Source organism: Myxosarcina sp. GI1(2024), assembly GCF_053543375.1.
Genome location: NZ_JBKGTY010000007.1, coordinates 184,117 through 240,433, shown reverse-complemented (window position 1 = coordinate 240,433; position 56,317 = coordinate 184,117). Strand labels below are relative to the sequence as shown.

The 56,317-nt window shown below is 41.5% G+C and carries 60 protein-coding genes and 1 pseudogene; 28 read left to right on the top strand and 33 right to left on the bottom strand.

Going from position 1 to position 56,317, the window contains the following annotated elements:
• Positions 1-136: 136 nt before the first annotated feature.
• The 3 genes from ACLFKQ_RS22780 to ACLFKQ_RS22770 form a co-directional block, all read right to left on the bottom strand.
• Positions 137-2,377: a putative PEP-binding protein gene (locus tag ACLFKQ_RS22780; protein ID WP_449002007.1), complete on the bottom strand. Its 2,241-nt coding sequence runs from the start codon at positions 2,375-2,377 to the stop codon at positions 137-139.
• 8 nt (positions 2,378-2,385) lie between these two features.
• Entirely contained in the window at positions 2,386-3,294 is a 909-nt protein-coding gene (locus ACLFKQ_RS22775; RefSeq protein WP_449002006.1) for a ParA family protein, read from the bottom strand.
• A 174-nt stretch (positions 3,295-3,468) separates the two neighbouring features.
• Positions 3,469-4,380, bottom strand: coding sequence for a DMT family transporter (locus tag ACLFKQ_RS22770; RefSeq protein WP_449002005.1), 912 nt, complete (start codon positions 4,378-4,380; stop codon positions 3,469-3,471).
• A 151-nt stretch (positions 4,381-4,531) separates the two neighbouring features.
• On the opposite strand from ACLFKQ_RS22770, the gene ACLFKQ_RS22765 reads away from it, so the two are divergent.
• Positions 4,532-4,885, top strand: a complete 354-nt coding sequence (locus ACLFKQ_RS22765) for a DUF1823 family protein (protein ID WP_449002004.1) — start codon at positions 4,532-4,534, stop codon at positions 4,883-4,885.
• Positions 4,886-5,017: 132 nt separating this feature from the next.
• On the opposite strand, the gene ACLFKQ_RS22760 is transcribed toward ACLFKQ_RS22765, so the two are convergent.
• From ACLFKQ_RS22760 to ACLFKQ_RS22745, 4 genes are all read right to left on the bottom strand, one after another.
• A complete protein-coding gene (locus ACLFKQ_RS22760; RefSeq protein ID WP_449002003.1) occupies positions 5,018-5,326 on the bottom strand; it encodes a hypothetical protein in 309 nt (102 codons plus the stop codon).
• Positions 5,327-5,521: 195 nt separating this feature from the next.
• Complete coding sequence (locus tag ACLFKQ_RS22755; RefSeq protein WP_449002002.1) at positions 5,522-7,897, bottom strand: hybrid sensor histidine kinase/response regulator; 2,376 nt, start codon at positions 7,895-7,897, stop codon at positions 5,522-5,524.
• A 7-nt stretch (positions 7,898-7,904) separates the two neighbouring features.
• Positions 7,905-13,904 (bottom strand): AAA family ATPase, encoded by a 6,000-nt coding sequence (locus ACLFKQ_RS22750; RefSeq protein ID WP_449002001.1) that lies wholly within the window; start codon positions 13,902-13,904, stop codon positions 7,905-7,907.
• Positions 13,905-14,048: 144 nt separating this feature from the next.
• On the bottom strand, positions 14,049-15,848 hold the full coding sequence (locus ACLFKQ_RS22745; RefSeq protein WP_449002000.1) for a response regulator: 1,800 nt from the start codon (positions 15,846-15,848) through the stop codon (positions 14,049-14,051).
• 1,066 nt (positions 15,849-16,914) lie between these two features.
• Here ACLFKQ_RS22745 and serS point away from each other — a divergent pair.
• Positions 16,915-18,198, top strand: a complete 1,284-nt coding sequence (gene serS, locus ACLFKQ_RS22740; RefSeq protein ID WP_449001999.1) for a serine--tRNA ligase — start codon at positions 16,915-16,917, stop codon at positions 18,196-18,198.
• A 44-nt stretch (positions 18,199-18,242) separates the two neighbouring features.
• On the opposite strand, the gene ACLFKQ_RS22735 is transcribed toward serS, so the two are convergent.
• Entirely contained in the window at positions 18,243-19,289 is a 1,047-nt protein-coding gene (locus ACLFKQ_RS22735; RefSeq protein ID WP_449001998.1) for an acetamidase/formamidase family protein, read from the bottom strand.
• 353 nt (positions 19,290-19,642) lie between these two features.
• On the opposite strand from ACLFKQ_RS22735, the gene pyk reads away from it, so the two are divergent.
• Positions 19,643-21,409: a pyruvate kinase gene (pyk, locus tag ACLFKQ_RS22730; protein WP_449001997.1), complete on the top strand. Its 1,767-nt coding sequence runs from the start codon at positions 19,643-19,645 to the stop codon at positions 21,407-21,409.
• A 148-nt stretch (positions 21,410-21,557) separates the two neighbouring features.
• A complete protein-coding gene (locus ACLFKQ_RS22725) occupies positions 21,558-22,013 on the top strand; it encodes a hypothetical protein (RefSeq protein WP_449001996.1) in 456 nt (151 codons plus the stop codon).
• Between the two features lie 49 nt (positions 22,014-22,062).
• Here the strand turns inward: ACLFKQ_RS22725 and gorA are convergent, their stop codons facing one another.
• Complete coding sequence (gorA, locus tag ACLFKQ_RS22720) at positions 22,063-23,412, bottom strand: glutathione-disulfide reductase (RefSeq protein ID WP_449001995.1); 1,350 nt, start codon at positions 23,410-23,412, stop codon at positions 22,063-22,065.
• Positions 23,413-23,810: 398 nt separating this feature from the next.
• Here gorA and tnpC point away from each other — a divergent pair.
• Together tnpC and ACLFKQ_RS22710 are read left to right on the top strand one after the other, a co-directional pair.
• A pseudogene (tnpC, locus tag ACLFKQ_RS22715) lies at positions 23,811-25,269 on the top strand (IS66 family transposase).
• A gap of 139 nt (positions 25,270-25,408) precedes the next feature.
• Positions 25,409-26,167, top strand: a complete 759-nt coding sequence (locus tag ACLFKQ_RS22710) for a response regulator (protein ID WP_449001994.1) — start codon at positions 25,409-25,411, stop codon at positions 26,165-26,167.
• A 181-nt stretch (positions 26,168-26,348) separates the two neighbouring features.
• Here ACLFKQ_RS22710 and ACLFKQ_RS22705 read toward each other — a convergent pair whose 3' ends face one another.
• The 3 genes from ACLFKQ_RS22705 to ACLFKQ_RS22695 form a co-directional block, all read right to left on the bottom strand.
• Positions 26,349-27,581 (bottom strand): molybdopterin molybdotransferase MoeA, encoded by a 1,233-nt coding sequence (locus ACLFKQ_RS22705; protein WP_449001993.1) that lies wholly within the window; start codon positions 27,579-27,581, stop codon positions 26,349-26,351.
• 140 nt (positions 27,582-27,721) lie between these two features.
• Positions 27,722-29,068, bottom strand: a complete 1,347-nt coding sequence (locus tag ACLFKQ_RS22700; RefSeq protein WP_449001992.1) for a sensor histidine kinase — start codon at positions 29,066-29,068, stop codon at positions 27,722-27,724.
• A gap of 26 nt (positions 29,069-29,094) precedes the next feature.
• On the bottom strand, positions 29,095-29,775 hold the full coding sequence (locus tag ACLFKQ_RS22695; protein WP_449001991.1) for a response regulator transcription factor: 681 nt from the start codon (positions 29,773-29,775) through the stop codon (positions 29,095-29,097).
• Positions 29,776-29,976: 201 nt separating this feature from the next.
• Here ACLFKQ_RS22695 and msrA point away from each other — a divergent pair, with 201 nt between their 5' ends.
• The 3 genes from msrA (at position 29,977) to ACLFKQ_RS22680 (ending at position 32,244) form a co-directional block, all read left to right on the top strand.
• Entirely contained in the window at positions 29,977-30,636 is a 660-nt protein-coding gene (gene msrA, locus ACLFKQ_RS22690; RefSeq protein ID WP_449001990.1) for a peptide-methionine (S)-S-oxide reductase MsrA, read from the top strand.
• A 516-nt stretch (positions 30,637-31,152) separates the two neighbouring features.
• Positions 31,153-31,920, top strand: coding sequence for a glycoside hydrolase family 19 protein (locus ACLFKQ_RS22685; RefSeq protein WP_449001989.1), 768 nt, complete (start codon positions 31,153-31,155; stop codon positions 31,918-31,920).
• Positions 31,921-32,028: 108 nt separating this feature from the next.
• The gene (locus ACLFKQ_RS22680) at positions 32,029-32,244 is read left to right on the top strand and encodes a helix-turn-helix domain-containing protein (RefSeq protein ID WP_449001988.1); all 216 of its coding nucleotides are present in this window, start codon (positions 32,029-32,031) and stop codon (positions 32,242-32,244) included.
• Positions 32,245-32,279: 35 nt separating this feature from the next.
• On the opposite strand, the gene ACLFKQ_RS22675 is transcribed toward ACLFKQ_RS22680, so the two are convergent.
• From ACLFKQ_RS22675 to ACLFKQ_RS22660, 4 genes are all read right to left on the bottom strand, one after another.
• Positions 32,280-32,468 (bottom strand): hypothetical protein, encoded by a 189-nt coding sequence (locus tag ACLFKQ_RS22675; RefSeq protein ID WP_449001987.1) that lies wholly within the window; start codon positions 32,466-32,468, stop codon positions 32,280-32,282.
• Positions 32,469-32,724: 256 nt separating this feature from the next.
• A complete protein-coding gene (locus tag ACLFKQ_RS22670; RefSeq protein ID WP_449001986.1) occupies positions 32,725-33,075 on the bottom strand; it encodes a hypothetical protein in 351 nt (116 codons plus the stop codon).
• Positions 33,076-33,560: 485 nt separating this feature from the next.
• Positions 33,561-33,779, bottom strand: a complete 219-nt coding sequence (locus ACLFKQ_RS22665) for a hypothetical protein (RefSeq protein ID WP_449001985.1) — start codon at positions 33,777-33,779, stop codon at positions 33,561-33,563.
• A gap of 349 nt (positions 33,780-34,128) precedes the next feature.
• Positions 34,129-34,323, bottom strand: a complete 195-nt coding sequence (locus ACLFKQ_RS22660) for a hypothetical protein (protein WP_449001984.1) — start codon at positions 34,321-34,323, stop codon at positions 34,129-34,131.
• Positions 34,324-34,424: 101 nt separating this feature from the next.
• On the opposite strand from ACLFKQ_RS22660, the gene ACLFKQ_RS22655 reads away from it, so the two are divergent.
• Genes ACLFKQ_RS22655 through ACLFKQ_RS22645 form a run of 3 tightly spaced genes read left to right on the top strand, consistent with a single transcriptional unit; the run spans position 34,425 to position 36,648 of the window.
• Complete coding sequence (locus ACLFKQ_RS22655; protein WP_449001983.1) at positions 34,425-35,762, top strand: anti-CBASS protein Acb1 family protein; 1,338 nt, start codon at positions 34,425-34,427, stop codon at positions 35,760-35,762.
• Between the two features lie 26 nt (positions 35,763-35,788).
• The gene (locus ACLFKQ_RS22650; RefSeq protein WP_449001982.1) at positions 35,789-36,229 is read left to right on the top strand and encodes a hypothetical protein; all 441 of its coding nucleotides are present in this window, start codon (positions 35,789-35,791) and stop codon (positions 36,227-36,229) included.
• Positions 36,229-36,648, top strand: coding sequence for a hypothetical protein (locus ACLFKQ_RS22645; RefSeq protein WP_449001981.1), 420 nt, complete (start codon positions 36,229-36,231; stop codon positions 36,646-36,648). The genes ACLFKQ_RS22650 and ACLFKQ_RS22645 overlap by 1 nt, the downstream gene beginning before the upstream one ends.
• 152 nt (positions 36,649-36,800) lie before the next feature.
• Here ACLFKQ_RS22645 and ACLFKQ_RS22640 read toward each other — a convergent pair whose 3' ends face one another.
• The 6 genes from ACLFKQ_RS22640 to ACLFKQ_RS22615 all read right to left on the bottom strand — a co-directional run bounded on the left by ACLFKQ_RS22640 (position 36,801) and on the right by ACLFKQ_RS22615 (position 40,038).
• Positions 36,801-36,989, bottom strand: coding sequence for a hypothetical protein (locus tag ACLFKQ_RS22640; protein WP_449001980.1), 189 nt, complete (start codon positions 36,987-36,989; stop codon positions 36,801-36,803).
• 90 nt (positions 36,990-37,079) lie between these two features.
• Complete coding sequence (locus ACLFKQ_RS22635) at positions 37,080-37,268, bottom strand: hypothetical protein (protein WP_449001979.1); 189 nt, start codon at positions 37,266-37,268, stop codon at positions 37,080-37,082.
• 62 nt (positions 37,269-37,330) lie between these two features.
• The gene (locus tag ACLFKQ_RS22630) at positions 37,331-37,984 is read right to left on the bottom strand and encodes a hypothetical protein (RefSeq protein ID WP_449001978.1); all 654 of its coding nucleotides are present in this window, start codon (positions 37,982-37,984) and stop codon (positions 37,331-37,333) included.
• Between the two features lie 171 nt (positions 37,985-38,155).
• On the bottom strand, positions 38,156-38,368 hold the full coding sequence (locus tag ACLFKQ_RS22625) for a hypothetical protein (RefSeq protein ID WP_449001977.1): 213 nt from the start codon (positions 38,366-38,368) through the stop codon (positions 38,156-38,158).
• 74 nt (positions 38,369-38,442) lie between these two features.
• Positions 38,443-39,078 carry a hypothetical protein gene (locus ACLFKQ_RS22620; RefSeq protein ID WP_449001976.1) on the bottom strand — a complete coding sequence of 212 codons (636 nt, stop codon included), beginning with the start codon at positions 39,076-39,078 and terminating at the stop codon, positions 38,443-38,445.
• Between the two features lie 171 nt (positions 39,079-39,249).
• Positions 39,250-40,038, bottom strand: a complete 789-nt coding sequence (locus ACLFKQ_RS22615; protein WP_449001975.1) for a hypothetical protein — start codon at positions 40,036-40,038, stop codon at positions 39,250-39,252.
• A gap of 111 nt (positions 40,039-40,149) precedes the next feature.
• Between ACLFKQ_RS22615 and ACLFKQ_RS22610 the strand changes: the two genes are divergently transcribed.
• The 7 genes from ACLFKQ_RS22610 (at position 40,150) to ACLFKQ_RS22580 (ending at position 44,614) form a co-directional block, all read left to right on the top strand.
• Positions 40,150-41,382, top strand: a complete 1,233-nt coding sequence (locus tag ACLFKQ_RS22610) for a DUF2213 domain-containing protein (RefSeq protein ID WP_449001974.1) — start codon at positions 40,150-40,152, stop codon at positions 41,380-41,382.
• 37 nt (positions 41,383-41,419) lie between these two features.
• On the top strand, positions 41,420-41,953 hold the full coding sequence (locus tag ACLFKQ_RS22605) for a structural cement protein Gp24 (protein ID WP_449001973.1): 534 nt from the start codon (positions 41,420-41,422) through the stop codon (positions 41,951-41,953).
• 70 nt (positions 41,954-42,023) lie between these two features.
• Positions 42,024-42,992: a major capsid family protein gene (locus ACLFKQ_RS22600; RefSeq protein WP_449001972.1), complete on the top strand. Its 969-nt coding sequence runs from the start codon at positions 42,024-42,026 to the stop codon at positions 42,990-42,992.
• 118 nt (positions 42,993-43,110) lie between these two features.
• Positions 43,111-43,413, top strand: coding sequence for a hypothetical protein (locus tag ACLFKQ_RS22595; protein ID WP_449001971.1), 303 nt, complete (start codon positions 43,111-43,113; stop codon positions 43,411-43,413).
• Complete coding sequence (locus ACLFKQ_RS22590) at positions 43,413-43,766, top strand: hypothetical protein (protein WP_449001970.1); 354 nt, start codon at positions 43,413-43,415, stop codon at positions 43,764-43,766. Before ACLFKQ_RS22595 ends, ACLFKQ_RS22590 begins: the two co-directional genes overlap by 1 nt.
• The gene (locus ACLFKQ_RS22585) at positions 43,766-44,137 is read left to right on the top strand and encodes a hypothetical protein (protein ID WP_449001969.1); all 372 of its coding nucleotides are present in this window, start codon (positions 43,766-43,768) and stop codon (positions 44,135-44,137) included. The genes ACLFKQ_RS22590 and ACLFKQ_RS22585 overlap by 1 nt, the downstream gene beginning before the upstream one ends.
• A gap of 75 nt (positions 44,138-44,212) precedes the next feature.
• Entirely contained in the window at positions 44,213-44,614 is a 402-nt protein-coding gene (locus ACLFKQ_RS22580) for a hypothetical protein (RefSeq protein WP_449001968.1), read from the top strand.
• On the opposite strand, the gene ACLFKQ_RS22575 is transcribed toward ACLFKQ_RS22580, so the two are convergent.
• Positions 44,600-44,908 (bottom strand): hypothetical protein, encoded by a 309-nt coding sequence (locus ACLFKQ_RS22575; protein WP_449001967.1) that lies wholly within the window; start codon positions 44,906-44,908, stop codon positions 44,600-44,602. The two genes, ACLFKQ_RS22580 and ACLFKQ_RS22575, sit on opposite strands and share 15 nt — an antisense overlap.
• Before the next feature lie 73 nt (positions 44,909-44,981).
• On the opposite strand from ACLFKQ_RS22575, the gene ACLFKQ_RS22570 reads away from it, so the two are divergent.
• A complete protein-coding gene (locus tag ACLFKQ_RS22570) occupies positions 44,982-45,377 on the top strand; it encodes a hypothetical protein (RefSeq protein ID WP_449001966.1) in 396 nt (131 codons plus the stop codon).
• Between the two features lie 56 nt (positions 45,378-45,433).
• Positions 45,434-46,204, top strand: a complete 771-nt coding sequence (locus ACLFKQ_RS22565) for a hypothetical protein (protein ID WP_449001965.1) — start codon at positions 45,434-45,436, stop codon at positions 46,202-46,204.
• 206 nt (positions 46,205-46,410) lie between these two features.
• Here the strand turns inward: ACLFKQ_RS22565 and ACLFKQ_RS22560 are convergent, their stop codons facing one another.
• The 6 genes from ACLFKQ_RS22560 to ACLFKQ_RS22535 all read right to left on the bottom strand — a co-directional run bounded on the left by ACLFKQ_RS22560 (position 46,411) and on the right by ACLFKQ_RS22535 (position 49,804).
• A complete protein-coding gene (locus ACLFKQ_RS22560) occupies positions 46,411-46,710 on the bottom strand; it encodes a hypothetical protein (RefSeq protein ID WP_449001964.1) in 300 nt (99 codons plus the stop codon).
• Positions 46,711-46,721: 11 nt separating this feature from the next.
• Positions 46,722-46,991 (bottom strand): hypothetical protein, encoded by a 270-nt coding sequence (locus tag ACLFKQ_RS22555; RefSeq protein ID WP_449001963.1) that lies wholly within the window; start codon positions 46,989-46,991, stop codon positions 46,722-46,724.
• Between the two features lie 39 nt (positions 46,992-47,030).
• Positions 47,031-47,342: a hypothetical protein gene (locus ACLFKQ_RS22550; RefSeq protein ID WP_449001962.1), complete on the bottom strand. Its 312-nt coding sequence runs from the start codon at positions 47,340-47,342 to the stop codon at positions 47,031-47,033.
• Between the two features lie 21 nt (positions 47,343-47,363).
• Positions 47,364-47,513, bottom strand: a complete 150-nt coding sequence (locus ACLFKQ_RS22545) for a hypothetical protein (RefSeq protein ID WP_449001961.1) — start codon at positions 47,511-47,513, stop codon at positions 47,364-47,366.
• A 146-nt stretch (positions 47,514-47,659) separates the two neighbouring features.
• Entirely contained in the window at positions 47,660-49,402 is a 1,743-nt protein-coding gene (locus ACLFKQ_RS22540; RefSeq protein ID WP_449001960.1) for a DEAD/DEAH box helicase, read from the bottom strand.
• 72 nt (positions 49,403-49,474) lie between these two features.
• Complete coding sequence (locus ACLFKQ_RS22535) at positions 49,475-49,804, bottom strand: hypothetical protein (RefSeq protein ID WP_449001959.1); 330 nt, start codon at positions 49,802-49,804, stop codon at positions 49,475-49,477.
• Positions 49,805-49,952: 148 nt separating this feature from the next.
• On the opposite strand from ACLFKQ_RS22535, the gene ACLFKQ_RS22530 reads away from it, so the two are divergent.
• The 7 genes from ACLFKQ_RS22530 to ACLFKQ_RS22500 all read left to right on the top strand — a co-directional run bounded on the left by ACLFKQ_RS22530 (position 49,953) and on the right by ACLFKQ_RS22500 (position 54,132).
• Positions 49,953-50,204, top strand: a complete 252-nt coding sequence (locus tag ACLFKQ_RS22530) for a hypothetical protein (protein WP_449001958.1) — start codon at positions 49,953-49,955, stop codon at positions 50,202-50,204.
• Between the two features lie 24 nt (positions 50,205-50,228).
• The gene (locus tag ACLFKQ_RS22525) at positions 50,229-50,420 is read left to right on the top strand and encodes a hypothetical protein (RefSeq protein ID WP_449001957.1); all 192 of its coding nucleotides are present in this window, start codon (positions 50,229-50,231) and stop codon (positions 50,418-50,420) included.
• Entirely contained in the window at positions 50,421-50,549 is a 129-nt protein-coding gene (locus tag ACLFKQ_RS22520; protein ID WP_449001956.1) for a hypothetical protein, read from the top strand.
• A gap of 66 nt (positions 50,550-50,615) precedes the next feature.
• A complete protein-coding gene (locus ACLFKQ_RS22515) occupies positions 50,616-50,837 on the top strand; it encodes a hypothetical protein (RefSeq protein WP_449001955.1) in 222 nt (73 codons plus the stop codon).
• 135 nt (positions 50,838-50,972) lie between these two features.
• Complete coding sequence (locus ACLFKQ_RS22510) at positions 50,973-51,656, top strand: hypothetical protein (protein ID WP_449001954.1); 684 nt, start codon at positions 50,973-50,975, stop codon at positions 51,654-51,656.
• Between the two features lie 391 nt (positions 51,657-52,047).
• Complete coding sequence (locus ACLFKQ_RS22505; RefSeq protein WP_449001953.1) at positions 52,048-52,947, top strand: class I SAM-dependent methyltransferase; 900 nt, start codon at positions 52,048-52,050, stop codon at positions 52,945-52,947.
• A 537-nt stretch (positions 52,948-53,484) separates the two neighbouring features.
• Positions 53,485-54,132, top strand: coding sequence for a hypothetical protein (locus ACLFKQ_RS22500; RefSeq protein ID WP_449001952.1), 648 nt, complete (start codon positions 53,485-53,487; stop codon positions 54,130-54,132).
• Between the two features lie 435 nt (positions 54,133-54,567).
• Here ACLFKQ_RS22500 and ACLFKQ_RS22495 read toward each other — a convergent pair whose 3' ends face one another.
• The 4 genes from ACLFKQ_RS22495 to ACLFKQ_RS22480 form a co-directional block, all read right to left on the bottom strand.
• The gene (locus ACLFKQ_RS22495; RefSeq protein ID WP_449001951.1) at positions 54,568-54,834 is read right to left on the bottom strand and encodes a hypothetical protein; all 267 of its coding nucleotides are present in this window, start codon (positions 54,832-54,834) and stop codon (positions 54,568-54,570) included.
• A gap of 266 nt (positions 54,835-55,100) precedes the next feature.
• The gene (locus tag ACLFKQ_RS22490; RefSeq protein ID WP_449001950.1) at positions 55,101-55,301 is read right to left on the bottom strand and encodes a hypothetical protein; all 201 of its coding nucleotides are present in this window, start codon (positions 55,299-55,301) and stop codon (positions 55,101-55,103) included.
• Between the two features lie 24 nt (positions 55,302-55,325).
• A complete protein-coding gene (locus ACLFKQ_RS22485; RefSeq protein WP_449001949.1) occupies positions 55,326-55,586 on the bottom strand; it encodes a hypothetical protein in 261 nt (86 codons plus the stop codon).
• A gap of 45 nt (positions 55,587-55,631) precedes the next feature.
• Entirely contained in the window at positions 55,632-55,913 is a 282-nt protein-coding gene (locus tag ACLFKQ_RS22480; protein ID WP_449001948.1) for a hypothetical protein, read from the bottom strand.
• Positions 55,914-56,317 lie beyond the last annotated feature (404 nt).

Here is a 56,317-nt window from a genome sequence, read left to right as displayed (position 1 = left end):
GTAAACAAAAGAGACTAACTCAAGCAGCGTCAATCGTACGAAAAGTATTGCAACTAACCACTAACGACTAACAAACTTGACCAGTTGTTTTTATTCCCAAATAGTCACTTGGAAATCTCTTAGTTTTTCTCTACTCTTACCCATTCCCTCTCAACTGCTTTTCGGCACGAGCGATCGCTTCATAGGTGCTTCTGACTGCTCGTGGTTCGACGGAGATGCTAGTAATGCCCCATTCTACTAGTTTATCAATTAGCTCTGGATAAAGAGCTGGTGCTTGACCGCACACCGAACAGGGAATATTATTGGCTTTAGCAGTTGCAATCAATCGAGCAATCGCCAGTTCTAGGGCAGGGTGAGTTTCGTTTAAACCCTGTTGGCTAAAATGAGCCTGTTCTCGGTCTATTCCTAAAAGTAATTGAGTCAAATCGTTAGTGCCGATGGCAATTCCCTGTACTCCAGCACGAACATATTCGGGAAGCAGAAATAAAACTGATGGTACTTCTGCCATCATCCACAGCTGAAATGATTCTCGCTGATTCAAACCGATATTTTCGACCCGTCGGCGACAGAATTTAAATTCTTCTATACTACGGACAAAGGGTAAGATTAAGTTGAGATTGCTATAGTTCTGAGATACGGTTAAAAGAGCTTGTAGTTCCAAATCGAATAATTCGGGAGCGAATAAATAGCGATAGGTTCCCCGACTACTAACAATGGGATTGAGTTCCGTTTGATTGGCACATAAGTCTAAAGAACGATAAAAAACTGGGCGCGGTGCCAATGCTGCGGCAAACTGTTCTATTAGGGCGATCGCCGCATCCAAAAATTGTCTTCGCTTTGCTGCTTGCTGCCATACTTCTAGGGGTTCTGAGGTTAGCAACTCCGATAACATCAATTCAGAACGCAATAATCCCACTCCAGCTACAGGCAAATTAACTACATCCTCAATTACCTCTGGTTGCGACAGATTGACCATTAGCCTAGTTGAAATCTCTGCTTCAAATCTGGGATACTCGACGCTCGGTAAACTCTGAGGGCGCATTGCTTCTAGATAGACCTCTCCAGTATCGCCATCGAGAAATATATTTTGTCCCTGAGCGATAATTTTTGTAGCATTTTCAGCAGCGACAATAGCCGGAATTTGTAGTTCTCTAGCGATTATTGCTCCGTGACTGGTAAGTCCACCGTCTTCTGTAATGATTCCTCGGAGTCTTTTGAGGACGGGTATGCGCTCTGGAGAAACATTTTTAGTAACTAAGATACAGCCAGGAGAAATTGCTTCTGAGTGAGAAGTATTTAAATCGGCGATTACGGTTGCAGATGCCCAGATCTTGCCTGCAGAAGCCGCTAGTCCAGTCAATAAAGGTTGAATTGGGGACGATCTAGACTGGATTAAATTTTTCTGGTCGATCGCCCACAACAGGCGATCGCTGAGGTGAGTAAAGTAAAATTGGGGTTCTGCGGCCGTCTCGTCATCGACTGGAGATGGCTCTAAAATCCATTCTAAATATTTGGTTTGTGAATGATAGTGCAGAATAGTCGTTATCGACTCAAAAATACTGGTGATCGCTTGAGGAGTTAAAAGATAATTTTCCGCTCTAGTTTCGTCGGGTATATATGCCTCCAAACAAGTTTCTAATTGCTCCTCAGCGCAATCACTTAGACGATGGGCATAATTTTTACTACCCAACTGCCGAGCGACTATCTTGCCCGTACGATCTAGTTGGTAAGTATCGGGTTGTACTTCTCCCCATAACAAACTCTGCACCAATCCTTCTGTCGCCTGAAGGTGAATTACATCCGGGCTAATTTCAACCGTTCCCGAAGCTCTAGCTGCTTTGAGAGGCTGAACCAAAACTGCCATGCCAATCTCTTCGAGGGATAAATCTAATTGACGATAGTAAAATAAACTTTTCGCCGTAAATAATTCTTGCCAGACTCTTCTAAGAGCTTGCTCTAGAGCTTCTGGTGCCAGCCAACAGGTTTGCGATCGCCACAAACTAATTATCTCATCTCGTTGGCGAGAAATTACCGCATAAGGACTCAAAATTAGAGCCCGTGAATTTAGTTGGCGTGCGGCTTGCCATATTTCCTCTTGCCAGGTTGGGGGCAAAGCGGCATCAGCTATGGCTTGACGGCTATGTCTGGCGATCGCCTGTAAAGCTCGATAATCGCTCACCTCTAAATCGGATAAGTTGAAGATTAAAGACTCCGAAAAAGCTGAGGTCAAAAATTCTGGCAGTAAACTTTTGTCTAACACAAATCCAGGCAGAATCGGACAGTTATTCAGCAGTAGTTGGCTGACGATCGACAAGTTATCGCCGACCAAAAATTTTTTTGAAGCTGGAATTTGTGAAAGCCAATAAAGGTGATTCACTATTAGGTTTAATTTACTGCAGATAGGGGTTGCTCGACTTCTATTTTGCCCACAAATTCTTCTGTTAGTTTGATAAAAGCTTTCGAGCCCGAAGAATTGGGCATAGCTATAGTTACCGGTGTAAATAAATCTACCGCCTTAGCTACATTTACATCCATCGGTATTGATTGCTCGAATAAACGTTCTGGCTGAAAATCATCTTTTACTCTCTTCATTACTTGTTTGTAATATCTGCCCATTAATCCTCCAGCCGAAAGAATAAAGACAATACCCAATAAATCGAGCTTTAAAGATTGGGTTTGATGATTTTGTTTGAGTTTAGCAATTCTTCTTTCTAATAGTTGTATTCCAACTAAAGATAGTGGTTCTGGACGAGCGGGTAACAGATAAAAATTACTGGCAGCAATACCACTACGAGTTAGTAAATTATATCCTGGGGCGCAGTCAAAAATAATAAAATCATAGTCGTCGATTACTGGTTCGATAATTTGCTGGATTAAGACTTTTTCAAATTCGTCCCAAACTTTAGCAAATTCTGGCTCATCTTTTTCCATAGCTCGTTTATGCAGCATCTCCGAGACTAGATATTCATCGTATAGTTCGATGTCTCCTGGTAATAATTCTAAGCCTTCGATATTACAAATATTTGGTAAGATTATGTCCTCGATACCTAATTTACTCCAAGGATTGGGATCTACTACGTTATCGAGTAAATAACTCAGGGTGCGTCTTTTTTTACGAACTTTGGCAAATTCATGGGGCGCAATTAAGCTTAAAGTAGCACTAATTTGCGAATCTAAATCTAATACTAAAACTCGTTTTCCGTGATATTTAGCCAAACAGGTAGCTAGATTGACAGTGAGAGTCGTTTTTCCCACTCCTCCTTTCATATTGACCGTGCTAATAATAGTTCCCATGTCTGTTGTTGTTAACGATTCTGGAGTTCTAATAGTTCTAGATAACTTTAACCTACATCTCGAATTAGAATAGGACTTGTTATTTTTTTTGAACAAAAAACTCGTATTAGTATAAAAAGTAACTATCGATTTGGCTAGAATAAAAATAAGATAGAGGCGATCGCTGTTTTGGTTTCAATTACTATTTTTAGCGCTTCGATTTATCGCCGTAATCCCTACTCCAGACAAGAGAATTGCCCCTCCTACAATCGTCAGCAACGAGGGAATTTCAGCAAATACAATTAATCCCAAATAACTCGAAACAACTGGCTCACATAAAAGACTCAAAGCGATAAAAGTCGGAGATATCCAGCGTAATGCCCAATTAAAGCTAGTATGCCCGATTAATTGGGAGATAATTGCCATTAACAACAAATACAAATAGACTTTTCGGCTATAGTCTAAATAACCCGTACTGAATAGTAACGGTAAAGGTAGTAAAAATACTGCCGCACTGGTGTAGGCGATCGCGATATAAGCGTTAACTCTCAATCCCTGTCGCTGTGCTTGTCCTCCCAGAACTAGATAGAGGCTAGCCATCCAGGCTCCCAACAGAGCTAAAATATTGCCCAATAGGGGATTACTACTACTATCGATATTATTGTTACTAAAGGCTATAACCATTCCTCCAGCCAAAGCCACACCAATACCAACAGTTGCTCGTCGGCTGAGTCGTTCTTGAAACCACCATCGCGTCAAAAGTGCTACCCAAATCGGATTGGTAGTAACTAAGGTAGTAGAAGCAGCAATAGAGGTGAAAGCAAGAGAAGTAATCCAGGTGGCAAAGTGTAATCCCAAACAAATTCCCGCCGCGATCGCCAATAAACTAGCCGATGGTGTGATAGTTTCGGGCTTTATCTTACTCCAGGTAGGTAATAAAATAACAGCGGCAATAATTAGACGCGATGCAGCGATAAATAAACTAAAACCAACATCCTGTCTTCCTGCAGTTGTCATCAATAGACGGACGAATATTGCTGACATCGAGATTGCCAACACGCCGATAACTAATACTATTCCTACTTGCCAGGCTTTCGGTTTGCTCAACAACTTGCAGCTAACTATTACTTTTAGGTTGCAACCAAATTAAAGACCGCTCGCTGATGGTACGATACTTTGCAGTTATCCAGTCTTTAAAATACACCTTTTATCGTAATTTATTAACAATGCATCCAGACGTAGGGTTAAATGTCCGACTATGAATAATCTTCCGCCCCTAAACACGGAAACTATTTGGAAAATTCTCAATGAAGAAATTGATGATGCTACCGTCAATCAATTAGTTTGGTACTATCTCGGCTACCGTTATAACGAGCGCGATCGCACCTGGGATAATAGTAACGTTGCCGAAACTTGGCAAGAGTATGTCGAACCACCAGATTTTATTGCCAACCGTCAACCCACTGTCAAATTAACCCGCTCTATTCCTAAAGAAAACAAACAATTATTAAAAGAGAAACTAGGTTTTAAAGGCTATAAATTAGGTGAATTTGGACCCAGACAAACTCGTCGTGCTACTGCAGCTAATTGGTTGCTTAACTATATGCATTAGCTTCACTGCAGAGGGGCAAAAACCAGTAGAAACCCGTCATCATATATTATTTTATTTTATTATTTATTTTTCCGATATCCTCTAAGGGGCGTTTAACGAAACGCCCTAATAAATCAGTTTTTATCTATCGTTCTAAACAACACCAGGACCTTTACCACCGGGAGTATTGATTTCTTTAAGCTCTTCCGCTCGCTCGGCTTCTTGTCTGGCTTCTTTTTCTCTTAAATCTCCTGGTTCTTCAACATACATTTCCGGTTCAACAGCGTAATTATTCGCCAAACCTTCACGGTCTACAGTCTGTCCACCGGTAGAGTTAAGATCTTCTTCTTTCTCTCGATGGGGAATTTGTTTAAAGTTTGCTCCTTCTCGTTCTTCTCGTGCTGCTGTCTCGGCGGGTTCGATATGGGGATCGTAGTTTTCGTTGTTTGTATTTTGATTCATGATTTTATTATCTCAAATAAATTGTTTAAAAACATTAAGTAATTTCTTTTGGGATGTGGTGCTGATAAATATAATTAAATATGATTAACATCTATCAGCTAAACTAATTTTACTTAAGCTTATTATCTCGAGCTGCTAGCTAAATTTTCTCTCTCCAAAGATAGAATTTAGCTATGGCGATCGCCATTAAATATTTTAGCTAGATTTACTAAATTTAATGGTTTTTGACAGACTATCTAACAACTCTTTAACCGTGTAGGGCTTTGGTAAAAAAGCTTTGATATTAAGGCTTACAGCTTCAGCCAACTTGCCGTTTGTTGTCAACCCGCTCGTAGAAATAACTTTCAGATGCGGATCGATCTTATGCAAAGCGCGGATGGTAGTTAAACCATCCATAGATGGCATCATCATATCCATCAACACTACAGCAATTTGACTTTGATGCTGAGCGTAAATCACAATCGCCTCAATGCCATCACTGGCAGTCAAAACATTGTAGTTATATTTTTCCAATAATGTTTGAGTAATTTGGCGAATAGCGGGTTCGTCATCTACCACCAGAACTAGTTCTCCATGTCCTTGAGGCAAGTTGAAATCGTCTACTTGCTGGGTTTGACTACCTTTAGTTGCCGGCAAATACACTCTAAACTGAGTGCCTTGTCCGAGTTCGCTATAAACTTTTAAAAAACCACCGTGGCTTTTGATAATACCGAGTACGGTAGACAAACCGAGTCCCGTCCCTTTGCCCAAGTCTTTAGTGGTAAAAAATGGCTCAAAAATTCTCTCCTGTATTTCCGGGCGAATGCCGATTCCCGTATCTCTAATACTAATAACAATATAAGTTCCAACCCTGGCATCAAGATTGATGCAAGCGTAGTGTTCGTCAATAAAAATATTTTCAGCAGCAACCGTCAGAGTACCGCCATTGGGCATAGCATCACGGGCATTAATACAGAGATTCATTAACACTTGATGGAGTTGGGTAGCATCTGCCCAAACTGTCCACAGTTCTTTGGAGGAAATATCTTTAATAACTCGGATCGATTTGGGAAATGTCTGTTGGGCAATTTTTGCGACTTCCGACAGCAAATGTTTGGCTTGGATTTGGTGTCTTCTTCCTTCTTCGTGGCGGGCAAAGGAGAGAATTTGTTTGACCAAAGCCGCTCCCCGTCTAGCACTGGTTTCTAAAATATCTAGTAAATCCTTACTCTGCTTATCGAGGTCGTGAAATTTTAACGGTAGCAGTTGAGCAACTGCCAGCATTGGGGTGAGAATATTGTTGAAATCGTGGGCGATACCGCTAGCGAGGGTGCCGACGCTCTCCAGTCGCTGAGCGCGAAAAAACTGTTCTTGGAGTTGTTTTTTTTCCGTAATGTCGGTATTGACGACGAGAATCGATTTCGGTTGACCTTCACAATCGCGCACTAATGTCCAACGGCTAGAGACAATGATTTCTTTCTCCGATTTAGTAACTTGGTACAGTTCATCCTGCCAAGAGCCGTATTCTTTTAGACAGGCGAGAATATCGGGGAGTCGGTCGATAATTTCGGATTGTCGATACAAAAGCTCATTAGCATTCTTGCCTAGAGCTTCGGAAGTTTTCCAGCCGTAGAGCCGTTCGGCTCCTTGATTCCAAAATCGAATTTTATTATCTAGCTCCCGCACCAGAATCGCATCGGTGGTAATATCTAGCAGAGCAGCCTGTTCGAAAATTTTCTGTTGCGCCTGCTTATACTGAGTCAGGTCGAGAACAAAACTAACCGCAGCTTGAGACTCTTCTAACAAGACACCCCCAATCATTACGGGAATGCGGCTGCCATCTCCACAAATAAATTCTTTTTCAAAAGGATTACAAGCTCCCGACTCTCGCAGTTGGGCGATCGCCGCTCGATCTAGCTCGCGATAATCTAAGGGAGATATGTCGTCCAAACGCAAACAGTTTTCTTGCAATAAAGGGCGATCGTATCCCACCATTTTGAGAAAGGCATCGTTAGCTTCAATAATTTTACCTTCTAAATCGGAATAAATAATTCCAATAACATTAGATTCAACTAATCTTCTAAAGCGAGCTTCACTCTGCTGTAGTGCCTTAAAAGCTAGTTCTCTTTCTTGCTGCGCTTGCTGGCGTTGTTCGATTTCCTGTTGCAGGCAAAGATTTTGCTCCGATAAACTTTTGGTCAGGTTTTGAAGACGCAGGTGAATGTTAACACGAGCTAAAACTTCTTCATGCTCTAATGGCTTGGTGATATAGTCTACTGCCCCAAGGTTTAAACCCTTGACCTTATTTACGCGATCGCTCAAAGCGGTCATGAAAATTACGGGAATATCTCGAGTAGCTCGGTTCATTTTCAAGCGACGGCAAGTTTCAAAACCGTCCATTTGCGGCATGAGTACGTCTAACAGAATCAGATCGGGGGGAGCATATTCTGCCATCTCGATCGCACTTTCTCCTTCTTCCGATACCATCACTTTGAAGCCAGAATTTTCTAAAAAATCGAGTAGCATTTCTAAATTAGTAGGAGTGTCATCGACAATTAGAATGACATTTTTTTCAGGGAGATTAACATTCATCAATGCTTTAGCTAGTTAACAGTTGTTTTAAATATTGTCGAATTTTTTTTCCTTCAAAATTCTTGGCAAGTTTGCGCAAATGAGTAGCCAACGGTACCCAGGCTCGGTCCAACTCTTCCAGTCGATCGACTTGGGCGGTAATACCTCTAAGATCGCCTCTCATTGCCAAATCGAGCAAATTTGCTATCTCTTCTTCTGAGGGAACGGGAATAGTTGGGGCAAAAGAAGCAGTCTTTTCTCGCTGGTCAAGGGCTGGTTTTACTTCGGAATCTTCATTTTTATAGATCCATTCTAGTCCTAAATGAATTCGCAATTTTTCTAAAAGCTCTGTTTCCCAGAAAGGTTTGGGTAAAAAATCGTCGCAACCAACTTCGAGACTCTGCTGGCGATCGAAATTAAATACACTAGCTGAGACAGCAATTATCACCAGACCCGTAAATTCTGGGATCTGTCTTAGCTGACGAGTAGTTTCAAAGCCGTCCATCTCTGGCATGACCAAATCCATAAAAACTAAATCGGGTTGAAACTCCCGTGCCTTAGCGAGACCCTGCGAGCCGTTAGTCGCTTCTAACAGTTCAAATCCTAAAGGCTCCAAGAGATTCACCAAGACCGAGCGATTTGCCCATCGATCGTCTACCACGAGAATTTTTCGTTTAGAACCTTGGAAACCAATAATCTGATTATTTTCCTCAATTTTAAGCCGGACTGACACTTGGTTCACTTGCGGCAAATCTAGCTCGAACCAAAAAACGCTGCCCTTACCCAGGATACTTTTGACCTTTAGTTCTCCGCCCATCATTTCGATCAACTGACGACTGATTGCCAGTCCCAAGCCGGTGCCTTCCGTTTGGCGGTTTTGTTCGCCTACTTGCTGAAAAGGCAAAAAGATCGCTTCTAATTGTTCTGCGGCAATGCCAATGCCCGTATCTTTGATTTCAAACCAAAGTTTGCCGTCGCGAGTGTCAACTTTAAAAGTAACGCTACCCGTTTCAGTAAATTTAACGGCATTACCAAGTAAGTTAATCAACACTTGGCGCAATCTTTTTTCATCGGCATGAATAAAATCGGGGAGAGTCGCCAGAGGTTTGTAAATCAAAGAAATTCCCTTTTGTTGGGCACGAATGTCGCAAATTTCGATAATACCTTTCAAAAACTCAGGAAAATACACATCGCCGGCATGCAATTCCATTTTCTGGGCTTCGATTTTAGAAAGATCTAAGATATCTTCGATTAAAGTTAGTAGGTGTTCGCCACAGCGATAAATCACCCTTAGACCTTTCTGTTGTCCCTCGGTCAAAGTTTCTCTTTGAAGAATTTGAGCATAACCTAAAATTCCGTTAAGAGGAGTGCGTAGTTCGTGGCTCATATTTGCCAGAAATTGGCTTTTTGCTTGGTTAGCCGCCTCAGCCGCCTGTTCTGCTCGTTGACGTTCCCCAATCTCCTGCTGCAAATGCAAATTCTTTTCCTGTAGCTGAAGGGTTCGTTCTGCCACTTTGGCTTCTAAAGTTAAATTCACCTCTGCTAAAGAGGCATAAAGACTGGCATTTTCGATCGCAATCGCCGCTTGAGATGAGAGTAATTGGAGAAGTTCCAATCTTTCTGGGGTAAAAGCTCCCGCCGTTAGCTTATTTTCTAGATAGAGAGTACCGCTCAGCTTGCCTTGATGTAAAACTGGTAGGCACATAATCGACTTGGGCTGATGTCGAAGGATATATTCATCGAGACTAAAAGTCTCCTCAGCGCAGGCATCATTGATAACTAAAGTCTCGTGAGTTCTGGCGACGTAATTAACTATGGAGGTTGGATAGAGTCCGTTCGGCGATCGCTCTGGTTCGGCTGCTTTTAACTTAGTTTGTCGGATCGAAACCCGATCGCTATCGACCACACTAAAAGCTTCAATTAGTAATTCTGCCTTGTCTAATAGCAAAACTCCTTGTTGAGCACCGGCATTTTCCAGGACGATCTGTATCAGCTTAGTTAACAGTTTATCTAAAACGATTTCGCTAGAAAGCGCCTGGGAGGCTTTCATAACCGTGGCAAAATCTAGGGTATTGAGAGGCGATCGCTCTTGAGAATTGGTTTCTCGCTGCTGTATTTCACCAAAAAGATCGGGATATTTGGTTGCTAAACTGCTGACTTTGGCAGTGGCTCCCCAGGCGACATAGCCATAGTAGGCTTCTTTTAAATATTCTTTGGCAAATCTATCTTTACCTAGAGCTAAATAAAATTCTGCGGCTAGTTCGGCAGCTAGAGCTTCTTCTTGAAGATAACCCTGCTCCTTAGCCAGGGCAATGGCGCGATCGTAACTTTCCATTGCTTGCCAATACTGACTCAATACCCGCGCTATCTCTGCCTCTACCAGCTCGTATTTGTGCTCGAAATTCATCGGGGCATGGTCTGCCCACTGCCGCATTTTTTCCTGATTATTATTTACTCGTTTTAAGCAATGCTCTTGTTGGGAGATTGGTATCGATTCATATCTAGCCAAGTGTGCTAGAGAATCGTAGAAATAAAACAGCGGTACAGCTAGCCAACCTCTTACCCCATGTAGATACTGTTCGGCTTGGATTGAATTTTCAACAGCTCGCTCGAACTCACCAAACAAGTAGCATAAAATTAATTTGTTGAGAAATACATAGTGAATTAAGGTTCGCTCATTTGCTTGAATATGCAGTGGCAATGATTGGTCTTCGTTATAACTTTTTCCAATTAGACGGTAATTACTTTCAGCCTTTCCGAGTAAGTTTAAAACTGTCTGATGAAATATTTGGTTCCACTTTAAAGCAGTTTCTTGATTGATTTGGGCGATTTCTTTACTCCATCTAGCCATTTCCCGCTCTAGACTGTTTAACTCCGAACCGCTCCAGTATAAATGTTGACATTTATGACTTGCCGAATAACCAGCATGGGCTAAATCTCCATTTTCTAGTCCACAAGAATAAGCATCTTCCAAAAATGGTAAAGTCTCTCTAACATGATGTTTCCAATGCATGATAAAAGTTGAAACTTTAAATAATGTTTGACACTTAGCTTCACGGATATTTAAACGTTCTAATAGTTTTAAAGCCAATTGTCCGAATTTATATGCAGCTTCAATATCTTGTAACAACCCACTAAAAACCACTCCATAATCGGCGAACCCACTAGCTGATAGAGAAGTATTTCCATAATGAATAGATAAATTTACTTCCTGACAAGCCATGAGAATAAATAATCCAGGTGCAGATTGATAGGCGGCAGGAACTAAACAAGCTATTAGTTGCAAGGCTGCTAGCTTGTTGGCATCTTTCATTAATGGCAGATTAATTAAATTTTCTATTTCTTTACCTGCCAAATTTGCTGTTGTTTCCTCAATCGCTTGCTGAATATCTAAAGGAGTCGGTGATTCAATTAGCCTCACTCCGAGTACTTGCAAATATTGCAGACCCAGCCTTACTGCTTCGAGCAATTTTCTTTGAACTTCACGAGCCTTAATTCTTACTTGACAAACTTTCATTTTGTCTAGCACTGTTTCAGCTCGTTGCTGCACTATCTCAGCTAGCTGTTCCATTTGCTCGAAGTCACCGCTAAGAAATGCTACTTCTACTGCTTCTTGGTGTAAAGCTAATGTCAGTTCGTATTGTTGATGCCAGCTAGAAGTAATCAACAGGCTCAAACCCACCTTCAAATAACGGCTCGCAGACTCATACGCCGTTGCTGCTGTCGCTTTTCGTCCTGCGATCAGATTGAGTCGCGCTAGCTCGTATTTTTCTGACTCCAAGGTAAGTATGTCAATCCCATAATTTAGTCGATCGACTAGAGCAAAAATCTTGTCTTCTCGTTCTTCTGGGGCAGTGTTTTGTAAGAGCAATCGACCGATTTTTAAGTGAGTTTCTCTTTTCTGCCCATCGGCAATTAGAGAATAAGCTGCTTGCTGAACTCGGTCGTGTAAAAATCTATAGGCAATAGTGATTTCTTCTCGCTCATCTGCCACGAATTCTATCGCCGGCTCAGCGATCGCCAAAGGAATTTTATAAGATTCATCTAAGGGTAAGATTAATCCCGTCTGCAAAGATTCCCATAAATCTGCTGCTGTTTGCGATCGAGATTTTTGGTAAACGATACTTAAAACATCCAGGGTGAATTTATTGCCAATACAGGCAGCTAACTTTAAGATGTTCTGGGTTGTTGGTGATAGCTTTTGAACTCGAGCGATCGTCAATTCGACAACATTATCGGCAATCTCAATAACTTTAAGCTGTTCGATATCCCACTGCCAGCGACCTTGACTGAAATCAAACCTCAACAAGTTTTCGCGATTGAGAGATTTAAGTAGCTGAGTTAAGAAGAAGGGATTGCCCTGAGTTTTATCAAACAGTAATTTGGCAAGCGATCGCGACGTTTCTAGTTCGGTATGGAGTGTATCACTAACCAACTGATTGACATCGGCAATCTGCAAAGGTTGAAGAACTATCTTGTTGACGACGACCCCAGATTTTTGCATTTCTGCTAAAGTCAAAATCGCCGGATGAGTCGAACTAACTTCGTTGTCTCGATAGGCACCAATTATTAACAAATACTGGCTTTCTAAATTACTTACTAGTAATTGTATTAGTTTAAGAGATGCAGTATCAGCCCACTGCAGATCGTCTAAAAACAGCACTAGCGGATGTTCTTGTTGACAAAATACGCGAATAAATTGCTGAAATACTCGATTGAAGCGATTTTTATTTTCAGTTAGTCCTAGTTGGGGAACCTCTGGCTGAGAGCCAATAATTAGTTCGACTTCTGGAATAACATCAATGATAACCCGACCGTTAGCACCGAGTGCTGCTAAGATTTTTACCTTCCACATTGCGACTTTTTCGGGACTTTCGGTTAATAATTGCCCGATTAATTCTTGAAAAGCCTCAATGAAAGAGGCGTAGGGAACATTGCGCTTAAACCGATCGAACTTACCTGAAATAAAATAGCCTCGCTGACGTACGATCGGTTTGTGAACTTCGTTTACTAGGGAAGATTTACCGACTCCTGAATAACCACTCACTAGCATTATTTCAGTCGTCCCCAAACTAACCCTTTCGAAGGCATCGATTAATTGGGCAACTTCTTTGTTACGTCCGTAGAGTTTCTGGGCGATGGTAAATTGACCGTACGAATCTAACTGACCGACAATAAAGTTTTCTATTTTTCCGTTTGTTTGCAGTTGTTGCCAACATTTTTCCAAGTCGGCTTTAAGTCCCAAGGCACTCTGATAACGTTCTTCAGCTGTTTTGGCTAATAGTTTCATGACTATATCTGAAACCACTTGGGGAATCTGGCGATCGCGTTGTTTTGGGGTTATTGGTGTTTTAGCAATGTGACAGTGAATTAATTCCAAAGCATCAGTAGCTTGAAAGGGTAATTGACCTGTAAGCATTTCATAGAAGGTAACCCCTAAAGAATAAAAGTCAGTACGATAGTCAATAGAGCGATTCATCCTTCCAGTTTGTTCTGGGGACATATAGGCAAGGGAACCTTCCAGTAAATTGGGATTACTCGCAGTTTGATTTTCGCTAGATAAACGCGATGCAATACTAAAATCGATAATTTCAACTTGCTTGGTTACTAGATCGATCAGAATATTCTGAGGTTTAATATCTTGATGAATAATCTGATTGTGATGTAGCTCAGCCAGCGTGGCAGACAACTGAATCGCAATTGGCAAAAAATTTTCTAATTGCAACTTAGAAGCAGCGATCGCTTTATGGAGTGGTTTTCCCCCAAAGTCTGATAGAATGGTAGCCCAACCATGTCGAGTGTTTTCTATAGCTAAAGGTTTGACAACTCCTGCTATTGATAGAGATTGTAGTATTTTATATTCGTGTTTCAAGCGAGCCAGTTGCTCGATGCTAGGATACTCTATTTTGAGAGTTTTAATAATTACTGAGGTTGATTCCGACTCTTGAGAAGCGCGATAGACTAGAGTCGTAGCATTTTCATCGAGGACTTCGATCGGGTTGTAGCCGGCAATAATTATTATATTCATTTCAATTTTTTGCTCTTACTAGAGAGTATCTCTTAAGAGGCAGCTTTACAATTACAATGCGATCGCAGTTAACTGCGATCGCATTTCGGTAACCCCTGTCCGTCGAATGTAACTCCAACTAAGAGCGAATGAAAATTCGATTTGCTACTGAGAACTAATCTTGCTGCGACGCAAGCGATTGATAATACGGTTGGCGAGTACCGAGCTGACTACTGGTTTGACGATATAGTCGTCTGCTCCAATTGCAAAAGCTCGATGTTGAGTTTTTTCGTCTTGATGTACGGTCAGAAAGATTACCGGTAGTTGTTGCCAGCGACGATGGCTCCGCAAAACTTGACACAATTCTATGCCATTTATTTCGGGCATTTCAATATCTAAAACTAATAAATCTGGCTCGACTTGCTCTAAAACTCTCCAAAACTTCTGTGGTTCGTCAAGTGTAGTGAGTTGAAAATTCCAGGGCTGGAGAGATATTTCTAAAGACAATAATACCTGCGGGTCGTCATCAACAATTAAAATTTTGGCAGCAGCTCCTGCATCCCTTAATAGTTCGGTAACAGCCGCAATTGCGTTACTCGGTTCTACTGGCTCTTCTAAGATCGAGTTTCCACCTTTGCGGACTATCTCGAGACGGTCTAGTAACCCCGCGTCTTCAACCATAATTACTATTGGCAGTTGGGGCAATTGTTGATGTAGCTGCTCTAAAAATGCTAAGTCATCTCCATCGGGAAAGACAATTTTAAACAGCACTGCAGCCAAAGATTCGTGCTCGATTATTGCTCTGGCTCGCTCGAGATTGGATGCAGTGTATGCTTTCATACCGCTTTTGTGAGCTTGTGCGGCTAGCTCGCGGCTAGAATTGGGGTTGCGATCGATAATTAAGAGAGAGACATGCTTACTGAATGCATCTTTGACTTTGGTTTCAAAAGGCTGATGTTGTAATTCTAGGTTGAGAGCGGCTACTGAATTGGTAATTCGTTCGATATCGCCGCGAGCCATTGAATTATTGGTTAATAATTTTTCGAGCTGTTTGGCAATTTTAGAGCCTTCGGGAAAGCCAAAACTACCTAATGAACCCGCCAGTTTGTGAGCCGAACTTTTAGCTTCGGCAAGTAATTTTTGACTGACGTGGTTTTCTACTAATTCCGCAGTCAAATTTTCTAAGATAGCTAGTCTTTCGAAAGCTACATTTTTAAATATCGACCAAGCCTGAGTAACTCGTTGAGAGTTATCGAGTTTTTGGCTATCTCTTTTTGAAGGTTTTTGGTCGTCATAACTTCTAAGACGATAGCCGATACCATAAACGGTTTCGATCGCATCTTTATCCATACCTGCTGCTTTTAGTTTCTGACGCAGACCTTTAATATGAGTTCTAACTGCTTCTTCCCCGGGAGGATCCACTCCCGCCCAGAGGTTATCGATAATTGCCCCTGGACTAAAAACTTGTTGGGGATGGCGCATGAACAACTCAATTAGGGCATATTCTTTAGGCGTCAATGGTAAAACTTGGTTTTGAAATTTAACCTCATGGATTTTAGGATCGAGAGTTAAATCTTCCCACCTTAATGTGGGTGATGCAACGTGAATTTCCCGTCGCAATAAAGCGCGAATTCTAGCAGTAAGTTCTTCAAAATTGAAGGGTTTAACTATATAATCATCTGCTCCTGAATCTAACCCCAAAACTTTATCGTTGTAGCGATCGCGCGCCGTCAACAGCATAATCGGCATTTTGTAGCCTTCGCTTCTAATTTTCCGGCATAAAGTAATTCCATCGATGTCGGGAAGCATCCAGTCTAATACTACCAAATCATACTCGAATAGCAAAATGAATTCCCAACCCATTTCACCATTAACAGCAATATCGACGGCATAATGTTGCTCGATCAATTGATTTGCCAAAACTTCCATTAACTGTTCATCGTCATCAATTAATAAAATTCTCATTAACTTTTGAAGAAAATATTGCTTGAATTAACTCGATCGGCATTTGAAATTCTCACGGCAATAACTTATATTTCATTATTATCTTGGTATAGATCGATTTAAAAATTAAGCATAAAATTATTAAATCATTATAACTATTAAACAAATTCAAAGGGAGGCTCATAGCCCTAAATTCGATTGATTACCGCTGAAGGAATTGGCTTTTATATTTATTATCGTTATATCCCATCCTACGAAAGTATTTAACCTTCAGTAATCGCTAATTATCTTTGCCCTCAGTAAATTAGTAAATTGAGGTACGAGGAGGAAATCAACCCAATGAGGTACGAGGAGGAAATCAACCCAAACTTTAACTTAGAAAGAATATTCTTCTCCAGAAAAAACTGGAATTCCCTAAAAGTGAAACTAATGAATTAGCCATTCAATTCAATGTTTAAACTTCGACTATGATTTTACTTGAGAAACAAGCAAGAGTTTTCCGCTCTAAATGAGCTGCAAATTTCTTGAATTTAATTCCAAAAGAAGTGTACTTCACACTACTAGTCACGTTAGATCGATTTTACTAATAATATTCGGTCTTAGTCATTAACAAAATTAAATCGGGATAGATTTTTCCGCCTTCGGCGATCTAAAATAAAATAAGATTTTTACTTACTCATAATCTTCCACGATGGTTTAGACGTTTCTGTTCGTCAACGTACATTATTATATTATTATATTAATTGAATATATAGCTTCAAAAGCTTTTTATCCATCTGAAATTGTGATAGTTTTTGCGTAACATCAGTGGGTAACTTTCCCCTGTTTATCGCCCCGAATAGATTCGTACTCAGGACATTCCATAAGAGAATATCTGAAAAGCAATATTGACTTTATACTAGTTTCTGCCCCGACAATTCCTCCAGAGTTGGAAGATATCGAGCAGTCTTGCCTAAGGTTGGGGGAGTTTGGTGGGATTGAAACTTCCCTCGCTCGAATTTTTAGCTGAGAAGCTAGAAATCTAACTCTCTATAGTTTCAAAACACGATATCCTGTTAAGAACAGATCAGCGACAGGTATCGAGACGGTGTTAGACCTTAAATTAATTCGGGAAAATCCAGAACGAGTACAAAAATTACTCGATCGCCGTGGAGTGGGAATATACGATCTTACTTCCATTTTAGAATTAGACCGCGCCTCACGAGAACTAGAAACCCGTCGCAGCCAAGTAAGCGCGAGGAGTAATGAAATTGGTAAAGCGATCGGGCAAAAGATTCGTAACGGCAGCGATCCTAAAGGAGAAGAGATCGCTCAGTTAAAAATTGAGGGCAATGAAATCAAATCGCAGCTTGCAGAACTAGAACCTCAAGAAAAAGAGCTAAAAAATCAAATTGAGAATTTATTGCTCCAATTACCCAACTTACCCGATGAATCGACTCCTATCGGTAAAAATGAAACAGAAAATGTGGAAATTAAACGTTGGGGTGATGAATACCTACCAAAAGGTAAGGATCTTTTGTCACATTGGGAAATTGGCGAAAAACTGGGAATTTTAGAATTCAAACGCGCGGTAAAAATAGCTCAGAGTCGCTTCGTCAATCTCATCGGTGCGGGTGCGGCATTAGAAAGAGCTTTAATTAGCTTTATGCTAGACAAACAAATTGAGGCAGGTTATCTAGAAGTAATGCCTCCGGTACTGGTTAACAGCGATTCATTGCGGGGTACGAGTCAGCTACCCAAATTTGCCGAAGATAGTTTTAAGTGTAGCGAAGACGATCTGTGGTTGACACCTACTGCCGAAGTTCCACTGACTAATCTCTATCGTGAAGAGATTATTGAGGCTTCATCTTTACCAATTTATCACTGCGCTTATACTCCTTGTTTTCGCCGAGAAGCAGGAAGTTATGGCAAAGATGTTAGAGGTTTGATTAGGCTGCATCAGTTTAATAAAGTTGAGTTAGTTAAAATTGTCGCTCCCGAAACTTCTGAGACAGAACATCAAACTTTACTCTCAAATGCCGAAGCTATCTTACAAGCTCTAAAATTGCCCTATCGGGTTATCGAGCTGTGTACGGGCGATTTGGGTTTTAGTGCGGCTAAATGTTATGACCTAGAAGTCTGGCTGCCAGCTGCTAATACCTATCGGGAAATCTCTAGCTGTTCTAATTTTAAAGACTTTCAGGCGCGTCGGGCTGATATTCGTTACAAACAAGCAGGTAAAAAAGGTACCGAGTACGTCCACACTCTTAATGGTTCTGGTTTGGCAATAGGTAGAACGATGGCAGCAATCCTGGAAAACTACCAGCAACCAGATGGTATGGTTAAACTGCCCGAAGTATTGCAACCCTATCTCAAGCGAGAGTTTTTGTGAACTACTGCGCAAGATAGCTCCCGCAGCTTCTTGCAAACAGTTTCTCAATTTTTTTTGGCTACTTGCAAGATATTCTTGGGAATAACGCCGTGGATTCCTTTGACGATATCGACTACCTGAGAAACTTCATAGTCGATCGCCGCACTACCAAATAATAAAGCATCTTGCTTAGTAATACCGTATTCCTCTTCAATAATCCGGAGAGATTCTCGAACCGCTTTTTTCATGGCTTCATTTAAATCTCGATCCAAACCAATTGCCAGCCATGCGTCTTCAGTTTCTCCTAGAGGATTTTCTAAGGTCTTATCTTTATGAACGGTTAATTCGAAGGTAGGAGTGAGAGAACATTCGAGCGCCGTCAGGGCGACTTCCCCATTTCCCTGAGCGCAGTGCGGATCGCCAGTGTAAAATAAGGCTCCTGGAACCTGTACCGGTAAATAAATACTCGAGCCGACGGTGAGGCGTTTGATATCGATATTGCCGCCATATTTACCTGGAGGAACGGAGTTAACCGTTTCTGCTTTGTCAGCAGGAACTACACCCATAATGCCCATAAAGGGTGCTAGAGGAATTTCGAGATCTGGTCTGCCGTTACTGGGACGAAAAATAGCCACTCCCCTTGCTAAATCTAAGGGAATTACTTTGGTATAGATTTCGGCACCGTTTTGAGGATATTCTCCAGGCAAAGCTCCTTTACTGTGACGATTGGAAATAACACCATAGGGTACGCGATAGTCGATCTCGACTGTTTTAATTTCTAGTACATCTCCTGGTTCTGCACCCTCGATATAGACGGGACCGGTAATTACATGAGGTCCCGGCGCAGTTCTCTCGATTTGACTTTTAACAGCTAGCTGGTCGGGTAAAATGTCCTCTGCTGTGATCCCCGCCGCGGTAAAAAATTCTACCGTATCTCCTTGATCGGGAAGAATGCCTTCGTGGGAAACTGTTTCGATGGTAACTAAATCGCCCGATTGAACTGTCTGAATTGGTGGGCTATCGGGTTTAAAAAGTTCTCCCCAAATAACATTTTCTGGAGTCGATCTAATGATTATTGAATCTTCGGCAGCGTTGACAGAGTTAGAATTCATTTGAGTAATTAGACAAAAACAAACGAGAGAAACAATAGCAAGAATAATTAAGGAGTAATTTCTACTCGAGAGCGAAAATCGATTTGTTTTGGTTGTCATCAACTTTAATTGCAGTTTTTCTCGGACAATTGAGATTATCTTTAAAGAAAAACTAGGGTTTGTTTGTATTGTAGGTTACGTAAATTTTCTTCCCGATCGCATTTCCTTAAAACAAACCTAAAAAGATTATCGAACTCAAAAGCTGATAGATAATAAAGATTAAAATACTTAGATTCAGTATAATTTTCCATTGATGCGACTGTACATCGAGTTGCATTGAAGAGAGAACCCCTAAATATCACTAAATTAAGTCAATGCGATCGCCAAAACTGCCTCGTCGGACGAAAATTGTTGCCACTGTGGGACCTGCCACTCTCGAACCAGACATCCTGCGTCAGCTAATTAAAGCAGGTGCGACGACTCTAAGAATCAACTTTTCACACGGTACCCAAACAGATCATCAAAAAGCTATTCGCTTGATTCGTCAGACAGCCTTCGAACTCAACCAACCTGTAGGCATTTTACAAGACTTGCAGGGACCCAAAATCCGTCTGGGTAAATTTGCCTGTGGTAAAATTTCTCTTCAACCTGGCGATCCGTTCATACTTACCAGTCGTCCCGTAGAATGCAATAGCGAAATTGCCTCAATTAGCTATAGTAAGCTAGCTGAAGAAGTTCCCGAAAACGCTACGATTCTGCTCGATGACGGTAAAGTCGAGATGCAGGTACAAAAAGTCGATCTCGCTGCCGAAAACCTACACTGTCGAGTAGTAGTAGGAGGAGAACTTTCTAGCAATAAGGGAGTCAACTTTCCTGGGGTATTTCTCTCGGTTAAAGCGCTGACCGATAAAGACAGAGAAGATTTGATGTTCGGTCTCGATCAAGGAGTTGATTGGGTCGCCCTCAGCTTCGTACGCAACCCCCAAGATCTTCTCGAAATCAAAGATATAATTTCCAGTGCCGGTAAATCCGTTCCCGTAATCGCCAAAATTGAAAAACACGAGGCGATCGAACAAATGGATGCCGTTCTTTCTCTCTGCGATGGAGTAATGGTAGCTAGAGGAGACCTGGGAGTAGAGTTACCAGCCGAAGACGTACCCATTTTACAGAAAAAATTAATTGCCACCGCTAATAAGCTAGGCATTCCCGTAATTACCGCTACCCAAATGCTGGATAGCATGGTCAATAATCCCCGTCCCACTCGCGCTGAAGTTTCCGATGTCGCCAATGCCATTTTAGATGGTACCGATGCCGTCATGCTCTCCAATGAAACTGCTGTGGGTAAGTTTCCCGTTGAAGCCGTAGCTACGATGGCAAAAATTGCCTGTCGCATCGAACGGGAACAACAACCATACGATGTATTTGACTCTCATCATCCCAAACGTTCGATTACTCATGCGATTTCGGCGGCTGTCGGTCAGATTGCAGCTGAGCTAGAGGCAGCGGCAATTATGACCTTAACGAAAACTGGTGCTACTGCTCGCAATGTTTCTAAATTCCGTCCTAAAACACCCATACTGGCGATAACACCACACGTTTATGTAGCTCGGAGGCTACAGCTAGTCTGGGGAGTCAAACCTCTTTTAGTTCTCGATCTTCCTTCTGCCAATCAAACCTTTCAGGCGGCAATTAACGTGGCTCAAGAAAAAAGATTGCTGTTGGCAGGAGATTTGGTAGTCATGACGGCAGGAACTTTGCAGGGAGTTTCCGGCTCGACCGATTTAATTAAGGTAGAATTGGTCAAAGCTATACTGGGAAAGGGTACTGGCATCGGTCAGAGTTCGATCAGTGGTAGAGCTAGAGTTGCCCATCACGCTCTAGAAATTAATGATTTCAATCCAGGAGAGATTTTGGTCGCTCCCAAAACTAATGCCCAATTTGTCGACCTCATTCGTCAAGCTGCGGGAATTATTACCGAAGAAGACAATCTCACCAGTCATGCGGCAGTTATCGGTTTGCGTTTGGGTATACCGGTAATTGTCGGGGTTAAAGATGCCACTGAAACTATTAGAGAAGGAGCAATTTTAACCGTCGATGCCAAGCGAGGTCTAATTTACTCTGGAACCATGGATGGACAATAGTGCGTCTAATGTGAATTAGGAAAAAGTGATGAACCTAAGCTAGCAAATATCTACCGTTAGACTAAGAAAAATTTGGGAAAAAAAAGAGAATATAGTCATTAATTCCTATCGATCCACAAGGCTCCTCGAAAGATGGGTAAAATTAGCCATGACCAAACCTCAAAGAGCGATCGCTATCTTTCAAACTTCTTCAGATACAGAAGCCGCACTCAAGAAACTGGATAATTCTCAATTTGCTCTAGAGCGAGTGTTTGTGATTGCTCGTAATACTGATAGAGAAAAAAAGATAGTAGATACTCAGTTATGTGAGTCCTTGCGCGAGCGCTTCGATGCTCGAATTGGTAATCCCCCTCGTCAACCCTCTGAAAAGGCGATTGATTTATCTCAAGCCTTAATACACTTAGATATTCCCATCGATGCTGCCCGTTTTTATAACGATCTCGTCGCCAAGGATAGATATTTAGTCATGATTGAAGGAAACCAAGTCGACATCTTAGGTGCAGAAAAAATTTTACAAGAATGTAACGTTCTTGAGTGGACAATCTACGAGGTAGTTCGAGAGCATCCTGAAGTAATTATCGTCGACCGCCGTCATCACCTATAATCTCGTTTTATTTTTTAAACGTAGGAAACTTACGAATCTCGATCGACTCTCAGTACATCGTTAAAAACTCCTCGCCAATAGTAGGGTGGATTCCAATGGTTTCATCGAGGTCTTGCTTGGTAATTCCTTGGCGAACGGCTACCCCGAGACTTTGAACGATCTCGGCAGCGTGTTCGCCAATCATATGGATACCTAAAATGTGTCGTTCTTCACCCCTCATAACTAATTTCATCGTTATCCGGGTAGACTCATCAGCTTCGGCAAAATCATATAGCAAGGTTTGAAACTGAGTTCGATGACAATGAACGCTCTCGCCATATTCGCGTTGTGCTTCACTTTCGCTCATACCAACTGTAGCAGCTTCGGGACGAGAAAATACTGCTGAGGGAACGTATTGATAATCAACCGCTCTGGGTTTATCGCTGAATGCCGCAGCCACTGCCGCACGACCTTCTGCTTTTGCCAGGGGAGTTAGAGCCAATCGATCGCTACAGTCACCGATCGCATAAATATTCTCTTGAGTAGTACGACTAGATTTATCTACTTTAATTTCGCCTTTTTCGCCAACTTCTACTCCTGCCTTTTCTAACCCCAGATTTTTGGTGTTGGGGTTACGTCCTGTGGCTAGCAATACTGTATCGACAACGAGTGTATCTCCGGTGGATAAATTTAGCTGTAGTCCTCCGTCTACTAGTTTAATTTCTTTAGCTGTGGTTTCCCTCAGAAAATTTATCCCTCTAGCGATTAGTCCCCGCTGTACTCCCCGACGCAAATCGCGATCGAATCCGGACAAGATCGAATCTTCTGTATCCATAATAGTTACTTGGGAACCGAAAGCACTCATCATGCTAGAAAATTCCACACCAATATAACCCGCACCGATCGCCGCAAATCTTGGGGGAACTTGTTTGAGATCGAACATTTCATCTGAGGTGATGGCATATTCGTTACCGGGAATACCTATTTTGTTGGGATGTCCCCCTACAGCAATAATAATTTTGTCGGCTACAATCTGGCGCTCGCCAACTTTTACCGTTTTGTTATCTATAAAAGTGGCGTGGTCTGAAATTAATTCAATTCCCAATTCTTCAAACCGCCTAATAAAGTTGTGCTCTAGCTTTGATAAGTACCGATGTACGTTTTCCATCAATACTGACAGATCGATTTTTCGTTCGCACCGATTCCAACCATAATTTGTAGTTAGTTTTTCTTTAAGAGCAAAATCTGCACCATAAACCATCAGCTTCTTGGGAGTGCAACCGCGATTCAAACAAGTACCGCCGACAGCTTTTTTTTCAGCAATAGCAACTTTAAATCCCATAGAGGCTGCTTTTTGTGCTGCTGCACTTCCTCCAGAACCAGCACCAATAACTAATAGATCGAAGCGATCGTCAGACATGATTTTTTTGAGTCGCAATAAACAAAGATCGTTAATCAAGTTAATTAGTTTCTAGAGAGATTGCATCTGTCTGAGTAGATAATTACATTCCCTCTGGCGATCGCCTGAAGGTGATGTTGCTAAGTTAACAGAGTCGATCTATTTACAGAGGAACTATCTGTTGCTCCCACTCAGAAGAGCCGCACGAGCTACGAATTCGGTAAGCTGTTTAACCGAATTAACAGATTGACAACATCACCTACTCGCTCATATAGAAAGACTATATGATTGGTGGCTAAAACAAACGGCAATCTTTCTTTATATAAAACTCTAGTTATACCTAAATTTTCCAATATATAAATGTAAGGATTCAGGTATCAGGGTTGACAAAAAGGAAAAAGAGATTAAAGTAGCCAATAATGAGCGAAGCTAATCACCCCTTCAAAGCCGAAGAACTGCGCCAGTTGTCCAATGAGAAACTGGCAGAAATCGTGACTACCCAACAAAAGCTGATTGAGAAGCTAGAAAAAAGAATAGAACAACTGGAACAGAGCCTCAACCTCGACAGCCAAACCTCATCGAAACCCCCTTCAACTGACTTGCTGAAAAAAAGCGAGAGAAAACCAGAAGTAGGGTTGGAAGAAGCCAAAAAAGAGACAAAAAGAAAACCAGGAGGACAACCAGGACATCAAGGGAAGACGAGAAAAGGATTTGGGCGTGTAGACCGCTACGAAGTATTGAAACCGACCATCTGCTCCAACTGTGGAAATCAACAATGGAAGACTAAGGGGGTACGAGTAGATACTCAACAGGTAGCCCAGTTGGTGGCAAAACCGATACAAGTCGTAGAGTACCAACGTCATCACTGTCAATGCGGCAAGTGTGGAGCAATAGAGGCAGCTCGACGGTCTCCCACAATGATTCCAGGTCAAGACTTGGGAGTCAGACTACAGGGGTTACTTTCCTGGCTGGGAAACTATGCTCATATGTCCTATGCTAAACAGCAAGAACTGTTGTGGGAACTGGGAGCAATAGAAATTAGTAGGGGAACTTTAGTTGCCACCAATGAACGAACGAGTACAACAAGCGAGTATCAACAGTGTTGAAGGGTTGAAAAAGTCGATTAATTCAGAGCATCCTCCTCTACATTGTGACGAAACCCCCTGCTCAGTTAAAGGAGTCAAAGAATGGCTCTGGGTTTTAGCTGGGTCAGAGTTCTGCCTGTTTCATGCCGGCGATACTAGAAAACGCAGAGAATTGGAAGCTGTATTAGGAGTATTCTATGATGGAGTTTTGATTAGCGACGATTTTAGTGTCTACAACGGCTATTCAGTAGCAGGACAACAAAAGTGTTTGGCTCATCTACGTCGTCATTTTCAAAAACTGTTAAAGACTAAAGGGGTAGATAACCAAGAAATTGCTACCACCTTTCTGTCTCTAATTGATGAGGCATTTAAGCAACATCGGGTTTGGCGACAGACCCATCAGGAAAGCCACTATCGAGATTGGGCAGAGGATTTCCGAAGGCGAGTGACTAGCGCAATTAAGACTTGGCTCAAGAATGCTGGTCATGAAGCTGGAAAACTGCTACGTTCGCTGCGTGATAAGGCGGAGCAATGGTGGTATTTTCTGACACATCCTCAGATACCCCCCGACAATAATCTAGCTGAACGATGTTTGAGAACTGCTGTAACCAAGCGGAAAGTTTGTGGTGGCTCTCGTTCCATCGAACGGTTTCAACATACAGCCAACCTGCTGAGTGCAATTCAATCTTGTCGTTTGCAAGGACGTTCGGTGATTACTTTTTTTCAACAGACTTTACAAGCTACAGTTGGACATTGTTCTTATCCTTCTCTTATTCCTCATGCTTGCACCTGAATCCTTACATATAAATTATATAGAATGTATGTTTTTTTATAAACTATCTAACATTTTTTCATAAAAAACATACAATAGCACTAACAATATAGCTATCTTTCAAGTTCCAAAATAAATATTTTTTAAGACAACATAAAAAATGATTAAAGTACTTTTGGTTGATGACCAAAAAAGTGTTAAAAAAGTTCTTAAAATGAATCTTGAAGAGATTCCTAAGATATCTGTAGTAGCATCGGCAAGTAATGGAAAAGAGGCGATAGTATTAGCAGAAAAATATCTACCAGATATTATACTGATGGATTTTGAAATGCCCCTAATGAATGGAATAGAGGCGACGCGAATAATTTCAGCAAATCTTAATAATACTAAAATATTATTGCTTACTTCCAAAGAAGAAAAACAACCGATCGATCTTGCTTTAAAAGCTGGAGCTAGAGGCTACATTTCAAAAAGCGCTAATTTTGAAGATTTGAGTAATATTATTCATTTAACTTTGAAAGGATACTTCCAATTCGGTCTAATTATCACTGAATATAGATATCTTAAAAATTCTAATTCTTTGGTAGTCAAAACAAATCAGAATGGTAAATTAAAATCTAATTTGGACTCTGAACTCTATGATATTCTATCAAATATTACAAGTAATATATCCGCCCTTAAAGATACTATCAAAGAAACTATAGTTGCTCAGGAACATAAAATTAGCCTTTTAACCGAACAGTATACTTATAAACAGTCATTTAATTGGAAATTTTTAAACTCTATAAATAATCCTAATTCTCTATCTAGAAAAGTATCGCTAACTGAGCGAAAACAAAATTTATTATTTATTTCTGGTTTCTTATTGGGATTAGTTAGCATAACGCTACTATCTTTTGCCATGAACTTAGTCAACTAATCTTTGTTTATACAGATCGATCTCCTAGTTTTCTAAGACTGACCGTAGCTACAGGCTAGATCGGTATGGTGCGATCGCTTTGCCTAATTTTCTCGCTCGATTTTGCTTCATTCTAAATTTAGAAATTTAATAGTGTAGATTGGAATGTCAATCGCAATCGCGCGATATAACTACGATCACCTTATCGAGCAAACTGCATTACTTGCACTACTCGATCTGCGGCGATGAATTTCTGTCCGATTGGCACTACTGCTAGAGCATTGGTTTGGGCTAAATTGAATAAATTGCCAGAGCTGTAACTTCCCCCAGTCAGAGCAAATTCTGGTTCCCCATCTACCAACGATAATCTACCCCAAAAATAAGTTTCTCTTTTGCCTGCCGAACTTAACGGGTGACGGGTACGAGCTTTAATGAAAACTGGGTGATAATCTCGTTTTAATCCCGATAACTTTTGCAGAGCCGGCTGTACGAAACGCCAGCAACTAACTAAGGCTGAAGCGGGATTGCCTGGAATGCCAAAATACAGGCAGGAGTTGGGAAACGTAGCGACAGTCAGAGGTTTTCCTGGTTTGACGGCGACGCTGCGAACATGAAGTTCGCCCCCTAGTTCGGCTAGAATGCGCTCGACATAATCGTAATCGCCTACCGAAACCCCGCCGGTAGATAAAACCATGTCTGCAGAATCTATTGCTTTGGCGATCGCCTCTCTTAAAGCCGGAGGTCGATCGGGGATAATGCCCAAGTTTATCGGGATACCGCCGTTAGTTGCCACAAAACTAGCCAGAGCATACTGATTGGAATCGATAATTTGTCCTGGTTGTAAAGGACGATCGGGAGGAATTAACTCATCTCCCGTTGATAAAATAGCTACTCGAGGACGACGATAAACCGAGAGGTTAATGCATTGAGCAGTAGCCAAAACTGCCAGCTCTGCCGCACCGAGTTTGACTCCAGCCTCTAACATCGGCGTTCCCGCCCGATAAAAGTCTCCTTGATGTCTGACAAACTCTTGAAATTGGGGAACGGACAAAATCTCGACGCGATCGCCATGACGTTTGGTATTTTCTTGAATGACGATGGTATCTGCACCAACTGGTAACATCGCTCCCGTAAAAATGCGGGCAGCTTGTCCCGATTTAATTTCGACAGTGGGTTTTTGTCCTGCGGGAATTTCTGTAACTACTTCCAAAACTACTGAATGCCCTGGGCTACAATTTTTTAGGTCGGCGTAGCGAACTGCATAGCCATCCATCGCTGAATTATCCCAATAGGGAAAGTCTAGCTTGCCTTTTATCGGTGCTGCTAAGATACGTCCCGTTGCAGTTTCTAAAGAGACTATTTCTAGATCCCGCTTGCGATGCAAAGGCGTTACTAAATCTAGAATGATGGTTTCTGCTTCTATTGCTGGTAACATGTGATGAGTTCGGAATAAAATTTTTCCAACGAGAAACTGAGAAATTTCTGACCTAAAAATCAATCGCTCTCAATCGATTTATGAGTTATTGGTTCGGTCAAGAATTAGATCGACATTAGTCTGGCATCTAGCAGGGACATTTAATTTTTAGGTTTACTTAAGTTCTTGAGGGATGAATATTTCTCTGCTAGTGTAGTTTTCTCGAGGTGCATGAGTGGCAAGCGTACTTGAAAACAGCTACCCACATCTAATTCGCTAGTTACCGTAATTTTACCACCGTGATGTTTGGCTATGGCTGCGGCGATCGCCAGCCCCAATCCCGTACCACCTTCGCGTCGAGAACGGGCTTTATCAGCACGCCAAAAGCGATCGAAGACGTGGGCAATTTGTTCTGGAGCGAGACCTATCCCAGTATCTCTAACGCTGACGATCGCATAACGATTTTGCTGATGGAGAGTGAGGGTAACACTTCCTCCTTCTGGGGTATATTGCAGAGCATTTTCTAATAAATTAGAGAACAACCGAGAAAGCTGGGCTGAGTCGCCCAAGACAAAAACTTTGCCCTTTATTTGCGATTTTAAAGTGATTTTTTTTTCATTAGCTAAAGGTTCTAACAAAATCGTACAGTTTTGTAACACGCGATCGAGCGAAAGTTTAGTCAGTTGGCGATCGAGCAGGGCAACGTTTGGCTTGGCATCGTTACGAGCCAAAAACAGCAAATCTTCTAGCATTTGACTCATTTGTAAAGTCGCTCCGGCGATCGCCGAAAGTTTTTTGGCATCTTTGGGATGAGTGCGTTCTGGATGGCTGCGGATTAGGTCTACTGAGGCTTTGATTGCCGTTAGAGGACTGCGCAGTTCGTGAGAGGCATCGGCAGTAAACTGTTTGAGTCTTTGAAAACTGGCATCTATGGGTTCGATCGCCTTTTGAGTCAGCCAAAACCCTCCCACTCCGATTAAAATCAAGGTCATCAATCCGCCAATAATTAATACCCAAAACAGTTGATTTTGGATATCTTCTATTTCTTCAGATGACTGACTAGCTCTAATAAAGCCTACTAAAGAAGGAGGTCCGAGATCGTTATTGTCTCTGATAAACACCGAAACTGTATGAGTGCGAAACATCGCGTCAGTTCCTTCTTGTCGTAAATTAGCCGTACCAGTTTTAGGAGGAACGTCTAACTCAATCGTGCCCTTTCTGCCTAGTAGATTGCCCTGAGCGTCAAACCATTCTAAACTCTGCCGATCCCGATTGAAAATATCCCGCCAAGGAACTTCTTCGACACGATTGAGATACTGCTGACCTCCTTGTTGGACTCGAGAAAAAGAGAGAGTAGCCGATTGAGCCAAGGTAATTATTCGTTTGTCTAACTGACGATATAAGTTACGGCTAAAAAACAGGTAAACTCCACTACCAAAAACGCTTAAAATAGCTGCCATAACCAGCAAATAGTATAACAGCAGACGCGCTCGCAAACCTTGAAACATTAAATTTGCTCTCAATGATTACCAATTTATTTAGGTTCTTCTTTCAAACGATAACCCAAACCATAGACAGTTTCGATTAAATCGTGGGGAGCACCTGCTGCTTCTAATTTTTGTCTCAAACCTCTAATATGAGCTTTAACTGTTGCTTCTTCAGGAACCTGCTCGAAAGACCACAGATGTTCTAAGATTTGAGCGCGACTAAACACTCTTCTACCATTACGCAGGAAAAACTCTAGCAGTTTATATTCTTTGGGACTGAGAAAAAACTGTTTATCCTGATAAAAAACTTCGCAGCTACTAGGATCTAAGCGTAAATCCCCCCAGGTAAGTATGGGAGGTAAGTTAGTAGTTCCCCGTCGCAGTAGTGCCCGAATGCGAGCTGAAAGTTCTGGTAGTTCGAAAGGTTTGATTAAATAGTCGTCCGCACCGGCATCTAAGCCTTCGATTTTATTATCTAATGTATCCTTAGCAGTCAACATCAAGATCGGAATATCGCAACCCTTAGAGCGTAGTTTTTTACACAAAGTAATTCCGTCCATCTGGGGTAGCATGACATCCAATAAAATTAGATCGTAGGTAAATACATCTAGTAACTCCCAAGCTTCTACTCCGTCATAAACTGCTTCTACTGCATAATGTAAATCGGATAGATATTCGACTACAGCATCGCTAATGCGCTCGTCATCTTCTACTACCAAAATTTTCATTTTTTCTTTTCCAATTCTTTTAGAGATATCGTAAGTAAATCATCGCCGACAAGCAAGCTCAGAGGATGAGATTATTTGCTTCAAACCGGTCGATCGCCAAATTAATTGTAGTGTTAGCCGAATTACTAGTTTTGAGGATTAGTTTATATCATTAATAGTGAGCGCAAACAAAATTAATATTTATCTAGGAAACCGATTTTTATGGGATTATTCAATTTGTTAGGCAAAAAAAACAGTATGCCTACTCCTGAAGAGGCTTTACCCGGACGTAATGCCACCATGCCAGTTCCCGACAAACACTATGTTAACGGCAACCCCATTAAAGCCCCTTTTCCGGAAAATATGAAGCAAGCCATGTTTGGTATGGGCTGTTTTTGGGGTGCAGAACGCAAATTCTGGCAGCTAGAAGGAGTGTATTCTACTGCAGTAGGATATGCCGGAGGTTATACCCCCAATCCTACCTATCAAGAAGTATGTACGGGAATGACGGGACACAATGAAGTAGTTCTGGTAGTGTACGATCCCGAACAGATTAGTTATCGAGATCTATTAAAAGTTTTTTGGGAAAGCCACGATCCCACCCAAGGAATGCGTCAGGGAAATGATGCTGGTACTCAATATCGTTCTGGTATTTACACTTTTAGCGAAGAACAAAAGCGCTTAGCCGAAGCTTCAAAAGAAGCTTATCAGCAAGAACTGAATAAATCTGGCTACGGTGAAATTACTACAGAAATTATCGACGCGCCAGAATTCTACTACGCCGAAGAGTATCACCAGCAGTACCTTTCAAAGTGCAAAAACGGCTATTGCGGCTTAGGAGGTACTGGCGTACCTTATAAACAACAAGAGAGTGCGATCTAATGAAATCCTCGCTCTCTTAATATTTTCTCTACAGACAGGTTGCCTAAATATAGTTATTTTGAGATAGGTGGCCTAGCTACCCTGCCCCCGTTCGATTTCGTTGATGTACTTCATCTGAGCCTTGGTGTCATAGGAGAATGCAACCCATTGCCTCAGGCGATGTTCACAGTAACGGGTCGTTCTGGGGCTTAAATAACACCAGTGCACTCCCTCTACTAACTTCCCTTCCCGCCTATAGGCTGTTACTGTGTGGTGGGAGAGGTTGACTATTTCAGCCGCTTGGTATTTGTCAATTTTGAATTGCTCCATAACTGGTTTGGGTCTTGTAATTTGAGAATACATAGACTTATAAATCGATAACGGTACACTTGAACTATTTTGGCAAAGAGCAAAATCCCGAGTCGCATAAAGTCGCATAAAGTCGCATAGAGTTAAAGATTTTTAGGTATTTTCACTCTCAAGTTTTGGCTTAGAGCGCAAAAATTTAATATTTACCGATGCGTTTTATCGGTAAATATGTTAAGAATCAAAGCTCTGCAAGATACCTTGCTGAAAAAGCTTCCCGAACAGTCGAGGGGTTTAGATAAGAGTCAGCTTTCCCCTGTCGAAGCAGGCAGAGAGCTTAGTGTTAATGTCTTGCAAGAATTGGGCTCTCATACTAGAGTGGAAATCTCACATGGTGCGGGTTCTTGGTGGATCTTTACCCCACACTGGGATTTGAACGATACGTTTCCTTCTGGCTTGCCCAGGCCCGATATTAGCGAAAAACCAAGCAAAAATGAGGTTATCGAATCTATCGTAAGATACTGTATTTCAGTAGGTATTACTAACAGAAAACATATTGCCTATGTTCTGTCTACTGCTGAAAACGAGTCAAACTTTAAAGCAATTCGCGAGCTTAGAGGTAGAACTTTAACCCGCGACCAACAAAAGTATTGGCACACTGGTTTTATGGGCAGGGGTTTTATTCAGGTTACTTGGCGGTCAAATTACCAGCGAGTAGGTAAAAAACTTGGTATCGACTTAGTATCGAACCCCGACTTATTGCTTACTTACCCCGTTGCGATCGCTTCTTTAGTTTTAGGAATGCGTGACGGTTGGTATACAGGCAAGAAATTATCCGACTACAAACCCGGGGATTACTGGAACCAAAGAGCAATTGTCAATCCCGGCGAAATTCGCTATCGCAGTTATTGGCACCGTGCCCAAAAGTTTGTAGACTCGGCTGAGGAGTGGGAAGGGTACCTAAATAAGTTTGCTTCTATCTTTCCTGGTTTAGCTTGATTCATACTTAAGAAGTTAAATACTACCAGTTTGATGATAGTACGAGGCAACTGAAAGTTACGTGATTACACTATTAAAGTTTGACTATGCCTCTGATATGTTTGATTGATGCCTCTTATCAATCAAGTTCAGCGGTTTATCGATAGCCGCGGTTTATCCGTCTACCGCTTTCAAAAACAAACTGGAGTATCTTCCACCACATGTTATCTGTTGTATTCAAACCAAAAACATCTACCTTCTGCAAAAACCTTAGAGCGTATTTGCGATGCCTATCAAGTGCAACCATACGAGTTGATCGAATGGGTGAGCGATCGAGATAGTTAAATTAAAAACCCCCTAGTTCATTAGGGGGTTTTCTCTTAGAAGAGTGTTAGCTGCCGTTCTTTGCGTTGTGACTCTATGGGTGTGGTATGTTGCTGGAGAATTTCTCTGTCTCGCTCGTTTTCCTTATAGCCAAACTCTTTAGCTACTTCTTTGACTGAGAACCAACCGATAGAGCATCTATAGAGCACTCTCCCATCGGGTTGTATATGGACATTATACTTCATTTACTATTACCTATAAATTTAAAAGCTACGAACGATGAAGTTAACTTTGAATCAAGAATTAAAATTAAGGAAGTTTGAGCTAGAGATGGAGCAAAAGAGTCGTGAGTATTTACTCTGGTTGGTTGTTAAGCAAATGCGACTTATCTTTCAACTTAAGAATCTTTGTTGGAATCTGCTCCAAATAGCTCGCGCATCAAACTTAAAGACAATTGCACAGGCTCGAAATGATTCTAATACCTAATTTAGTGGTAATGTTTTAAAATGGTGCGATTCCTAATTGTTGACAGATGAAGCTGTGTAGGTCGGTATGGTATACCGTAACATAAACCCCAGCGATTAAGTAGCCTCCATCTTCTTCTACGAAAGTCCAGTCTTCGACTGCCGCTAAAGCCCTCATTCTTAGAAACTCGTTGTATGCTTCGATCGCGTTTTGAATCATCATGTTCTTTTCGAAATCGAACTCAGTGTAACGGTAGTATGCGTAGAACTCGAGAACTTTTTGAGGTAACTCTTTGTAGCTTACAAATCGGGTGCCGATACCTTCAAAAGTTACTAGTGCTACATTTGCCCAAAATTCGATGTTTGTTACTGGTCTGTTGTAAATCATGGTTGTTTTCCTCCGTTTGTTGATTTGATTCTAGCAACTAATTTTGGGGGTGTCAAGATTTAGTTGCTAGAAATTTATTTGAACTTCTCGGCGCACTGCCCACAGACACGATCGCTATAGGTGTTATCAGATACTTCCGACGTACGAGTTAGTAAGTGAGTAGCGTAGCACTTGCAGAATTTACAATCACTCTGTAAGTATTGGTTACGGGAATTAAAGTGAACACTGATGGTTTCGATTTTGATGTTGTAAAACATGTTTTCTTCTTAAGATTTAGTTGCTAGATTTTTAGTAGATTTTTAGTATTGGCTCTCAAATACGGATTCAAAGTAGTCTTTGGAGTATTTTACGGACAGCTCGTAAATGTGTTTAATTTGCTTGTTGTCGATCTCCTTTTGGAGTTTTTCGCGGATTAGTTTGATTTGCTGTGAGTACTTGTTATCTTTCATTTTCTTATTTGAGGTTTATTTGGCTAATTTAGTGGGTTAAATCGACTTAATGTCTCTTACATCCTTCAGATAGTTTTGACACGTATAATCGTCATTTAAATGCGAGATATGGGTTTTTCTGACGTGAAGGCAAGCCCATAGATCCGAATCGTCTTCTTTTTGCCAAGGTTGCTCGTTAATCTCTTTGTTTCTACTTTGGGCTTCGAGTTTACGTGCTTCTTCCATTTCTTGTCTGTGGTTGTATCCTGATTTCATTTATCTAACTCCTAACTCTCTTTCTAGTCTTTCTACTCTAGTTTCGATGCTGTTTAGTTTTTCTGCCGTCTCGCGGTTGATAACGGAGTTCATTAAAGTCGATCCGGCTACGCTAACGAGTGCTATTGAGATTGTTAATGTGGTTAGGTAAGCTTTCATTTGTTTGGTTCCTTTGTTTGTTTTCTATATATCTAATATAATCTAACAACTAAATTAGTGTCGAGTCATTATCGCTTTATTATATAATAAAGAGTCGGTTGACGGCCTTCCAGCCTTATGCAGCAATGGTTTCAGCCATTCACCTAAAAACGACATCTAATAAAAAAGCACCCTTTCAGGTGCCGTTTTCTTATGCTGGTGTTTTATCTCGATTGTAATAATTCCTAAATCTTTCAGCGTCGAGCGCTCTTCTCAAATCCTCAAACTCTGGTTCGTTACGAATGCACTTGTGGCAAATTCCTATCTGGTATGGGACAGATTTAGCTAGTCTTCTGATATTGCGACCGCAGTGCAGGCATTGTTTCTGAGGTAGTTCGTTACTCATTGTTAGTTTCTAAAATTGGTTTATTTACTTAATACTCTAACGACTAAATTTAAATCTGTCAATACCGACTTATTATTTGATAGTTTCAACTGAGGTAAGCCATGTCAGAAGAAAGGTTTGACAATAAAGCACTAACATCTCTATTAGGCAAAGTCGGTACGCATCCCGTATCGATGTACGACCCAGTACTTAGTCGCGCCGACATAGAGCAAATGTACCGGATGCATAGACACATTCAAAATGTTATCAATTTAATTCCTGAAGATTGTACTCTACATCTCCCTCAGTGGGAACTAGAATCTGGTGAACCAAAAGATTTAATCGCGGCATATCAGGATATCGAAGCTTTTGGCGAACCTATGCAAGAAATTAATATCCAAGGTGTTTTTGAGTTGGCTCTTAAGTACGGCAGACTTTATGGGGATGGCTTCATCATCTTAGGTATTAATGACGGTCAAGACCCGAGTGAGCCTGTCGATTTAAAGCGCATTAATAGTGTAGATTGGGCTAGGGCCTATCATCGACATGAGGTAGGTATTGACTACCGTAAACAATGCTACCTAAAGTATATCGACAAACAGCATCGCGGGGAAGCAACAGAAGCATTATACTTCCACCGCTCGAGAGTACTAAGATTCCCAGGTGTCGAGTTATTTGGTAACACTTTTGCTAGCAACGGAACGTTTAACGATTCAGTTCTAAACGCCATCTACAAACAACACTGCACTTACTTGGATTCAGTTTACGCTGCTTCTAAGATGGTACAAAGCCACTCAGTATTTAAATATGGCTTTAACGGTCTAGGTAAAGCACTCTCCAACGAGAACGGCAAGCGGTTAATGCGCGATCGCTTTGAGTCGATTATGGTGGGATTGTCGACAATCGGAGGCTTGGTTCACGACAATAACACCGAAAGCGCTGAATTTATCCAAAGAAATTATGCTGGTGTAGTTGACATCCTCAAGCATACTCAAGAGTTATTTATCAGTGTCACTGGAATGCCTCGCGGTAAGATTTTTGGTAATGCTGCCATTGGCGCAATGTCTGAAGCTTCTGAAGGGGAACGTTGGGAGTGGAACGAAATTATCGCTCGGGCACAATCTTCCCGTTTAAAGCCTGCTCAGATGCGTTTGACTGAGCTTTTGTTGGCTGCGATGGGTAAAACCGGTATTGAGTTTGATATCAAATACAAACCTCATTATCAGTTAACCGAGAAAGAACACGCTGAGCTGAGATTCAAGAACGCCCAAACAGATAAGATGTATCTCGATCTCGGCGTATTATCTGCTCAAGAAGTTAGAGAATCTAGGTTCGGTAGTTCTGATTACGGTAACTCTATAACCCTGCAAGGTATCGCAGCACCAGAACCGGAACCCGAACCACAGCAAGAAGTGGCAGATCCTGAAGCTGAAAACGAAAACAATAGTGAGGAAGCCTAATATTAGCTGTTAGTATTTTTATTCCTATGAGTTGTCCTGTTAATTTCAATCTAGACAATATATCGACTCCAGGTAAGCAGTTCGCCATATACCAAGGCTCTACCTATGACTGCTTAACCCTGTACCACGATCAAGATATCTCCGACTATACCCCCTCGGGTGAGATTAGAACAACTTACCGATCTAGCGGAGGGGTTCTGGTTGCGACTTTTACCTTTGATGCTCTAGGTTACGAAGAAGTTACTATCAACGACGTGGCAGTAAACCGCACCATAATCAAGCCGAGTTTAACAGATGAGCAAACTTATGCTATGACACCTACTAGAACTAGAACAGCAAGCGATCGCGCCATCCCTGGTTTGAATACCTACGTGTACGATATTAGTGTTGAGTCTACTTCTGGGGAAGTTATAACGCTAGTCTACGGTTTTGTTGATGTTTTACCAGGTGTAACGGAGGTAAGCTAATGAGTATTGAAATTTTATCCGGCGATATGATAGCTATTGATGTCAGCCAAGTTGTCGTACCAAGTAAAAAACAGAATTGGATATGGAGCGTTTACAATTCTGGCTTTACAGGTTCGGGAGTCTTCTTGGGTTATCGTGAGGGAGATATCCCCAGTATAGGCAACCGTTTTAAACCTCCTACAAACGCTAAATTAACTAAGGTAGTTTCAAGTGTACAGGCGCCATCTGCCGCATTCGAGATTGAAATACACTTAGTAGGCGGCTATGTTGCGACTATTGAGCGGGAAGCTGATACTGACCAGGTAATTCACGATATCATCTTAGGATTTAACTCTACTGCCGAGTTATACGTTCAGTTTAAAGGCCTATCCGGTACGGTTAACAACGTCACTGTTGACCTTTACCTGCAAGAAATATAGAAAAACCCCTCAAATGAGGGGTTTAAAACTAACACAACACAGAAGGAAATCTAATTAAAAAGTTTTGATTAGGGAGTAAACTAACTAACGGGATTGAGATTGATAGACCGATTATAACTCCATCGATAAAAATAACTTGTGTTTCAAACATTTTAGTTGTAGAACTCCCGATTATAGTACTCTGAGGTGAAAAATTCATTTTCGCGATCGATATCTTCTTGAGACTTGACTACTTCTCCGGTCATCGCTTCAGTTAAGAAGGCTAGGAATTTAACCGTTAAGTAGACCGAGATGAGGTTAGCGAATAAAACTGAGATAAAAACTGAAAATGCTGTAATCATGGTCCCTCCTTTGGGGATAAAAATAAAGTGACTACGTAAGCTACGAAAAGTAAATATAGGATTAATGCGCTCATGGCTTGTTTCCCCGTGTTATGCGTACCATTTATCAACTTGTTCATACGCTGTTGCTATTTCGTTTAACCCTAGCTTGTATAGGATTTCTACTAAATAATCATCAGCTAGACCATGTGCCTGCTCGGTATCGTGACCCTCTTCTAAGGATTTCATTACCGCGAGGAACTCGTCATTTATCTTGTTAATTTGTTCTTGAGTTAACATGGTTTGTTTTCCTTTTCTCTGATGCTGCTATCCTAACAACTAATTTAGTGAGTGTTAATCCGTTAAAATACTGAATTGGGAAACTTTTGTTGATACAGAGCTAAGCGCTGTTTGAACTCTTCCCAACCTTTCTCATACTGAGCTGGAGTAATTCTAAATTCTTGGCGTTTTGCTGCTCCCGGGGTTACAACTACAATCATTCCCCTGTTGATATTGGTTCCCAAAACGTAGTTAGCAGAGCTAATGTAAGCACAAACTTGAAGAATATAGTCTTTGATATAGGAGCGCTTTTTAGGTTTGGTGCTAGTTTTCCAGTCGAATACGATAGGCTTGCCGTTTTTGATTGCTATCAAGTCAGCACTGCCTCCATACCCAAGGGGGTGATAGGTGTCTACTTCGATATGTAGGACCTCATCTAAATCGTCTAGAAGAGGTCTAAGCAGCTTAAAGAGGGGAAATATACTCTCATCCATCTTCAGAGGGGTTGTAGGCGATTCTAAGTAGCTCTCAATGGTATTGTGGAGTTTAGTACCTCTGTCGCAAGCTTCATTCTTAATTCTTTCTGCCTCTTCCTCTCCTACCCGTTGCTTCCAAGCTTCAATTGCTGCGACGCTACGAGCATCCTTGGTGTTGGATAGTACGGTTGTGACACCAGGCAGTTGGCCATAAGGTGTCAAATGCTTGCGTCTTCCTTCTACTGTTGTGTGTTGTACCATTTTAATTAATCTCTAAAGTCTTTTGTACGTATCCAGAGGCTCAAAACGATGAGGGTCATTAGTAGAGCTATCGAGGGAGGCATCTGGTCTTGGCGGTTATTTGCAGCCACCATTTGGTTATTAGTTTGAACTTCTGTGGTTTGCATTTGATTTTTGTAGTGTCTAATAGTATTAGTGAGCGAAATCCCAGACATCGCGATCGCGACTCTTTTTGAAGGGATTTGGAGGTGCAGGGGGTAAGTTGTGAGCTTTAGCATTGAAACTACGGTATCCTTGGTAAACTGCGATTTTTCTTAGTAATTCAGTGTCTTGGTTGTAGATAGCTTCTTGTTGTAGTTCGAGTAGTTGTGTTCTGGTTAGGTCGGCTAGGTTTTGGTAAGTCATGGTTTGTTTTCCTTTGCTTTGTTTCTATATGTCTAATATAATCTAACAACTAACTTGGTGTCAAGAGTTGGTTGTTAGAAAATGAAATTAAATATTCTTTGGAAGAAACCCCGCTTTTTGTGCTGGCTGTGAGTATGGTTGCCAAGGAAACCACAATCATCTAAGCTGTTGGCGTCTGGGCAAACCATTGGGTGCATTATATCGTTACGGTATGGCTTACAATCTTCTCTCCATCTTTCTAGAGAACGTCTGAATCTACTTAAAGAGCGGTATCCCCATCGTTGAGGTAATTCCTTACACGAGTGAGAGAAACCAAAATTATGTAGGACCTCATGGGCAAACAATGCATCATACATATCCACACCAGATGACACATATAGGCTTCTAAACTTGGGTTCAGGTAAAGCCATAGCATCTGCTCCAACTAGCCTCTTAGGGGCAACAAAAGCCAGCATTTTGCCATCTAGCTCGGGGTTGCGATCGCGATAGAACTTGGTTACGTCTTCTATATCACGAGGCAATACTGAACCCCACTTTCCGGCGTAGTGAGTTAACGAACGACCACTATAGGTAATAGTTAACTCTCGGTCGAGCTTAACTTCTAAATAAACTTCTACTTGCTCGTACTGACTGGGGTTAAGTACGGATTCTTTAGGGCACTCAGTCTCAAAATCCGATTGAATGCATAATGCTACTAATTCAATAATCATACTCTTACTCGTTAATTTATCCAATAGTACAAACGAGCGAAGCGAGTCATTATATATTAATAAAGAGTCGGTTGACGGCCTTCCAGCCTTACTAGGTAAAGGATACAGCGATTGTCTTAAAAATGAAAAACCTCCCAAGTAGGGAGGTTAACAACTAACTTAGGTGGTTAGTTATTTGCCTTCAATTAAAACGGGACACTTAGAACTAGGGTTACCAGTTACTGGGTGCAAACCCTTTTCGATTAGCTTTTGTTCCTTTTTAGGGTAACTATCAAAGGGTATAGAGTTAACCCCATTCTTAGCTACTACTGTATGGCGAGCTTGTTTAGCCATGATATTACAAGCTTTATTCTGCACGAGAGATTTATCTTTTTCCTCGTTTAGTCTGATAACGGCTCTTAGATTGCCAATGGTAGCATTTGCCGCCTCGACTTCTGTGGTGCTTTGTTTGTTGAAGCCGTATTCGGCTCTTTTTACGTCATAAACGGTATAAGCTTGTTTAGCTTGAGTTTCGTTGTAGCACTTCTGGCTTAGTTTGTTTTGTACTTGCTGCTCGGAGTCATCGAAGTAGCAGTTCTTTTCAGAAGCAGTACCAGGAAGCTCACTAGTGGTTTTATAGCCAGCCAGGTCGCGGAGGTAAAGATTAGCCCCATCAACTGCCATCTTGGCTACCGCCATTACCGCTTTTGACTGTAGCGACTTGGGGGCTTTAGTCAAGCATTCGGGGAGATATTTTGCAGGCAAAACGTAAACCAGCTTCAACCCGCTCTCTGTAGGCATTTCAACCTGTTTTCTATCCTCATTTGTAAGGCAGGTTGCATCGAACATTCTTTTAGCTTGGTTCGGGTTACAGTCTAGTATCCCTCTAACCGTGGCAGCGGAAAAATTAGCTTCTCCTTCGTTGCTAACATATGCGACTACGTTATCTTTTTCAATTCGATTTACGTGAATTAAGCTCATGGTGTTTTCCTAATAAGTAAATTAGTAAATTAGTGGTTTGCACTTCCGATTCTAACATCTAATTTGGGGATGTCAATCTACTATTAGCCGTATACACTAGATTGAAGTATTATGACTTTAGAATATAGGGAAAATCTGGTCAGATGTGACAATGCTCGCATAGACGACCAGGGTTATTTAATTGCCGAAGTGAGAATGGCTCGCTCAGGGACGCAAAAATACCTCGATGGTAGTGGTCAAATTGTCAATGAATTGAGAACTCCTGAAGAGGTTCGAGCTAGTGCAGCTTCGTTTGAGAATACTGTTTTGACTATCAACCATCCAAAGGAGATGTTAACCGCAGAAAACACTAAGAATTATGCTGTGGGCTGGGTGCAAAGCGGGGTTCGGTATGAAGATGGCTGGCTCATCGGTACCATAAAAGTCATCGATGAGGATGCTATTAAAAAGATTCAAACCTCGCATCGTTTTTTTAGCTGTGGGTATATGGCTGAGGTCGATCGCACTGACTCGGAAGAGTATTGGATAGATGACGAAGATGTAATGGGCGGCGGTAAAGGTAAAAAATACCCCTATACGTCTAAGCAAAGAAATATTGTATCAAATCATTTATCGGCTGTAGTTAACCCGAGAGCAGGTAAAAAGGCGACTTTTGTTACTGACGAATCAGATTTAGACGGGTACAAGGTCGAAGTCGCTACTTTCGACTCTGCTGATTTGGGCGGCTTTACTATTAATCAGGAAACGAAAAAACCTACAGTAACTCTTATGACTCAATTTGTTTATAACGACTCTATCCTGACTATCGAAGGTCAAGATGCAGAGCGCGTACAAGAAATTATTAAAGACCTACAAAGCAAGTTAGATGCTGAAGTTTCTAGTTCAGCCGAAACTCTAGGTCAACTAGAAGCACAGTTAGAAGCTCTCAAGGCTGAAAAATCTACCTTAGAAGGTAAAGTTGACAGCTTAGAAGCTAAAGCCGAGCAAAATGGTGCGCGTTTAGACGCTGAAGCGATCGCTCAAGAAGTTCAATCCAGATTAGATATGTGGGCTTTAGTCGAGCCTCATTTAATTGGTGAAGCTAAGCGCGACAACAGTCTGTCTGCTTTAGAAATCCAAAAGCTTTACCTAAAACAAGCTCTTCCTAACTTAGCTGAGAAGATTGACGCTGCTAACGAAAACTACATCGCTGGCTTATGGGATGCCCAAAAACCTGAGCCCATTCAAGCTAAGACTCAAAGTGACGTAGTTAAGGAAATCTTGAATGACGGTGCAGATGCTCCTAAACAAGATAGTCTTCAATCCGCTCGTGATGCTTACCTAGCTGCTCGCATGGGCAACTAACTACTATTATTTGCAAACTTTACCAAGGATTTTTAAAATGCCAATTTCTGCTGGTGCATACCAATTAGACCCCGCTTTCGAGGGTCAAATCGCTTCACTCCAGAGCTACACGTTCATCAAAGGAACTCAAGACGAAGTTACTAACTCTAGTAACGCTTTGATTCCTTTCGGTCGTTTCGTAGTTGCTAAGCCTAGCGGTGAAGCTGGAGAAATCCAATTGCCTTCTGCTGATGGTCAAACCTTCTTAGGCGTTACGACTATTCAAGACGTTTGGGAAAAGAATGCTGACGGTACTTCTGGAATCCCCTCCAAGTATCCCGCTCATTACCTTGTTAAAGGTATTGTTTGGGTTCGTGCTGAAGTAGCCATGAGCCGTGGTGATGCTGTTTTCGTTCGCTATGCGATGAAGGGCACGCCTGGAGCTTATGACGCTATCGGTCGTATCCGTGATGATGTTGATGATGTTTCGAGTACCGAACATGCTGATGCAATCTCCAACGTTCGTCTTTTAGATGACGTTGCTGCTGGCGGGCTAGCTCGTTTAGAACTCGACCTATCGCCTCTCCTTTAAGTTTAATCTAACGCCTATTATTAGGCGTTAGCCACCTAGATTATTTGTTAACCCTACAGAAATTCATACAATGACTATTAGATACGACGCTACCGATATCACTAACGCTGGTAACTTTTTATCCCGCGAACTAGAGCAAAGATTGCCTCAAGTTTATAGCCGCAAATACGCTAAACTCTGGGCGGAAGAAGGAACTTACCTTCCTGCTCGCCCCGGTTTAGAAGATGGTGCAACTACTGTCGTCGAAGAAATCATGGAAGGAGTCGGTCAAGCTAAGGAGTATTCTCCTGGGTCTGACAACGTTCCCATGGTTAGTACTTCGATCGCTGAAGCTAACTTCAACATCCACAAATTCACTTTAGGATATTCCTACAGTATCGATGAGCTGGCTGCCGCTGCTAAAGCTGGCCGTAACATCAACTTGATGAAAGCTGCCAAAGTAGACCAAGGTTTACGTCAAGCTGTTCACCAGATGTTGATTTTTGGTACTGCTAAGCGCAATAGCTATGGTTTGTTCAACAACCCCAACGTCCCCGTTGTTGATTCAAGTTTTGATGCTGATGCAGGTGGTACAAGCTTCCAGGATCACATCGATTTCGTTAGTCTTCACTTAGAATCCGCTGAAACTCGTAACAACTTCACCGAAAGTATCGCTTGGATCATGGTTCCCAACAAGCTTAAGTATATCTGGGCTTCCAAATTCAACAGCAACGGAACTCAAAGCGTTATGAGCGCGATTATGGAAAGCTTCGGTGTTCAATCTGGTGGAAACCTTCGTGGAATTATCCCCATTCAAGAAACTCACTCTGCTTTACTCGAGCAGTTTGGTGTTAAGGCTGCTGGAACTAACGATGACCGTTTAGTCTTCATTCCTAACAATGCTGATGTTGTTGAGCGTTTAATGGATGCTCCTGACTACTTACCTCCCCAGCTCTCTGGGTTTGAGTACAAAGTATTCGCTTCCTTACGTTCTTCTGAGACGATTATCCACTACCCAGATGCAATGACCTACGTTGACATCCCTAAAGTTAGTGCTTAATCACTGACTTAATAAACCCCCGATATGGGGGTTTACTTTTTTTACTCTAATCTCTGAAACCCTTGGTGTGTAAGGGCGGAAGGGCGTCAACCGACTCTTTATTATATAATAAAACGGCATGATTAAATTTAACTATTTCCCTAACAACTTAAAACCTAACCCTGTTAAAACTCTTTTTGTAGAAGATTATAAATTAGAACCAGGTATCAATGAAGCTAATGACTCATTAGCGAATGCTAAAGGCTTTAAAAGATTAGTTGAATCTGGAGTTATTGAGTTAATCCAAGATAAGCCCAAAGCTGCTCGTAAGACTCCAGCTAAAGTGGCTGAAGTCAAAGAAGATGAGACTCCAGCGCCGAAAAAGACTACTCGCACCAGACGATCTACCCGGAAAACTGTAGCTAAAACAGGAGAAGAATAATGGCTATTACACTAGCAAGCTTTTTAACTAAATTCTCAGAGTTTGCCGCGTTAGATCCTATTAAAGTACAAGATACCGTCGAGCAAACGATTATCGAGACTGATACTTATTCGGGTTTACCTGCGACTACAGCAGTCAAAGAACATGCCACCTGCCTTCACATCGCTCACTCGCTCGAAGTATACCGATTGAGTACCTTAACTCCAGGGGGTAAAGCGATCGAGATTAAAACCAAGCACGATACGGTTAAGTATCAGCCTACTGCTGACTTATTTGATTTTGAGAGTACAACCTACGGCAAGCGTTTAGAAGACTTACTTGCCAAGTATCCCGTTTTTCTTAATTACTGCTAATGTTTTACACTGCTAACGCTACCCTAACCTACACTCAAAAACAGTCTACACTGGTCGAATATGACGCTATAACAGGCGAACCTGTCTTTAATGATGTTTCTACCAGCGAGTCAATTACAGCCAGCTTAGAGAAGGATACTGTCGAGCCTAGGGTTGAGAATATCCCAGGTGTCGATCGCACGAGGCACTATTTTACAGGGCGACTTGTTTCACCTTCAAGCCTCCCCAATTGGTTCACTCCAGGAACTACAGTAGATATCGAGTTTACTAATGGGCAAAAAGGTAAGTTCTATATTTATCCTACTGCGCCAAGTAGACTTGGTTTGGATTCCTTTTTCGGCATCTCAATTGAAGGGGTACTACTGGCATGATTCTCACTATTATCGGAGCGATCGGGTTAATCCTTGGCATCGCTCTAATCACATCTTTGGTTGTTTGGTCATTATATGCGACGTAAATCATTTAAAAGACAAGTAATACAGAAGTATCAACAGGCATTTGAAAAGACAGCCCTGGCTTTTGACGCGGCAAATAGGGATGCAATAACCGAAGTTAATTATTGGGCGGGATTTGAAGGGCGGCGAACTGTGCGAAGTGATGGTAGCTTGGTCATCGGAGCCAATCGTAACATCGTTGATACGGGTTCACTAAAAACGAGCCAAAAAATTACCATTGGTAACTTCTCGGCTCGTTTAGAGTGGGATGGGAATGGCAATACACCTGCTGCAGAGGTCTATTTCGGTAGGCGTACTGAATTCGGCTATGTGCCCGGGAGGGACTGGATTTCGGTAGCTTTGAATAATGTAGATCTCGGTCAAATGTTTAAAAAGAACTTAGAGAGCAGCTAGAGGGTATCTAGAGTTCCATTCATCTTCAACGATACACAACCAATCAACATCGCTGGAAGTAGCCAAGTCTAGCTCAATTCTAATCGTGACATCTCTAATTTCTTCTGAAAGGGTGGTTGCATCTAATGATTGAGCAAAAGCTACTTGAAGCCTCTCTTTCCGTTCTACTCTGAGGCAAGATAGCCAACTTAAGTCATACGGTGATAATCTTTCTTCTCTCTCTAGTGTCTCGATGAACCCGTCTAGTTGTTCGTCTGTTGCTTGTGATGCTAAAATTTCAAAGTTATCAAACATTTTTTCTATTGCCTCGTTTAGTGGTTTGCGTCTTATACTATTGATTATACTAGCAGCTAATTTGAGCGTCAACATGACTCCTAAAGAATTAAAAGATTTAATTATCGAAGCAATCCCTGACCAATTGGGAACTTACACGTATCCAAACGGGCATACAGATAGAGCGATCGCCATCGGCAACCCACCAAATAACTTAAAGGTCTCTGGTGTTGAGGTTATCATACCAAACTTCCCCACCACAGAAAATAACTACCTGTACGGCGATACCTACTTTCATCGCTGTGAGAAATGGAAGGTAGCGATAGTCAACCATGGCAATGATAAAGGTAATTGGTTCACTGCGATCGACCGACTCCACAGATTCTTTCATCGTAGCTATGGGAATGACGTGCCCCAGTCAGACCCATTGAAGACTCTACCGATGTACGTACTGACTATTAGAGCCGATGGGATTAGCGAGAGAATTTAGGCTGCCTACTATTAGCCATGATACGTATCGCGAACATTACTTTTAGATAAACTATTATGGCTCAATCTTACGCTGAAAGATTCTCTCCCGAACCAGTAAACAACTTCCAAGTTTTAAACGCTGGTTCTATCCTTTTGGTTGCTAACCTACCTTCAACTACGGCGTTAGAACCTCAAGTTCACACCTTGTCTGTAGAGACTGAAGGAAGCTCGGGCGATGAAACTATCTCTTTGACTTCCGATCAAACGGCTACTTTCTTAAGAAAAGGTAGTGTTCTTCATTTTACCGAAGAAGCTCTTACTGTTACTGCTGACACTACCGTTAGTAGTACCGCTACTGATGTCCCTGTAGAAGCTTTGACGACTACTGTTGCTGCTGCTTCTGAGGCTACCACTTGGGCGTTGCTTAAAATCTTAAGCCCGATGAACATTCCTTTCAACATTGAATCACAAACTACCTCTAGGACTGACTTGAACACTATCGATGGTTCGACTGTTAAAGTTCAACGTGACTTTAACCCCCAGATTCAGTGTTTCTCCAGGCCTGACGATAAAGCACTTTGGGAAGTTATTTTCCCCGCCTCCGAGCAAACGATTAATATCTACGCTCATATCGTTCGTACTAGCGGGATGCACGCTTTTGGTGTTGCTCAAGTTAACGGATTTAACGTTGACGGCGCCCAAAGTAACCTTGAACAGCCTCAGTTCACTTTGGCGTACCAAGGCAGAAAAGGTCTGACTGCTCCTTATGCGAACCTCAGCACTGAAGACCAGGCTAACTTAGAAGCTGTTGCTAAGCTTTCTGGTCTGGTTTCCTACGCTAGCTAATTACTAAATTAGTTTAGAATAAGAAAAACCCCTCAAATGAGGGGTTTTGTTTTTGGAGGATAAATCTATTTATTTCTTATAAGTCTTCCAGAGCACTACGTTACGAGTCATTCTCTCAAGTTCTTTGTCTCTCATCTGCATTGCTCGGGCGTGTATTCGAGATATCTCGGGCAGGGTTAGTGTAGCTAAAAATTCGTAAGTCATGGCTATACTATGTAGAGGGGTGATATGTCTTGTTGTTTGGCGGCTTCGATTAGGATTTCTTGAGTTTCAGGTATTAGCTCGTCGAAAGCATCTTCTCTGCGTTTGTCAATAATCAGGTTTATTAAGTCATCATCGTCTTTCTCGGCTAGAGTGTGAGCATAAGCTACGATCGCTCCGTGTAGGAAGCTGAGCCTAGATGTAAAGAATTTTGTAGTTACGGGAAACTCTAGTTCGGCTGCTTTAGTTTTATACAGTTCGGTTAGGTTCTCTACGATTAAGTTTGATAATTGAAAACTATCCATGGTTTGTTTCCTTAAATTAAATCTTCCGGTCTAGTGTTTGGGTAAAGGTCTTCAAGCTTTTCGCGGGTTTTGCTGGCAAAGCTATTAAACGCCTCTATCTTGAGTGAATCGTACTTCTCCCTACTGCCAAGTACATCGAAAAGAGCTTCGATTCTCGCCCAAAGTGTCAAGACTCTCGCGTACTTACTTAACTTAGTGTAGACGATTGGTGGGAGCTTGAGTAAATACAAAGCTCTGTAGGAATCAACGATTAAGTTTCTTACTTGTGTTTCATTTAACATGGTTTGTTTCCTCTCTTTTTCTTTATTCTAGTAGCTAATTTAGTGGCTGTCAATATCTTTTTTTAGTTGATGGGGGTAGAAATAATCTTTGCTGCCATCTGCAAACTCTACTTCAATGCACCCGTTGGCTTTGCCTACATCGGTCGTATGGTAGTCAGTAGCTTTGCCTTTGACTCCAGTTAATCTAGTAATTACAGGCATTCCTGACTCGATAAGGGATAAATCCCACGGGTTAGAAGTATGGATGATTGCCTTGTAGTCATAATACTCTTCCCAGAAGTCTGGTTCGCTATACATCGTTTTAAGGACTTCTTCCGGGAAATAATCGAATAGCTCTTGTCTACTTTTCATATCTAATAACTAATTTAGTGGCTAGCGGCTACCAGCATCTCTAATCATTGCATTTGAGTTAAATGGGTTATCCTGTTGTGGTGCAGGTTGTGGGTGTTTAGTCGTAGCTAAGTAAACTAACATTGCTGCTGCGGCAATTGCGGCGATTAGGTTTCTAGATGCGTCGTCCATGGTGTTTAGTGGTACCTCGTCTTTCTTGTTACCAATTTAGCTAACTACTAAAAGCTACGACATCGAGAAGAATACTTAATCTATCAACTAAAATGAGAAAAGCACCCCTAAATGAGGTGCGTATTGTTACTTAGTAAGTATTGAGATTAGATATTCTCTAAACAAAGCTTGAGTGTTAGGTTTACCAGTCTACTGTTTTTAGTTTGAGTTACCTTGGCTCGATAAGCTGCTTTAATAGACTTCTCATTACGCTCTTTGACTCCTAAGTAGCTATAACTGTCAAACACCTCTTGAGATATTGCACTGCGGGTATAAGGTTCACCCCCGGGTAGCTTATATTTACGGCCTAACTTGCCGAACTCTAGGTCAACTAGGAAATCTATACAATCGTTATCTACTTTGTTGTTTTCCTTGAGTGCTAAACGATAAGCTCGCTCGCTTAACTCGGGTTCTTTGAAGTTAAATAATGCTCCCAAAAACCAGTCGTGAGGAGGTAAAAAGCCAAATTTACCGTGAAAGTCGGTAAAAATTGACATCAGGTTGCTTTTGTTTTCAAAAAGGTTTACAATCTCAAACCGCAGAAACTTAAACTGATTCTTACCTTGCTTGGTAAAGATTTCCTCGAGCTCGGGAAACTCTACCAGGTTAGGTTTTTCTTTCTTTTTGGGAGGGATATCGAAGCCGCAGCTCGGGCATATTTTGGCAAAGATGGGAATCATTTCACCGCAAGCCTCGCACTTCTTCTCTTCTACTTTAGCTTTGGGTTTATACGATGGGCATAGGCTGAAGTGGGATAAGTCGATTGGGTCGTCTACTTCTTTGCCGCAAATCTTAGTTGACTGCAACCAGTCGATACACTCCCCACAATCGATGATAAATACCTCGTTTTTACCTGGGTGCAAGCGTATTCCGCGACCAATCATTTGAATCAGCAAAGCTGGTGATCGCGTTGGTCGAGCAATGACAACCGCTTCAATGCTTGTCTCGTCGAATCCTTCAGTACAGGTGCTTACCGTAGTTAAAATCTGAGTTTCACCTGTTTTAAACCGAGCAAAAATTTCCTCTCGCACTTTGTCGCTGGTGCTGCCTGTAATGAGTTCGGATTTAAAGCCGCGATCGCCAAAGATAGCATTCAAACTCTTGGCTTGCTTCACACTTGCACAAAACACAATAGTCTTTTTCTCAAGGCATAAGTCTTGCCACTTAGTTACTACATCTTCGTTATACTCATCGTTACAGACGCGAGATAACGAGCTAACTGTATAGTCACCACTGCCATCAACTTCTAGTTGGGTGGTATCTAAACACTGGTAGGAAAATAAACGAGGATTAGTTAGGTAGCCATTTTGGATCATCCAGCGCGGGCTAGGAGCTTTTACACTCCGCTCGAACATGGTACAGAATCCCTCCTTCTTATTGGTTCGCCATGGAGTAGCAGTAAAGCCAATCAAATATGCCTCTGAGAGCGCCCAAATACCATTCGGGCTATATTCATCAAGACAGCGTTTTACCACGTCAAAATGGCTAACTATGTGGCACTCATCGACACATATAACTCTGATATCCTTCGGTAGCTCGCGACGGTCTAAAGTTTGTGCCATTGCTATCTGCACGAGATTATCATAGTCGGGCTTATACTTTGGAGCGATAACAGCCGACTTATGCCCTGTGTAAGCTTGGATAGTTCCCTTTAGTTGGCTTACTAGTTTCTTACGATGCACGATAATCAGCACTCTCCTTTTACGGGCGATCGCATCTTTGACGATATGGGCTAGACACAAGCTCTTGCCACCTCCGGTCGGGCATGAAGCTAATACTCGCTTAGCTCCAGATTTGAATTGAGTGTAGATGTCTTTGATTAGTTGCGTTTGATAGTCTCTTAATTTCATGATTGTCGTGTTAGTGGTATAAAACAAAGGTTGTTAGTTTTTATTCTAACAACCAATTTAGTTGGTGTCGAGTTAAAATTCGGGATCTTCGGGTAAAGCTAGCGCCTCTTGATACTTATCCCAGTTATTTGAGATATAAGCCTGAGCTTTGGGGTAGGTAGGGAAAAACTCGGTAGGGATTTCAAAATCAACAAAAGTTATCTTATAAACCCCCTTTCTTAATCGCTTTACATCAACTAAGTCTTTATCTTCAATAGTATTGAGCATTTGTGACAGTTCATCTTCAGTAGTTTGGATTGTAATCCTGTGGAATTTGCGCTCGTGGGGTTTGACTATGGTGTATCCATCTTGGTTAGCGAAAATAAAGCGGTCGATATTGTTTTGGGTTTTTGATAATAACATGGTTGTTTCCTCCGTAATTACTTCCTATTCTAATTGCTAATTTAGTTGATGACAACCCAGAATTAAGGTCGCACAAGATCGAACAGAATATCTTGTCATGAGCTTTTTTGTTAGATAAAGTCGGAACAGGCATCGAATATAGGCGTGTATGGTTATTTTGCTTAGAAGAGAAGGGGAATTACGAGACTGGATATTTACTCGCAATCCGAGATACGAAGATAAGTTAATCCACATAGAGCCGTCTTGGGCTTATTGGTTGAAGTTATCTCCGGGACTTACAAAGATCGATGGGATATTTTGTCGACCTAAATATCAACCCTGCGAATGGTTTGACATGACAGAGCAGGTTAAACCCGTTAGCTTCGAAGTTGCTGGATTTAAAGACGAGCTTTACTATTAGCCGTACTTTGTTTGCGATCGAATCATGCAAAAGAAACCCCAGTTTATCGCCAAGGTTAATGCTCTAATGCCATTGGCGTTTTTGAGCACCTCTTTAATCTTTCTCGCAGCTTTTGTAGCTAAACCAGAATTACGGAAAAGCGAGGCAATGGTGGGAACGATCGGCGCCCTGGTTGGCAGTGCTGCCTCGATCGCGAATAGCAATAGGGATGAATAGATGACTAATAACGAACTGATACTAGATATTCTAATTGGCGGCATTTTACTAGAGGTAGTTAAGTACCTCGTAGTTAAAATTTGTGCCAAAGTTGACAGCCTAAATAAAACTTGGCTTGATTCAGACTGATCGCTACAACCCTTACGGGATAAGGGTGGAAGGCCGTCAACCGACTCTTTATTATATAATATAGCCATGATCTTAAAAGACAAAAACGATAGAGTAATTCTTTGGGGATGTGAAGATGTGGGCGGCAGCATTAAGGTTGAACTGGCTTATTTTGCCCCAGCACTTACCCGTAAAGTAATTAAGGTATCGAGTAAGAAAAACGAGTATCAAGTATCGCTCCCTGATAACGTACTGAGAAAGAATTTTGCCGGTAAAGCTCAGAATATTTTGCTCGATATTGTAAGCTGAAACCATTACACAGCAGGGATTCGCAGCCTACAAGTAGTGTATTATTAATATATAAAACGCCACGATCTTGACGTCTATGTTTCTAATAACTAATATTGTAACTGTAAACCAATTAATTAGTTATTAGAAACAACCATGAATAACAAATCAGTTATCTTGGGTAGTCACAACGGCATTCACCTAATCCGTAAAGAAGATGGAGCAGAGTTTTACTACTCTACTCACACAGATAAAACTGCTTTAACTTACAATAGCCTCAGTCGATTCTTGGGTTGCTCAGCGTCTACAGTTTCTAGACTGTGCAATAAGCTTTCAAGCAGTGGCGCTATTAGTATAAAAAAGGCTGAGATGTATACTGAATATGGGTTAAAGACTGTTGCGCTAATTGTGGAAGATGACCTCCCTAAGATATTAAGCTCTTTAGCGACGGGGAGAGCTAACAAAAAAACCAAGCAGACTGCGATCGCCTTACAAGAGAAACTAGCTCAAGCTGGATTTAGGTTAATGGTTTTAATGGAAGTTGCACCCGAGTTAGTCGCAAAAGAGGCTATATCCAACATAGAATCACCTGAGACAGCCGAAAGTGTAACCGACCATGCGATACAGCATGAGAAGTATTTAAAGCGTTTCTGGGGCTTACAAAAGTGGATACAAGAAACTGGAGCATCTCACGGAGCTATCAATGGTCATAAAGTATTTCAAAAAATTAACGAGGTACTAACTTCTTTTCTAAGAGAGCATAACGAATTTGTTAGCAAGTTTGTAAAACTAAACAGTTTGTTTAAGTTATATTGTAAAACAAACTGTTTTACAAGTTAAGTAACTTTGTATAGGCTCAATTTGCTAACAAATAGTTAGTGCGCCGTAGCTTAAACTACTAACAATGTAATACAGATTGTTTATAAATAATTAGAGTAAAGCGAGAAAGTTAGCCTAGTCACCTCCAAAGAATAGGCAGATTGTTTAACAATAAAAACATTTTAGGTTACATTGTTTTACATTGTACAATAGATTTCTCCCTAGTCGTTATCTAGGCTTAGTCAGGGTGAAAGTTCTATTTGTTCTAGCGTTTAAATTGGGCATAGAAAGCTAGAACAAACTCGCTTCGCAGGCGGTTCTGACCGGGCGAGTTAGAATCAGACTTTCAGCGTAATGTCGTTATTTAAATGAACCTAAAGGCTGTTTACTGAATAATTGCAGCTAATGTTAAGTGGTAATAACCAACGCACAAAGAGACAAGCAAAATAATATGGAGCGACTGAGTGAAAAGCAAGAGAGCGTGGCTCGTCACTACAATGAATCAATTTTTAATTATGAGTCAGTTCGTCTATCGCAGCATGCTCCCATTGAACTAGCGATAACTACTCGCTACCTAAACAAATGGATACCTGATGGGGCTACTGTTGCTGATGTGGGAGTAGGTGTAGGACACTACGCAGAGTTGCTGGCAAGACGAGGTTGCTGGCTTTACCTAATTGACATCTCCGAAAAACTGCTTGAAGCTGCCTGCGCTAGACTTAAGCAACTCAAACTTTACAAGCAAGTCATTGGAGTATACCAAGCTTCGGCAACTGACTTAAATTGCCTAGATACAGAAGGGCTTGATGCCTTGCTATTTCTTGGACCACTCTATCACCTTTGTATGGTAGAAGAAAGACAACAGGCAATTAGAGAAGCTTACAGGGTTTTGAAACGAGATGCTTTGCTTTTGGCTGCGGGTATTAATCGTCTAGCCTACTTTAGAGAACAGTATCGTTCTATTCCTCAGCAGGTGTTAACTCGCAAAGAGTTCCACCAGCAGTTATTGCAAAATGGGAATGTCGATCCTATCCACGTACCTCCTCTTGGCTACGCGCATCTTACTACTTGTCAAGAATTGCGCCAATTGTTAAAAGCAAAATTTCAGGAAGTTACTCTGACAGGTGTAGAGTCTTTTGCTAGCCCTTGGCCAGAAGCTATAAAAGAGCTTGCTTCCGAAGAGATAGAAGCCTGGTTAGATTTGATTGAAGAAACGGGCAGAACCCCAGAGGGTCTTGGGATGAGCGACCATTTTCTCTACATTGGCAGAAAGGCTACTCCTAGCCGAACTAGTTATGCTGCTTTGGAGTAACTGCTTTGTATTTCACTATTATTAATGTTAACGAAAACACTGATTTGCGTTTACTAGGGGTTGAGCCGAGGTTCATGTAAAATCATGCCACTAACCTTAGCAGACATGAAAAATGGCACTTATCAAGAGCATTAGCAGACGTAGAACCCCAGTTTTTCGTTAATTCACTTCTGCTAATAGCACTTAGCAGACAAGCAAGAGTCGTGAAAAGTCAAAAATTGAAAGCCCTGTGTGTCAATGGTTTCAGGGAGATGTGGCACGATTTTACACGTATCTCGGCTTGACCCCAAAAAGATGCGATGATATTTATCCAGCACTTAGAGGAGATGAAGCTAAAGGCTAACAAAGGTAGATATAGAAATGGTAGGCACGCTACCAACTCAGCTAAAAAAGCCGGAACTCAAGCAGCTAACCTATATAAAAGCTAATATCTTATCTGACTAAACCCACTAAAATAACACTTTTACCCCTCAAATGAGGGGTTATTTTTTTGGAATTACTATTAGTTGCAAACAATCATGAAAAAGATTTACAGCTATGACTACTTTCTTAGAATTTACACAAAACCAAGCATTACGTGACAAGCTCCCATTCTCGATTGATTTCGAAATCTCCCCCGCTGAAAACGGAGTTACTGAAAATGTAGCTGGCTTTGAGTTCCCCGTATACGATGAACTCCTATCACGAGAAGCTTGGTTCTTCGAAGCTATCGAATCAATGAACGGTTCTAAGACTTCTGAACTTCAATTAGCTATCCGTAATCTTGCTAAGAAGTTAATGACTACTTGCGGTTTAGAGAGTATGTCTGATGCGATCGCTCAATTATTCGAACCTTCCGAAGAGTTGGTAGTAACTGGAGAATATCAAAAATTCGAAGATGATAACGCTACAGATATTAAACGCCTAGTCGAGTTATTCCGTTTGGCTCAGAACAACCAAGCTGTTAACTGGTTGCGCGTTACTTTCTTCTTGCTTTCTCGCTACGATGCGGAATGGACTTTAGGCAAGACTGCTAGTCTACGTAACAGCCAAATCAACGCCATTATCAAGTTCATCTCCAAAGAAGCTAATGGCGGCGTTGACCCCCAAGCACTTCAGTCAGAAGAAGCTCAAAATGATGCTGAGGAAGCTCCTGAGGGAAAGGCTGGAGTCGACGCGACTGGAGTAAGCTCTACTGGGAAGTAGAACAAGTTAGATGTAGCGACCCGAGGTTTAACTATCAAAACTTTGGTTCGCAGCCTCAATATTTAATCAAACAAGCGATCGCATCTATCCAGCAACGTCGAAACCTCGACCAGCTCACCCAAGCTCGACAAACTCTTATATATGTAAATTCTAAAACTGAAAAAGAGGCGGATAAATTCGAGGATATCTCCATCTTCTTACCGCACCCACACCAGTGGGTATTATCAACGGAAGACAGGAAGGTTAAAATTATTAAAATTAGCCGTAAAGCCGCCCTAGAATTCCTTCAGACCTACAGAAACTTCGATATCGATGTTCAGGTCGTTTTCGAGGAATGGCTCCGAGATATCCAATTATGCGCCACTATATAGAAGAAAGAAAAACCCCAGGTATTAATTTGGGGTTTTATTATGACAACTAACACGGAAGAAAAATCTAAATGTCAAGCTCGATACCTGTCATTGTTTCGTAATTATGGGCGACTTCACCGATATCGTATTTGGGGTTAAAGAGAAAGTTGTAGTCGTACTCATCGAGGTCAAAATACCGTTGGATGTCTTCAGCTTTGGAGCTACCGACATAGGGTGATACCCAATTGATTAAAGTTACGGGATTGTGGTAATCATCGAAGGTATCTTTAAACTCGCGTTCGCCGCGAAAACACTCTTCAATTAGTTTTTTCAATATCTCTAAGTTTTTCATTGTCTTGCCTATTAAATGTTGCGTTCGATATAAGCAGTAGTTTTACTTCTGAGGTTGAACTCAAAATCCATTAGCTTTTGTCTTTGGCGATCGCGGAATCTCATTCTAGTCACGTTGCCTTTTATCCAGTGAAATCCGATTATAGTTTAGAAGGTGGGGATTTCGATGCCTCCCTTAGTGACGTGAGGTATATTGATTTGCTTGCTGCGAATAATTGGGGTTTTTGCGGTTTCTGTATATCCAGTCATTTTTCTAATACCTATAGTTTAGTTTATTATCAAGTGACCATATTCGTCGATTTCAGCTATATACCCCATATATAGTTTGGGGTTACTGTTTCGGTAAGCGCGTATAACCTGTTCCCGATCTAGCTCGATATATACGAAGTCATCGTGGTCTTTACCGTACGCTTTAGCGTATATAGCGTTTGCCGTTTCGATAGCTTTTAGTAGCTCTAAGTATGTCATTTTTCTAATATCTAATTTGGTGGTTTACCAGTCTGAGTTAGCGGATTCGAAAGAGATTTTCTGAAATTTACCTTTAGCGTCGATTCTGAGGTAGTCAAATCTTTTGATGGGGTTATTTTGGTTGTAGTTATTAATCCAGTAAGTGAAACGGGTAGAAGTGTCTTCAACTTTTAAGCCTTGGTTATTGTTTCTGCCGTTGAATCCTTCTCTAAACTTGGTGGCGTAAACTACTTTAACGATTGAGATGTTGTCTTGGTCTTTGGTGGCGATTGTTTGGTTAGTCATGGTTGTTTTCCTCTCTGTTTTCTTGTCTCTATTCTAATAACTAAATTAAGGGTTGTCAAGATTAGTTGTTAGAAATTGCCATCTCAATGGAGTATGATAGACACTTAAGATGTAGTCATTTATCGATTGCCAGATCTCTTGGATCGAGTTAAGAAAGCTGGTTTCTAGTTGGTAGTAGCGAGCCAAGTTCATTCTACGTTCCCAGATCGGTAAGATAGCTCTGTTGAAGATGAATACAGAAAGTTCGCTGAGGATGCGGAAGGCTGTGTAAATAGCAATCGCTGGGATTAGAAATACAATTGCTGCGGAATGTTGTTGATTATTCATGGTTAAATTCTCCTTAGTTAAAATGAATTTATGTAGTGATGATAGTTGTTTGAATATCGGCAGTTTCATGACTTGCCGAGGTCGAGTAGACTAACCTAGAGCCTTGATAGCTCTGCGAGTCTCCCGGAGCAAAGCGCCGTCGTAGTCGCCGCAGTCAAAGAATTGACCGAAGTCGAAGATGGTCGATGACTCATCAGCTGAGCTAACGATCATTACACGGTCAACTGGGAAATCAGGCAAAGTGTCTAGAATTTGAGCTAGAACTGCGGAATATGGGCGAGAGATGGTGATAGACTTCATGGTAAAATCCTCCAAAAAAAATGAATAAAGGTTTAAAACCTCATGCAGGAATCGAACCTACTTCAGTACCAACTGAGGTTGAGCTTGGTTGACACCTATGTTTC

Bases quoted from the DNA above. Each gene is read 5' to 3' on its own strand.
- ACLFKQ_RS22675 (WP_449001987.1), bottom strand. From the start codon at position 32,468: ATGAAGTATAATGTCCATATACAACCCGATGGGAGAGTGCTCTATAGA.
- ACLFKQ_RS22670 (WP_449001986.1), bottom strand. From the start codon at position 33,075: ATGATTTACAACAGACCAGTAACAAACATCGAATTTTGGGCAAATGTA.
- ACLFKQ_RS22645 (WP_449001981.1), top strand. From the start codon at position 36,229: ATGAGTATTGAAATTTTATCCGGCGATATGATAGCTATTGATGTCAGC.
- ACLFKQ_RS22495 (WP_449001951.1), bottom strand. From the start codon at position 54,834: ATGAAAAACTTAGAGATATTGAAAAAACTAATTGAAGAGTGTTTTCGC.
- msrA (WP_449001990.1), top strand. From the start codon at position 29,977: ATGGGATTATTCAATTTGTTAGGCAAAAAAAACAGTATGCCTACTCCT.
- ACLFKQ_RS22695 (WP_449001991.1), bottom strand. From the start codon at position 29,775: ATGAAAATTTTGGTAGTAGAAGATGACGAGCGCATTAGCGATGCTGTA.
- ACLFKQ_RS22630 (WP_449001978.1), bottom strand. From the start codon at position 37,984: ATGGTACAACACACAACAGTAGAAGGAAGACGCAAGCATTTGACACCT.
- ACLFKQ_RS22635 (WP_449001979.1), bottom strand. From the start codon at position 37,268: ATGTTAACTCAAGAACAAATTAACAAGATAAATGACGAGTTCCTCGCG.
- ACLFKQ_RS22775 (WP_449002006.1), bottom strand. From the start codon at position 3,294: ATGGGAACTATTATTAGCACGGTCAATATGAAAGGAGGAGTGGGAAAA.
- ACLFKQ_RS22605 (WP_449001973.1), top strand. From the start codon at position 41,420: ATGCCAATTTCTGCTGGTGCATACCAATTAGACCCCGCTTTCGAGGGT.
- ACLFKQ_RS22555 (WP_449001963.1), bottom strand. From the start codon at position 46,991: ATGTTAAATGAAACACAAGTAAGAAACTTAATCGTTGATTCCTACAGA.
- ACLFKQ_RS22705 (WP_449001993.1), bottom strand. From the start codon at position 27,581: ATGTTACCAGCAATAGAAGCAGAAACCATCATTCTAGATTTAGTAACG.
- ACLFKQ_RS22685 (WP_449001989.1), top strand. From the start codon at position 31,153: ATGTTAAGAATCAAAGCTCTGCAAGATACCTTGCTGAAAAAGCTTCCC.
- ACLFKQ_RS22625 (WP_449001977.1), bottom strand. From the start codon at position 38,368: ATGACTTACCAAAACCTAGCCGACCTAACCAGAACACAACTACTCGAA.
- ACLFKQ_RS22600 (WP_449001972.1), top strand. From the start codon at position 42,024: ATGACTATTAGATACGACGCTACCGATATCACTAACGCTGGTAACTTT.
- ACLFKQ_RS22530 (WP_449001958.1), top strand. From the start codon at position 49,953: ATGGTTATTTTGCTTAGAAGAGAAGGGGAATTACGAGACTGGATATTT.
- ACLFKQ_RS22550 (WP_449001962.1), bottom strand. From the start codon at position 47,342: ATGAAAAGTAGACAAGAGCTATTCGATTATTTCCCGGAAGAAGTCCTT.
- ACLFKQ_RS22500 (WP_449001952.1), top strand. From the start codon at position 53,485: ATGACTACTTTCTTAGAATTTACACAAAACCAAGCATTACGTGACAAG.
- ACLFKQ_RS22640 (WP_449001980.1), bottom strand. From the start codon at position 36,989: ATGATTACAGCATTTTCAGTTTTTATCTCAGTTTTATTCGCTAACCTC.
- ACLFKQ_RS22710 (WP_449001994.1), top strand. From the start codon at position 25,409: ATGATTAAAGTACTTTTGGTTGATGACCAAAAAAGTGTTAAAAAAGTT.
- ACLFKQ_RS22515 (WP_449001955.1), top strand. From the start codon at position 50,616: ATGATCTTAAAAGACAAAAACGATAGAGTAATTCTTTGGGGATGTGAA.
- ACLFKQ_RS22610 (WP_449001974.1), top strand. From the start codon at position 40,150: ATGACTTTAGAATATAGGGAAAATCTGGTCAGATGTGACAATGCTCGC.
- ACLFKQ_RS22700 (WP_449001992.1), bottom strand. From the start codon at position 29,068: ATGTTTCAAGGTTTGCGAGCGCGTCTGCTGTTATACTATTTGCTGGTT.
- ACLFKQ_RS22535 (WP_449001959.1), bottom strand. From the start codon at position 49,804: ATGTTATTATCAAAAACCCAAAACAATATCGACCGCTTTATTTTCGCT.
- pyk (WP_449001997.1), top strand. From the start codon at position 19,643: ATGCGATCGCCAAAACTGCCTCGTCGGACGAAAATTGTTGCCACTGTG.
- ACLFKQ_RS22735 (WP_449001998.1), bottom strand. From the start codon at position 19,289: ATGAATTCTAACTCTGTCAACGCTGCCGAAGATTCAATAATCATTAGA.
- ACLFKQ_RS22570 (WP_449001966.1), top strand. From the start codon at position 44,982: ATGACTCCTAAAGAATTAAAAGATTTAATTATCGAAGCAATCCCTGAC.
- ACLFKQ_RS22590 (WP_449001970.1), top strand. From the start codon at position 43,413: ATGGCTATTACACTAGCAAGCTTTTTAACTAAATTCTCAGAGTTTGCC.
- ACLFKQ_RS22560 (WP_449001964.1), bottom strand. From the start codon at position 46,710: ATGGATAGTTTTCAATTATCAAACTTAATCGTAGAGAACCTAACCGAA.
- ACLFKQ_RS22485 (WP_449001949.1), bottom strand. From the start codon at position 55,586: ATGACTAACCAAACAATCGCCACCAAAGACCAAGACAACATCTCAATC.
- ACLFKQ_RS22585 (WP_449001969.1), top strand. From the start codon at position 43,766: ATGTTTTACACTGCTAACGCTACCCTAACCTACACTCAAAAACAGTCT.
- ACLFKQ_RS22575 (WP_449001967.1), bottom strand. From the start codon at position 44,908: ATGTTTGATAACTTTGAAATTTTAGCATCACAAGCAACAGACGAACAA.
- gorA (WP_449001995.1), bottom strand. From the start codon at position 23,412: ATGTCTGACGATCGCTTCGATCTATTAGTTATTGGTGCTGGTTCTGGA.
- ACLFKQ_RS22765 (WP_449002004.1), top strand. From the start codon at position 4,532: ATGAATAATCTTCCGCCCCTAAACACGGAAACTATTTGGAAAATTCTC.
- ACLFKQ_RS22615 (WP_449001975.1), bottom strand. From the start codon at position 40,038: ATGAGCTTAATTCACGTAAATCGAATTGAAAAAGATAACGTAGTCGCA.
- ACLFKQ_RS22490 (WP_449001950.1), bottom strand. From the start codon at position 55,301: ATGACATACTTAGAGCTACTAAAAGCTATCGAAACGGCAAACGCTATA.
- ACLFKQ_RS22525 (WP_449001957.1), top strand. From the start codon at position 50,229: ATGCAAAAGAAACCCCAGTTTATCGCCAAGGTTAATGCTCTAATGCCA.
- ACLFKQ_RS22680 (WP_449001988.1), top strand. From the start codon at position 32,029: ATGCCTCTTATCAATCAAGTTCAGCGGTTTATCGATAGCCGCGGTTTA.
- ACLFKQ_RS22755 (WP_449002002.1), bottom strand. From the start codon at position 7,897: ATGAATGTTAATCTCCCTGAAAAAAATGTCATTCTAATTGTCGATGAC.
- ACLFKQ_RS22510 (WP_449001954.1), top strand. From the start codon at position 50,973: ATGAATAACAAATCAGTTATCTTGGGTAGTCACAACGGCATTCACCTA.
- ACLFKQ_RS22595 (WP_449001971.1), top strand. From the start codon at position 43,111: ATGATTAAATTTAACTATTTCCCTAACAACTTAAAACCTAACCCTGTT.
- ACLFKQ_RS22745 (WP_449002000.1), bottom strand. From the start codon at position 15,848: ATGAGAATTTTATTAATTGATGACGATGAACAGTTAATGGAAGTTTTG.
- ACLFKQ_RS22540 (WP_449001960.1), bottom strand. From the start codon at position 49,402: ATGAAATTAAGAGACTATCAAACGCAACTAATCAAAGACATCTACACT.
- ACLFKQ_RS22750 (WP_449002001.1), bottom strand. From the start codon at position 13,904: ATGAATATAATAATTATTGCCGGCTACAACCCGATCGAAGTCCTCGAT.
- ACLFKQ_RS22620 (WP_449001976.1), bottom strand. From the start codon at position 39,078: ATGATTATTGAATTAGTAGCATTATGCATTCAATCGGATTTTGAGACT.
- ACLFKQ_RS22565 (WP_449001965.1), top strand. From the start codon at position 45,434: ATGGCTCAATCTTACGCTGAAAGATTCTCTCCCGAACCAGTAAACAAC.
- ACLFKQ_RS22725 (WP_449001996.1), top strand. From the start codon at position 21,558: ATGACCAAACCTCAAAGAGCGATCGCTATCTTTCAAACTTCTTCAGAT.
- ACLFKQ_RS22660 (WP_449001984.1), bottom strand. From the start codon at position 34,323: ATGAGTAACGAACTACCTCAGAAACAATGCCTGCACTGCGGTCGCAAT.
- ACLFKQ_RS22655 (WP_449001983.1), top strand. From the start codon at position 34,425: ATGTCAGAAGAAAGGTTTGACAATAAAGCACTAACATCTCTATTAGGC.
- ACLFKQ_RS22650 (WP_449001982.1), top strand. From the start codon at position 35,789: ATGAGTTGTCCTGTTAATTTCAATCTAGACAATATATCGACTCCAGGT.
- ACLFKQ_RS22665 (WP_449001985.1), bottom strand. From the start codon at position 33,779: ATGAAATCAGGATACAACCACAGACAAGAAATGGAAGAAGCACGTAAA.
- ACLFKQ_RS22760 (WP_449002003.1), bottom strand. From the start codon at position 5,326: ATGAATCAAAATACAAACAACGAAAACTACGATCCCCATATCGAACCC.
- ACLFKQ_RS22545 (WP_449001961.1), bottom strand. From the start codon at position 47,513: ATGGACGACGCATCTAGAAACCTAATCGCCGCAATTGCCGCAGCAGCA.
- ACLFKQ_RS22520 (WP_449001956.1), top strand. From the start codon at position 50,421: ATGACTAATAACGAACTGATACTAGATATTCTAATTGGCGGCATTTTA.
- ACLFKQ_RS22480 (WP_449001948.1), bottom strand. From the start codon at position 55,913: ATGAATAATCAACAACATTCCGCAGCAATTGTATTTCTAATCCCAGCG.
- ACLFKQ_RS22580 (WP_449001968.1), top strand. From the start codon at position 44,213: ATGCGACGTAAATCATTTAAAAGACAAGTAATACAGAAGTATCAACAG.